Source organism: Ensifer sp. Root127 (assembly GCF_001425225.1).
Taxonomy (GTDB): Bacteria; Pseudomonadota; Alphaproteobacteria; order Rhizobiales; family Rhizobiaceae; genus Ensifer; species Ensifer canadensis.
Map to the genome: position 1 here is coordinate 689,724 of NZ_LMDX01000023.1, position 46,566 is coordinate 736,289.

40 protein-coding genes (1 of these 40 cut by a window edge) are annotated in these 46,566 nt (G+C 62.7%); 13 read left to right on the plus strand and 27 right to left on the minus strand.

Annotated features, from left to right (window positions below; genetic code table 11):
• From addA to chvI, 11 genes are all read right to left on the minus strand, one after another.
• A protein-coding gene (addA, locus tag ASD03_RS25305; protein ID WP_057217170.1) for a double-strand break repair helicase AddA crosses the window boundary here: on the minus strand, positions 1-1,238 show its beginning. 2,332 nt of this gene lie to the left of the window's left edge; only the first 1,238 of its 3,570 coding nucleotides appear in the window; the start codon lies at positions 1,236-1,238; the stop codon falls past the left edge of the window.
• Positions 1,228-4,407, minus strand: a complete 3,180-nt coding sequence (gene addB, locus ASD03_RS25310) for a double-strand break repair protein AddB (protein ID WP_025425337.1) — start codon at positions 4,405-4,407, stop codon at positions 1,228-1,230. The genes addA and addB overlap by 11 nt, the downstream gene beginning before the upstream one ends.
• 2 nt (positions 4,408-4,409) lie before the next feature.
• Positions 4,410-5,141: a nucleotidyltransferase family protein gene (locus tag ASD03_RS25315; protein WP_025425338.1), complete on the minus strand. Its 732-nt coding sequence runs from the start codon at positions 5,139-5,141 to the stop codon at positions 4,410-4,412.
• Positions 5,142-5,151: 10 nt separating this feature from the next.
• Positions 5,152-6,663: a tRNA (adenosine(37)-N6)-threonylcarbamoyltransferase complex ATPase subunit type 1 TsaE gene (tsaE, locus tag ASD03_RS25320; RefSeq protein ID WP_025425339.1), complete on the minus strand. Its 1,512-nt coding sequence runs from the start codon at positions 6,661-6,663 to the stop codon at positions 5,152-5,154.
• Positions 6,663-9,143, minus strand: a complete 2,481-nt coding sequence (locus ASD03_RS25325) for a PAS domain-containing sensor histidine kinase (protein ID WP_025425340.1) — start codon at positions 9,141-9,143, stop codon at positions 6,663-6,665. Before ASD03_RS25325 ends, tsaE begins: the two co-directional genes overlap by 1 nt.
• Before the next feature lie 306 nt (positions 9,144-9,449).
• A complete protein-coding gene (ahcY, locus tag ASD03_RS25330; protein WP_025425341.1) occupies positions 9,450-10,850 on the minus strand; it encodes an adenosylhomocysteinase in 1,401 nt (466 codons plus the stop codon).
• 168 nt (positions 10,851-11,018) lie between these two features.
• Positions 11,019-11,312: an HPr family phosphocarrier protein gene (locus ASD03_RS25335; RefSeq protein WP_025425342.1), complete on the minus strand. Its 294-nt coding sequence runs from the start codon at positions 11,310-11,312 to the stop codon at positions 11,019-11,021.
• Positions 11,309-11,710: a PTS sugar transporter subunit IIA gene (locus ASD03_RS25340; RefSeq protein ID WP_025425343.1), complete on the minus strand. Its 402-nt coding sequence runs from the start codon at positions 11,708-11,710 to the stop codon at positions 11,309-11,311. The genes ASD03_RS25335 and ASD03_RS25340 overlap by 4 nt, the downstream gene beginning before the upstream one ends.
• 156 nt (positions 11,711-11,866) lie before the next feature.
• Positions 11,867-12,289 (minus strand): serine kinase, encoded by a 423-nt coding sequence (locus tag ASD03_RS25345; protein ID WP_051509138.1) that lies wholly within the window; start codon positions 12,287-12,289, stop codon positions 11,867-11,869.
• 29 nt (positions 12,290-12,318) lie between these two features.
• Positions 12,319-14,100: a sensor histidine kinase gene (locus ASD03_RS25350; protein ID WP_025425345.1), complete on the minus strand. Its 1,782-nt coding sequence runs from the start codon at positions 14,098-14,100 to the stop codon at positions 12,319-12,321.
• A gap of 228 nt (positions 14,101-14,328) precedes the next feature.
• The gene (gene chvI, locus ASD03_RS25355; protein ID WP_025425346.1) at positions 14,329-15,057 is read right to left on the minus strand and encodes a two-component system response regulator ChvI; all 729 of its coding nucleotides are present in this window, start codon (positions 15,055-15,057) and stop codon (positions 14,329-14,331) included.
• A gap of 329 nt (positions 15,058-15,386) precedes the next feature.
• Here chvI and ASD03_RS25360 point away from each other — a divergent pair, with 329 nt between their 5' ends.
• The 5 genes from ASD03_RS25360 (at position 15,387) to ASD03_RS25380 (ending at position 19,284) form a co-directional block, all read left to right on the plus strand.
• Positions 15,387-16,997, plus strand: a complete 1,611-nt coding sequence (locus ASD03_RS25360) for a phosphoenolpyruvate carboxykinase (protein ID WP_025425347.1) — start codon at positions 15,387-15,389, stop codon at positions 16,995-16,997.
• 217 nt (positions 16,998-17,214) lie between these two features.
• On the plus strand, positions 17,215-17,649 hold the full coding sequence (gene arfB, locus ASD03_RS25365; RefSeq protein WP_025425348.1) for an alternative ribosome rescue aminoacyl-tRNA hydrolase ArfB: 435 nt from the start codon (positions 17,215-17,217) through the stop codon (positions 17,647-17,649).
• A gap of 93 nt (positions 17,650-17,742) precedes the next feature.
• Positions 17,743-18,216, plus strand: a complete 474-nt coding sequence (gene lysM, locus ASD03_RS25370) for a peptidoglycan-binding protein LysM (protein WP_025425349.1) — start codon at positions 17,743-17,745, stop codon at positions 18,214-18,216.
• Positions 18,213-18,662 carry a hypothetical protein gene (locus ASD03_RS25375; protein WP_025425350.1) on the plus strand — a complete coding sequence of 150 codons (450 nt, stop codon included), beginning with the start codon at positions 18,213-18,215 and terminating at the stop codon, positions 18,660-18,662. The genes lysM and ASD03_RS25375 overlap by 4 nt, the downstream gene beginning before the upstream one ends.
• 10 nt (positions 18,663-18,672) lie before the next feature.
• On the plus strand, positions 18,673-19,284 hold the full coding sequence (locus ASD03_RS25380) for an alpha-ketoglutarate-dependent dioxygenase AlkB (protein ID WP_025425351.1): 612 nt from the start codon (positions 18,673-18,675) through the stop codon (positions 19,282-19,284).
• Between the two features lie 99 nt (positions 19,285-19,383).
• On the opposite strand, the gene coaA is transcribed toward ASD03_RS25380, so the two are convergent.
• From coaA to hisB, 7 genes are read right to left on the minus strand one after another with little or no spacing between them, the layout of a single operon-like run.
• On the minus strand, positions 19,384-20,379 hold the full coding sequence (coaA, locus tag ASD03_RS25385; protein WP_025425352.1) for a type I pantothenate kinase: 996 nt from the start codon (positions 20,377-20,379) through the stop codon (positions 19,384-19,386).
• Positions 20,376-20,699 (minus strand): phosphoribosyl-ATP diphosphatase, encoded by a 324-nt coding sequence (locus ASD03_RS25390; protein ID WP_025425353.1) that lies wholly within the window; start codon positions 20,697-20,699, stop codon positions 20,376-20,378. Before ASD03_RS25390 ends, coaA begins: the two co-directional genes overlap by 4 nt.
• Positions 20,700-20,716: 17 nt before the next feature.
• Positions 20,717-21,493: an imidazole glycerol phosphate synthase subunit HisF gene (gene hisF, locus ASD03_RS25395; protein ID WP_025425354.1), complete on the minus strand. Its 777-nt coding sequence runs from the start codon at positions 21,491-21,493 to the stop codon at positions 20,717-20,719.
• Between the two features lie 4 nt (positions 21,494-21,497).
• Positions 21,498-22,235 carry a 1-(5-phosphoribosyl)-5-[(5-phosphoribosylamino)methylideneamino]imidazole-4-carboxamide isomerase gene (hisA, locus tag ASD03_RS25400; protein WP_025425355.1) on the minus strand — a complete coding sequence of 246 codons (738 nt, stop codon included), beginning with the start codon at positions 22,233-22,235 and terminating at the stop codon, positions 21,498-21,500.
• A 31-nt stretch (positions 22,236-22,266) separates the two neighbouring features.
• Entirely contained in the window at positions 22,267-22,917 is a 651-nt protein-coding gene (gene hisH, locus ASD03_RS25405; RefSeq protein ID WP_025425356.1) for an imidazole glycerol phosphate synthase subunit HisH, read from the minus strand.
• On the minus strand, positions 22,917-23,387 hold the full coding sequence (locus ASD03_RS25410) for a DUF2628 domain-containing protein (RefSeq protein ID WP_025425357.1): 471 nt from the start codon (positions 23,385-23,387) through the stop codon (positions 22,917-22,919). The genes hisH and ASD03_RS25410 overlap by 1 nt, the downstream gene beginning before the upstream one ends.
• Before the next feature lie 24 nt (positions 23,388-23,411).
• Positions 23,412-24,020 carry an imidazoleglycerol-phosphate dehydratase HisB gene (gene hisB / locus ASD03_RS25415; RefSeq protein ID WP_025425358.1) on the minus strand — a complete coding sequence of 203 codons (609 nt, stop codon included), beginning with the start codon at positions 24,018-24,020 and terminating at the stop codon, positions 23,412-23,414.
• Between the two features lie 223 nt (positions 24,021-24,243).
• Between hisB and hslV the strand changes: the two genes are divergently transcribed.
• The 5 genes from hslV to ASD03_RS25440 all read left to right on the plus strand — a co-directional run bounded on the left by hslV (position 24,244) and on the right by ASD03_RS25440 (position 29,244).
• Positions 24,244-24,801 carry an ATP-dependent protease subunit HslV gene (hslV, locus tag ASD03_RS25420; protein WP_025425359.1) on the plus strand — a complete coding sequence of 186 codons (558 nt, stop codon included), beginning with the start codon at positions 24,244-24,246 and terminating at the stop codon, positions 24,799-24,801.
• Complete coding sequence (locus ASD03_RS25425) at positions 24,791-25,312, plus strand: GNAT family N-acetyltransferase (RefSeq protein WP_025425360.1); 522 nt, start codon at positions 24,791-24,793, stop codon at positions 25,310-25,312. Before hslV ends, ASD03_RS25425 begins: the two co-directional genes overlap by 11 nt.
• Positions 25,309-26,613: an ATP-dependent protease ATPase subunit HslU gene (gene hslU / locus ASD03_RS25430; RefSeq protein WP_025425361.1), complete on the plus strand. Its 1,305-nt coding sequence runs from the start codon at positions 25,309-25,311 to the stop codon at positions 26,611-26,613. Before ASD03_RS25425 ends, hslU begins: the two co-directional genes overlap by 4 nt.
• 217 nt (positions 26,614-26,830) lie before the next feature.
• Entirely contained in the window at positions 26,831-27,775 is a 945-nt protein-coding gene (locus ASD03_RS25435) for a DUF1402 family protein (protein ID WP_025425362.1), read from the plus strand.
• 74 nt (positions 27,776-27,849) lie between these two features.
• A complete protein-coding gene (locus ASD03_RS25440) occupies positions 27,850-29,244 on the plus strand; it encodes a cytochrome P450 (RefSeq protein WP_025425363.1) in 1,395 nt (464 codons plus the stop codon).
• On the opposite strand, the gene ASD03_RS25445 is transcribed toward ASD03_RS25440, so the two are convergent.
• On the minus strand, positions 29,198-29,818 hold the full coding sequence (locus ASD03_RS25445; RefSeq protein WP_025425364.1) for a hypothetical protein: 621 nt from the start codon (positions 29,816-29,818) through the stop codon (positions 29,198-29,200). The genes ASD03_RS25440 and ASD03_RS25445 overlap by 47 nt on opposite strands.
• 144 nt (positions 29,819-29,962) lie before the next feature.
• On the opposite strand from ASD03_RS25445, the gene ASD03_RS25450 reads away from it, so the two are divergent.
• Together ASD03_RS25450 and ASD03_RS25455 are read left to right on the plus strand one after the other, a co-directional pair.
• On the plus strand, positions 29,963-31,966 hold the full coding sequence (locus ASD03_RS25450) for a hydantoinase/oxoprolinase family protein (protein WP_025425365.1): 2,004 nt from the start codon (positions 29,963-29,965) through the stop codon (positions 31,964-31,966).
• Positions 31,967-32,081: 115 nt separating this feature from the next.
• On the plus strand, positions 32,082-34,253 hold the full coding sequence (locus ASD03_RS25455; protein ID WP_025425366.1) for a malate synthase G: 2,172 nt from the start codon (positions 32,082-32,084) through the stop codon (positions 34,251-34,253).
• A gap of 134 nt (positions 34,254-34,387) precedes the next feature.
• Here ASD03_RS25455 and ASD03_RS38155 read toward each other — a convergent pair whose 3' ends face one another.
• Both ASD03_RS38155 and ASD03_RS25465 read right to left on the minus strand, forming a co-directional pair.
• Positions 34,388-36,325 (minus strand): methyl-accepting chemotaxis protein, encoded by a 1,938-nt coding sequence (locus ASD03_RS38155; protein ID WP_057217172.1) that lies wholly within the window; start codon positions 36,323-36,325, stop codon positions 34,388-34,390.
• A 269-nt stretch (positions 36,326-36,594) separates the two neighbouring features.
• The gene (locus ASD03_RS25465) at positions 36,595-37,284 is read right to left on the minus strand and encodes a L,D-transpeptidase (RefSeq protein WP_025425367.1); all 690 of its coding nucleotides are present in this window, start codon (positions 37,282-37,284) and stop codon (positions 36,595-36,597) included.
• 183 nt (positions 37,285-37,467) lie between these two features.
• Between ASD03_RS25465 and ASD03_RS25470 the strand changes: the two genes are divergently transcribed.
• Positions 37,468-38,007, plus strand: a complete 540-nt coding sequence (locus tag ASD03_RS25470) for an MmcB family DNA repair protein (RefSeq protein WP_025425368.1) — start codon at positions 37,468-37,470, stop codon at positions 38,005-38,007.
• On the opposite strand, the gene ASD03_RS25475 is transcribed toward ASD03_RS25470, so the two are convergent.
• The 6 genes from ASD03_RS25475 to ASD03_RS25500 all read right to left on the minus strand — a co-directional run bounded on the left by ASD03_RS25475 (position 38,008) and on the right by ASD03_RS25500 (position 46,079).
• The gene (locus tag ASD03_RS25475) at positions 38,008-38,592 is read right to left on the minus strand and encodes an ActR/PrrA/RegA family redox response regulator transcription factor (RefSeq protein ID WP_025425369.1); all 585 of its coding nucleotides are present in this window, start codon (positions 38,590-38,592) and stop codon (positions 38,008-38,010) included.
• A gap of 83 nt (positions 38,593-38,675) precedes the next feature.
• Positions 38,676-39,980, minus strand: a complete 1,305-nt coding sequence (locus ASD03_RS25480; RefSeq protein ID WP_025425370.1) for an ActS/PrrB/RegB family redox-sensitive histidine kinase — start codon at positions 39,978-39,980, stop codon at positions 38,676-38,678.
• A 40-nt stretch (positions 39,981-40,020) separates the two neighbouring features.
• Positions 40,021-42,480, minus strand: a complete 2,460-nt coding sequence (hrpB, locus tag ASD03_RS25485) for an ATP-dependent helicase HrpB (protein ID WP_057217174.1) — start codon at positions 42,478-42,480, stop codon at positions 40,021-40,023.
• Positions 42,477-43,142: an ATP-binding cassette domain-containing protein gene (locus ASD03_RS25490; RefSeq protein ID WP_025425372.1), complete on the minus strand. Its 666-nt coding sequence runs from the start codon at positions 43,140-43,142 to the stop codon at positions 42,477-42,479. The genes hrpB and ASD03_RS25490 overlap by 4 nt, the downstream gene beginning before the upstream one ends.
• Complete coding sequence (locus tag ASD03_RS25495) at positions 43,143-44,774, minus strand: ABC transporter permease (RefSeq protein WP_051509141.1); 1,632 nt, start codon at positions 44,772-44,774, stop codon at positions 43,143-43,145.
• 78 nt (positions 44,775-44,852) lie between these two features.
• Positions 44,853-46,079: an ABC transporter substrate-binding protein gene (locus ASD03_RS25500; protein ID WP_025425374.1), complete on the minus strand. Its 1,227-nt coding sequence runs from the start codon at positions 46,077-46,079 to the stop codon at positions 44,853-44,855.
• Between the last annotated feature and the right edge of the window lie 487 nt (positions 46,080-46,566).

Below are 46,566 nucleotides of genomic sequence, written 5' to 3' on the forward strand. Positions count from 1 at the left end.
ATGCCCTGGTCCAGCTTGTAGTGAACCCAGGCGCTGACGTCGCCGCGCGCAAACAGGCTTGCGGTGCGATTGATCAGGTCCTCGAAGTCGAGCTGGCTGCGGGTGCGCTTCAGCGCTTCATAGTCGTTGTTGAGCCGATCGGCGAGCGTCAGCGCCGAGAGTGTCGCCTCGTACATCTGGATGATGCTCAGCCGGTCGGCGCAGGCGATGACATGATCGCGGGCGGCTTCGACCAGCTCAATCAGATCCGGCGCGGCCTGGAGCATGGCCTTGTTTACGAAGGCCGATTCGGCGCGCGGCTTGCCGGTGCCGGTAAAGAACAGCTCCTGCAGCCCCTCGTATCGGGCCATCGGATCGACAAGCTTGGCCGTTGCGCGAAGCCCCTCGGCGAAATCGAGCACCTTGGCGCCGCCGGCGCTGGCAGCCAATCCAAGGTAGCGTTCGAGGGCCGGGCCGTTAAGGCCGGGAAGCGGCCAGACGCTTTCGAGGATGCGCTCGACGCTGTCTTCAGGTTCAAGCCTGAGTGCCGCGTGCAGTTGCACGGCGACGCCGCCATGGAGGTCAGCATGGTCGAGAAATGCCTGTATCGCCGTGCGGTTGGAGACGATCGCACCCAGCAGTTTTTCAAGCCCGGTGTCGTCGGCAAGCTCGAGCACGGTGGCAAAGGCATCGGCAAGCGGTGCATCGCTGTCAGCCGTTGTCGCGGTCAAGAGGGCGCGGCGCGCGTCTGCCAGCAGCACGGCCGCCGCCCGGTCGTCGAGAACCGAGAAATGCCCGGCAACGTTTGCCTCGAGCGGAAACTGGTGCAACAGCGCCTCGCAGAAGGCGTGGATGGTCTGGATCTTCAGGCCACCCGGCGTTTCGAGCGCGCGCGCAAACAGCCGCCGCGCCTCCTGGAGCTTCAGCCGCGAGGGCAACTCGCCCTCGATGGTTTCGATCCGCTTTTCCAGCGCCTCGTCGTCGAGCGTCACCCATTCGGCAAGGCGTTCGAACACGCGGTTCGACATTTCCGAAGCCGCCGCCTTGGTATAGGTCAGGCACAGAATGGCCGAAGGCCTGCAGCCCGCAAGCAGCAGCCGGATGACGCGCTGCGTCAGAACGTGGGTCTTGCCCGACCCGGCATTGGCTGAAACCCAGGCGGAGCGAGCGGGATCGGAGGCGAGCGACTGCCGGCGCGACGTCCAGTCGAGCCAGGCTTCGGGCGTCCTTTCGTCGGGGCCGGCGCTTTCATCCCTCATCGCTGTCATCCTCGCTGTCGGCTGTCGACCATTCCGCAACCCGGGCCAGATGGTCGTATTCACCGCCGTAGTCGCGTTCCTTCTGCACGATCAGTCGTGAGGCAAAGCCATGTCTGCCCGACATCAGGGCGGTCAGCAGCTTTCTAAGCTCAGTCAGGGCGTCGTCCGCCAGCTGATCGGCCGATTTCGTTTCCTTGGCGCGGCTGTTTTCGTTGTTGACGGTCTCGACCTTGAAGCGGGAGCCGGGCTTCAACCGGACATAGAGCAGCGATTGCGGGTGGCCGGGACCCATGCCCTTGAACGCACCGGCTTTCAGCGCTGCCGCTTCCAGCGCCAGCTGCGGATCGAGCAGCACGCGGGCTTCCTTGATCGACGGGCTGGAGCCGGTCTTGTAATCGATGATTTCCACCGTCCCGTCGGTCATCGTGTCGAGCCGGTCGGCGATCCCCGTCAGGCGAATATCCACCACCCCGATCTCCATCGATGCCGCAACTTCGGTCAACGGCTTGCGGATAAACCGCGCACGCTCCCGTTCCCAGGCGACGAACGCCTTGCCGACCGCTGCAAAGCGTGGCCGCCATATGGTGTCGATATGGGCGGGCAGCCGTTCTTCGTCGAAGGCTTCATTGAGCAGGCGGCCCATCGCCTCTTCTGCAGCCGCGGACAGGATGTCGAAGCCGCCGCGCACGAAACGATCGACGATGCGGTGATAGAGCGTGCCGCGTTCTGACGCGCCCGGATCGCGATTGAACGGGTCGAGCGGATGCAGACGCAGGATCCGGCGCGCGTAGATCGAATAGGGATCGCGGCGAAGCCGCGAGACTTCGCTGAACGAATATTTGCGTGGCTGCAGGTCGACCGGCGGCTTGGGTGCCGGGCGCTCGGCCAAGGCCTGACGCCCACCCTTGTCGAGCATCCGCGCCCACAGGAGATAGTCGCTGCCGTTCGATCGCAGGTTCTCTGCCAGCCGCTTGCCGCCCAGCGCCAGCAGCCGCTGCAGCCATCGCGATGCGACGGTCGGCGCCGATCCCTGGCGCATCGAGCGGGTGAAGATCAGCTTGCGGGTGCCGCACGCCATCTGGAAGTCGTGGGCGAGCTGGCCGATGCGGCGTTCGGGCGGCTCGAGGCCGATCCCGGTTTTCATCGTTCGGGAAAGGAAGGGATCATTGGCGGTTTGCCCCGGCCAGTTGCCTTCGTTCATGCCGCCAAGCACCACGAGATCCATGCTCTGCAGGCGCGATTCCAGCGCGCCGAAGATGAAGACGCGGGGGTGGCGCATCGAGCGCGGCTTGACCGCCTCACTGGCGGCAAGCGCCTCCATGATGTCGCACCATTGCGGTCCGTCGGCATCCATCTGGCCTTCGGTCTCGATGATGCCGCGCAGCAGCGTCGCCAAGGCTTCGCCTGCCTCGCCGGACCATAGACCGCTGAGGTCGGCGCGCTCGTCGCCGCAGACGGCCTCCAGCGCCTGGCCGGTTCGTGTCGCCCATTCGGCAAAGGTAAATATCTCGGAGAAGGGGCGGCGGCCATGGCTGCGCCGCACCAGCGCGCCGGCGAGTGGGTCCGTTGCCACCTTTACCCGCGCTGCGAGGCCCCTCGCGGCGAGAATGTCGTCCTCGGTAATGCCGATCCGCCATTCCGGGGGATGGCGGTCCGTCCTGTGATGGCCGGCTGCCTGTTCGAGCAGCGGCACCAGAAGCGAAATGTCGGCGATATCGGTGCCGCTGCGCAGCGCCAAGCGCTCCAGCACATCGGCGCTGCGGCGCATCTCCGCCTGCGGCAGGCCGAAGCGGGCTAGGGGATGCTTGAACAAAGCGACCAACGGTACCGGATCGCCGGGCCTGAGACTTGCCTCCAGCAGAAGCCGCATCAGCGTGCCGGCAGGCGTAGAGGCGAGCGGCGTGCCGGCGGAATCGTCGGCCTCGATATCGAAACGTGCCAGCTCCGCGCCGACACGGCGCGCAAGATTGCGGTCGGGGGTGATCAGGGCCGCCTGGCTGTCGTCGCTTCCCTCAAGCGCCAGCCGCAGTGCGATCGCGATCGCCGTCGCCTCCTCGCGCTCATTGGCGGTTTCGATCAGGGCGACGTCGCCAAAGGCCCGTTGCAATGTTTCGGGCTTAAGTTCGTTGCGGGTTTCAGTCCAGCCATTCGTCGCCTTGGCGGGCAAAAGCGCATGCGACAGGATTTCGCTGCGATCGATGAGCCCTGCATCGGCCTGGTCGAGGGTCGGGATATCGCGGCGTTCCACCTGCATGCGTTGCAGCAGGCGGTGAAAGCCGTATTGCGGGTGGCTGCGGCTGGCCGGATCGGATCTGCCGCCGGTGACGGTCTCGCCGACGATCATGCCCCATTCGGCGTCGGTCATCGTCTGGTCGAGCCCCGGCAGCACGATCGTGCCGTTGGACAGCTTCTGAACCGCGGCAATCAGGGCGGCCGTCGCCGGGATGGAGCCGGTCGAACCGGCAATGACGATCGGCCCTTGAAGCGCGCCCGCGGCAATGCGCTGGGTCTCGGCCTGCAGGATGGCGTTGCGATGTCGTGCCGGCGAGGATTGTTTGAGTTCTTCCAGCCGCTCCGGCCAATAGGTGCGGGCGATTTTCAGGAACTCGAGCGTCAGCTGCCACCACAGCGCATGTTCGCCGGCATCGAGACTGTCGAGCTGCTCCCAGTCGAGTTCTTCCGTCTCCATCGCATCGATGAGTTCGGCCAGATTGCGCGCCAGCCAGATGGCGTCCGCCGGGCTTGCGGGGGCGATCAGTGGGCTTTCCGCGTGAATGTCGAGCACCACCTTCGGCAGGCGGTTTCGCCAGGCAAGGATAAGCCGGCCAAGTTCGATCAGGCGGGCGGTGCCGGGAAGGGGCGGCGCCAGGTCCAAGATCGCCGGCACTTCCGCATCGAAGAAGCCGCTGTCGTCATCGGTTTCGCCGAGTGCCCGGATCGTCGGCAGGATTGCCGAACGGCCGCCGAGCAGATCGACGAATTCGGAGCGCAGCACGCGGGCGGACCGACGCGTCGGGACGAAAATCGTCACGCCGGCAAGCGGCAGCGGATCCGCGGGATCGTAGCGAAAATCCGGCGTCAGCGTCCCGTCGCAGAGTTTGCGCGCAAGTGTCTTCAGGAAGGGCAGGCCCGGCGGAATCGTAAAGACGTTGGTTCCGCGATAGGACATGCTCATCCTTCCGGCTGGTAGCGGCGGATCGCGGCTTCAGCGTCTTCGATCGCCTCTGGCGTGCCCACAGTCATCCAGTGGCCGTCGAGCACGATGCCGAACAATCGGCCTTCGGCGATCGCCCGATCGAAATAGATGTTCAGGTTGAACGCATCATCCGGCGCGTCGGCAAACAGTTTCTTGTCGAGCGCGATCGCGCCGGCATAGACCACGGGATTGTCCATGCCCTCGGCATAGCGGACCAGACGGCCGTCGGTGCCGAGCGAAAAGTCCCTCTTGCCGTTGTGCCCGGTCGTATCCTCGTCGCGCACGCAAAGCAGTGCCATGTCCATGCGCTGCGGATCGAAGAAGCCGGCGAGCCGCTCGAGATTGCTGGGCTTGCCCGCTTCCTCGCCAACCCAGAAGAGATCGGCGTTCATCACCAGAACGGGGCCATCGGCAAGCAGCTTCAGCCCCTTGACCAGGCCACCGCCCGAATTCATCAGCGCATCGCGTTCGTCGGAAATCACGATTTCGGGCGCCGGGCGCTGCGCCAGATGTGCTTCCATCTGGTCGGCGAAGTGGTGGACGTTGACGGCTGCCCTGGTGACGCCGGCGTTCACCAGCAGATCCAGAACATAGTCGATCATCGGCTTGCCGGCGATCTTCACCAGTGGCTTCGGGATGGAGTTGGTGATCGGGCGTAGACGGGTACCGAGGCCCGCCGCGAGCACCATCGCATTGCTGATCGACATTGCTTCTCTGTCAGTTCGCTGATTCGGGCACGATGATTCCCGTCTTCATACACCAGTCGCGCAAGGGTTTCAGCGCTTCGTGCATGAGAGCGACTTCGAGATAGGCGAAAGTGCGCGGCATATGCTTCATATAGCCGGGTTTGCCGTCGCGCTGCATCAGCCGCACCCAGATGCCGACGAGCTTGCAGTTGCGCTGCGCCGACATCAGATGCCAGTCGCGAAGGAACAGGGCCTCGTCGAACGAACCGGCAGCGCGGCGGTCGCCGAGATAGGCATCCATCATGCGGCTTGCCAGTGCCGGTTCGATCGTCACCCGAGCGTCCTGCACCAGTGACGCCACGTCATAGGCCGTCGGGCCAATCATCGCATCCTGGAAGTCGATCAGGCCGACACGCTGGAGACCCTCGTGCTCGGGACGCCAGATGATGTTCGGCGAGTGAAAGTCGCGCAGGAGCAGGTTCTTCTCCGACGTCGCGATGAGGTCGATGAGGTCGTCCCAGATCGCCGCGTATTCCTGCTTTTCCTGTTCCGTCGCCGGCTCGCCGCGTTTCCACGGCAGGTACCAGTCGGTGAGCAGCCGGGTCTCTATCTTCATCGCCCTCCGGTCGAAATCAGGGATATGGTGCTCTACGCCGCCGGAGAGCGCGATGTCACGCCTTGCCGGGGTGGCGTGAAGTCGGGCGAGCAAGCGCGCGCTTTCGACGTAGCGTGCCTCGATCGGCTTCCCGGCCTCGTCGAGTACTCCTTCGGAGCCGAGGTCCTCGATCAGCAGAATTCCCTGGTCGAGATCGCGTGCGTAGATCACAGGTGCTGCAAAGCCCCGTTCTCTGAGGAGCTCGTCGATGGCGACGAAGGGGATCACATCTTCGGCGATATGCGCGAGTTGCTGGTAGTACCTGCCATCCTGGAGGATCGGACCGGGCTTATGCCGCGCGGCATCCATCAGGATCCGGCTCGGAAGGCCGTCTCGGCCGTCGACCCGTTCGTATGCTCGCACCGAGGCATCGCCGCTCAGGTGACGTCGGCGCGCGTCCGCAAATCCGTTACCTGCGAGGAAATCGCGGATCGCCAGCGAGCGGGTAATGCGCTGCAGGGCATCTTCGGGGCCGGCGATGCTGGCGGTTCGTCCGGCCGCCTCATGGGTGATCTGCAGCACGATCCTGTCGGAAGGCAACGCCCCGTCGGCCCTCTCCGGCCATTCGACCAGGCAGACGCCCAGAGACAGCGCCTCGTCGAAGCCCAGCTCATCGAGTTCGCTGGCATCTGCCAGCCGATAGAGATCGAAATGCGCCACGGGAATGCGCAGGTCGTAGCTCTGCACCAGCGTAAATGTCGGGCTCGGGACTTCCAGCCCGTCGTCATCGGCGACGGCGCGCAGGAAGGCGCGTGCCAAGGTCGACTTTCCGGCCCCAAGATCACCCGAGAGAGCCAGGCAGTCGCCGACTTTCAGCGCCAGAGCCAGGTCTTCGCCAAGCTGGATCGTGGCTGCCTCGTCCTTCAGGAAGCGTTCGATCGGCTTCATTATTCCGCCGCGACGATCTTCGGGACCTCTGCCGAAGGGATACGGCAGCTGACCTCGGTGCCTTCGCCCTCACGGCTGCGGATCGACACGGTGCCGTGGTGAAGGCTGACGAAGCTCTCGACGATCGACAGGCCAAGGCCGGCGCCGCCGCGCTGACCGTGGCTTTCGAAGCGGTTGAACACCGTATCGAGCACGTCCTGGGGAATGCCCGGTCCGCTGTCCGAAACGGAAAAGACGAAGTCTCCACCGTCGCGCCGGCACGAAAGCTCGATGACACTACCGTCAGGAGCAAAGTTGGCGGCGTTGGTGAGCAGCTTGACGAAAATCTGCTTCAGCCGCTGCTGGTCGGCGACCATGCGTCCGAGGTTGTCGGGTGCCGCAACGCGCAGTGTGACGCCGCCCTCGACCAGTCGGTCAGCCATCTGATGGGCGATGTCGTCGAGGAAGTCGGTAAGATTGATTTCCGACATGTCGAGCTCGACGATGCCGGCGTCGACGGTCGCAAGATCGAGAATGTCGTTGACGATGGTCAAAAGCAGCGACGAGGACGTGGCGATGTGATCGACATATTCCGCCTGCCGATCGTTGAGGTCACCAAAGGCAGGCGTCTTCAGCAAATCGGCAAAACCGATGATGTTGGTAAGCGGCGAGCGCAGCTCGTAGGACACGTGATGAACGAAGTCGTTCTTCAGCGCATCCGCCTTGCGCAGCGCATCGTTCTTCTCGGTCAGTGCCCGTTCGACCCGCACGCTGTCGGTGATGTTGACGAAGGTCAGCATCGTCTGGGCGTTTGGCAGCGGAATGACGGCGTAGTCGAGGATCAGCCCGGTTCGAAGTTCAAGAATGCCTCGACTCGAGGGCCGTTCGTCGTCGAAACTGGTGATGATATGGGAGAACCGCTTCCAGCCGTCCGGCTGGTCGTAGGACATGAGGCAGGCCTGCTCGATCGCGCGGATATGCGTGCCTGGCTTCGCCTCGGTCTCGTTGATGCCCCAGGTCGCGCGAAAGGCCGGGTTGGAAAGCCGGATGCGGCCATCGGGACCGAACACCGCAACGCCTTCGGCCAGATGGTCGATCGTTTCGCCCTGGACCTGGACCAGCGTGTTGTAGCGGGTTTCCAGATCGACCTTCTCGGTTAGGTTCTCGAATACCCACGTGACGCCGCCTTGCGGCCGTGCCGTTGCGAATACCCGTAGCGTCTGGCCGTTCGGCAGGTGCCAGAGGTCGGATTGCGTATCGAGCGCCTGGTAGACGGAGAGCGCGTTCGCCTTCCACTGTTTCCAGTTGAGCTGTTCGGGCAGCTGTCCGCCCGAGCGCAGACGGTCGAGCACTTCGCCATTGTCCGGCTTGCGCTCGAGGAAGCCCATGTCCAGGTTCCAGAGGCGCTGGAAGGCCTGGTTGTAGAATTGCAGGCGCTGATTGCCGTCGAAGATTGCGACCGGCGTTGCGAGATGGTCAAGCGTTTCCGCGTGGCTCTTGAGCGTGCGATTGAGTTCTTCCCGCACAGCCTCGACGCCGGAGACGTCGATGGCAATGCCGGTCGTTCCGGCCGGGCTGCGTGCGTCGACGACGTCGAAGAATGTGCGGTTGCCCTTGACCACGGTCGACAGCTTGTCTCGGAATGGCGTGTCGAAGGTCGAGACGGCGCGTATTTTTTCGCGTGCCACGGTCGCCAGCAGTTCACGGCCCTCGGCGATGGCTGCAGCGACGTTGGGGGCTTCCACGGCGTCGGCATAGGCCTCGTTGACCCAGCTCAGCGCTCCATCGGTGCCGCGCTGCCAGACCGGCAGGTCGATCGCGTCGAGCAGGGTGCGGAAGGACGTCAGCGAGTTGTTGAGGCGATCGCGTTCGAGCTTCAGTTCAGCCAGTTCAGCCCGCATGTTGTTAAGCGCGATGAAGCGCACAAAAGCGCGTCCGCCGGAAACGCGGCCTTGTGCCTCCAGGACTTCGTTGCGCGTCGTTTCGAGCACCAGATCGAAGCTGCGTGCCTGCGTGCGCAAGGCGTCGATCGCCTTTTCGAGCTCGCTGGCGGAATTCGCCTTAATCCAGCGCCCAAAGGCCAGGAACTCGCGATCGTCTGCAGGCGCGCCGGTTTCTGCCGGCAACTGGCCGAGCAACTCGGCCCGCTCGGCAAGCCCATCCCAGATGACGATGCGGCGGTTCTTGTCGGCAATGAGCGCCTGGAAGCGCGAGAGGCGCTGATTGGCGTCCGAAAGGTCGGATCGCAGCTCGCGGTTTTCAGCCTCGATATTGCCGCGCTGGCGGATCAGCCAGATTGCCGAGATCATCGCCGCGGAAATGACGCCGATGAGGACGGAGAAGGTGATGACCTCCGACGAACCGAAGATATTCGCCTTCTGCGCCGAGACCTGGGCGACCGCATCGGTCGCAGCGAAAAGCGCCGTGCAAGAAATCAGGCGGCGGAGATATACCGGACCTTTGCGGCGACCGCCCGATGAGGTTTGTTGTGCTGTTGTCATGGCGCTGCCGTCCCCGTCTGCCCGAAGGGTGCTGCCGGCCCTGTAGTGCCATGCGCAGTTCCGGCGATACCCGGTTGAAGGGTTCGCGTCAGTTCTGATTGCATCCCCGGTCTGTCTCCGTCTGTTTGCCGCTTGCCGACAAGACATCCCACTCGCAATGCCCGAAGGTCCGCACCGGCATCACGAATCAATGGGTTAGAGCATACTTCGTTGACGAATCGCCGGGAAGGGAGCTGCCCAAAAAAGAGGCCGCGCTCTCTTGTCAAGAACGCGGCCACAACATGTTGTGGATTGCCCGGGTAACGATTAGTACCGGTAGTGTTCCGGCTTGAACGGACCCTGCTGGCCGACGCCGATATAGTCGGCCTGTTCGCGCGACAGCTCGGAGAGCTTCGCGCCCAGCTTGTTCAGGTGCAGGCGGGCAACCTTCTCGTCGAGCGCCTTCGGCAGAACGTAGACTTCGTTCTTGTAGTTCTCACCCTTGGTGAAAAGCTCGATCTGAGCCAGCACCTGGTTGGAGAACGAAGCGGACATCACGAAGGACGGGTGACCGGTGGCGTTGCCGAGGTTGAGCAGGCGACCTTCCGACAGAAGGATCATGCGGTTGCCCTTCGGGAACTCGATCATGTCGACCTGCGGCTTGATGTTCGTCCACTTCAGGTTACGCAGCGCGGAGACCTGAATTTCGTTGTCGAAGTGGCCGATGTTGCCGACGATCGCCATGTCCTTCATCTCGCGCATGTGGTCCATGCGGATGACGTCCTTGTTGCCGGTCGTGGTGATGAAGATGTCGGCAGACGAAACAACATCTTCGAGCTGGACGACTTCGAAACCGTCCATGGCTGCCTGCAGGGCGCAGATCGGGTCGACTTCCGTGACCTTTACGCGGGCGCCAGCGCCGCTGAGCGAAGCAGCCGAGCCCTTGCCGACGTCGCCGTAGCCGCAGACAACGGCAACCTTGCCGGCCATCATCACGTCGGTGCCGCGGCGGATGCCGTCAACCAGCGATTCCTTGCAGCCGTACTTGTTGTCGAACTTCGACTTGGTGACGGAATCGTTGACGTTGATTGCCGGGAAGGGCAGCAGGCCCTTGGCCTGGAGCTGGTACAGACGGTTGACGCCTGTCGTCGTTTCCTCGGTCACGCCCTTGATGGCGTCACGCTGCTTGGTGAACCAGCCCGGCGAAGCCTGGAGGCGCTTCTTGATCTGCGCGAACAGGATCTCTTCTTCTTCCGAACCCGGGTTGGAGAGAACGTCCTCGCCGGCTTCGGCGCGGGCGCCGAGCAGGATGTACATGGTCGCGTCGCCACCGTCGTCCAGGATCATGTTGGAGACGCCGCCGTCGGTCCACTGGAAGATCTTGTCGGTGTAGGTCCAGTATTCTTCAAGCGTTTCGCCCTTGACGGCGAAGACCGGGATGCCGCTGGCAGCAATTGCTGCGGCTGCGTGGTCCTGGGTCGAGAAGATGTTGCACGAGGCCCAACGGATGTCAGCGCCGAGAGCCGCGAGCGTCTCGATCAGCACGGCCGTCTGGATGGTCATGTGCAGCGAACCGGTGATCCGCGCGCCCTTCAGCGGCTTGGAGGCGCCGAACTCTTCGCGGCAGGCGATCAGGCCCGGCATCTCGGTTTCGGCGATCGTGATTTCCTTGCGTCCGAAATCGGCAAGACCGATGTCGGCGACGATGTAATCCTGAGTGGTGGTCATGAAATTCTCCAGGCTGATCTCTTCAAGCCGCTCTGGCCCTCTGGCCATCCGGCGGCACGACTATGCCTCCCGCGCATGTCATCGCGGTGAGAGTGCGATCGATCTATCAGGAATCCTGGGGCAGGGCAACCTCGATATAAAGAAGTCTTTATATCTTTATATTGTCGGTCACATTTCTTCGCCGAACTTGTCGCGCACAAGCGCGTCGAGCGCATTCAGCGCTTCTTCGGCCTGCGCACCGCTGGCGGTGACGCAAACGCTTGAGCCGGTGCTGGCGGCCAGCATCATCAGGCCCATGATCGAGGTGCCCCCGACGGTGCTGCCGTCCTTCGACACCGTGATTTCGGCATCGTAGGCCTCGACCGTTTGTACGAACTTCGCCGAAGCGCGGGCGTGGAGGCCGCGTTTGTTGACGATGAGGAGCTCGCGCGTCAGCAACATGTCGGTGCGATGGTCCATCATTTTCCACTCAGGACGCGGCTGGCGACGTTGATGTATTTGCGTCCCGCCTCGGAAGCCTCCAGCAGGGCCTTGTCCATGTCGCTTTCGCCACGCACGCCGGCCAGCTTGATCAGCATCGGCAGGTTGACGCCGGCGATGACTTCGACCGTGCCGCTGCGCATGACCGAGATGGCAAGATTGGAAGGCGTGCCGCCGAACATATCGGTGAGAATGATGACACCGTGGCCCTCGTCGACATTGGTCACGGCGTCGAGGATATCCTGCCGACGCTGATCCATGTCGTCCTCGGGGCCGATGCAAACGGTCTCGATAGCTTTTTGCGGACCGACAACATGCTCGAGCGCGTGCCGGAATTCCTCAGCCAGCTTGCCATGGGTGACAAGCACAAGTCCGATCATGGGTATCTTTTCTCCGACTGCACGCGCAATTCACTGATGGTCAGATATCGCAATGCAGCAATTTCGTCCACCTGTTGGGGCGGCCATCTTGGCAAGGAAAAGGCGAAGTGCAAGCCAAAAATGCCGAAAAACCAGCCCAGTTGCCTGCAACTATAGCTAAAATCCTAATTTTTCGGGTAGCAGCACACGCAGAACAGCAAGCACGTGTACGCCGTTTTCAATGGGGACGCGAACAATTGGCAGGCTGCCACCGCCGGGTAGGGGAAGTTCCTCGTTTTCCGGCGGCATGCGCGGATCGAATGGCGCGTTGACGGGCAGGATTGCCCAATCCATTACCGCTGCATGCACCGTCTCGAGCCTGGCAATGCCGGCGCCGCGGATCTCTATCAGGCCTTCGATCGACGCGGGGCAACGGGCGATTATTCGGCCCTGCTCCATTGACAGGTCGACACGATCGTCGGCGACCAGTGCCGCAAAGTGTCCCATCTGCTGTGCCGCCGAAATACAGGCGAGCGCCAGCCGCGATTTGCCGATGCCGGAAGGTCCGGTTACCAGAAAGCCGGTCGTGCCGAGAACCATTGCCGTGCCGTGAATGTTGTGCCGCGGCGTCACGCGTGCGGCTCGGCGGGCAGGGAAAGCACGAAGCGGGCGCCGACGATCCGCCGATCCGGACCCATGATGTTCTCGGCCTTCAGCGTGCCGCCGTGCGCTTCGGCAATCTGCCGGGAGATGGACAGGCCAAGACCGGAGTTCTGGCCGAAGTCTTCGCCTTCCGGCCTGTCGGTATAGAAGCGTTCGAAGATCCGGTCGATGTCTTCTGCCTGGATGCCGGGACCATTGTCCTCGATATAGACGAGGCAGCGCGACCGGGAGCGCGTCAGGCGCACGACGATGCGGCCGCCCTGTTCGGGTACGAAGGAGCGGGCGTTTTCGATCAGATTGGTGATGATCTGGCCGATGCGCAGTTCGTAGCCGTTGATGGCGAAGCGCGCCTTGGGGCTGTCCTTGCGGTCGATGACGAAATCGAGCAGCACCGGCTTCTTCTTGCTGCGGATCTGGCGCGAGATATCGACGAGGTCGCCCAGCAGTTTTTCGAGGTCGATCACCTTGGCGTCGCTACGCGCAAGCTCGGCGTCAAGACGCGAGGCGTCGGAGATATCGCTGATCAGGCGGTCGAGGCGACGAACGTCATGCTGGATGACGTCCATCAGCCGCTTCTTCGATTCGTCGGTGCGGGCGAGCGGAAGCGTTTCGACTGCGCTGCGCAGCGACGTCAGCGGATTCTTCAACTCATGGCTGACGTCGGCGGCGAAATTCTCGATCGCCGCGATTCTGTCGTAGAGTGCGGTCGTCATCTCGCGCAACGCGACGGAGAGATTGCCGATCTCGTCCTGGCGCGACGAGAAATCAGGAATTTCCTCGCGCTCCTTGGCACCGCCGCGACGCACCCGGATGGCGGCGGCCGAAAGGCGCCGCAACGGATTGGCGATCGTCGACGACAAGAGCAGCGACAGAATGACGTTGACGAGGGCGGCTACCCCGAACACGCGGATGATGGCGAGGCGTTCGGCATGCACGATCTTGTCGATATCGCCGGCCTGGGTGGACAAGAGCAGCACGCCGAGAACGGCGCGGGACCGCTGCACTGGCACGGCGACCGAGACGATGAGCTCGCCCTTTTCGGTCACGCGGCGCACCGCACCACGCACGCCGGTCAGCGCGTTCATCACTTCCGGATAGATCGATCCGTTGCCGCCCGGCGGCTCCTTGTAGAGCGGCAGGTCGCCCGACTGCAGCAGGCGGTTGATCCAGCTTCCGAACTTTTCCTCGATACCGGTGGCTTCGGGATCGACGGGCGGCAGGTCGAAGCGCAGCACCTGGCCGCCGCTATAAAGGTGGCGCGAATCGAGCAGCAGATCCGCATCGGCGTCGAACAGGCGCGCGCGGGTGCGGGTCGGCGAGATCAGCCGCCTGAGCACCGGAGCCACCCGTTCCTGGATGATGGGGAAATCGAGGTCTTCGTCGCTCGGCAGCGGCGTGATGCTCTGGCCGGCCTGCAGCTCCAGCAGTTTTTCAGGATCGATGGTGATCGAATTGGTGTCGACGGAGGCGGAAGCCGAAATGGCGCCGGCGATGATTTCGCCCTGGGTCAGCAGGCTTTCGACGCGGGCGTCGATCAGCCCTTCGCGAAACTGGTTGAGATACATGATCCCGCCGACCAGAACCACGAGCGCAACGAGATTGAAGAAGACGATCCGTCGCGTCAGGCTCGAAAAGACGGCGTTGCCGAACAGGCGGCGAATCAGCGTGAACGAATAGGCCCAGCGCCGGCCTTTCGCCGATGTCCGTCCGTCAAGTTCATCGACATCGCCTTGCAAGACTTCCACCAAGTCTTTCCGCTCCCGCAGCGGGAGTATCCCCGCCGTATCTTCTGATTGCGACCAGGCGTCACCCGGATGTCGGGTTTCGCAGATCCGCGGATGTTCTTTCTGGTCTTCGGTCTCGTGGATCCGATGCCACCGGCCAAGCCAAGAGGCGGGTCAAAGCCTGCCGCCATCGCGTCGGTTCTGAATGCTCCACAAACGACGCGATGGCAAGTGCTGAGACCCCGCGTCGCTTCAGGCCATCTCGCGGAAGCGGTAGCCGACGCCGTAAAGCGTCTCGATCATGTCGAAGTCATTGTCGACCATCTTGAACTTCTTGCGCAGCCGTTTGATGTGGCTGTCGATGGTGCGGTCGTCGACATAGACCTGCTCGTCATAGGCGGCGTCCATCAGCGCGTCGCGGCTCTTCACCACGCCCGGGCGCTGGGCGAGGGAGTGAAGAATGAGAAACTCGGTCACCGTAAGCGTGACCGGCTCGTTCTTCCAGGTGCAGGTGTGGCGCTCCTGGTCCATGGCCAGCTGCCCACGCTCGAGCGAGCGCGAGGGCGTGTCGGAAGTCTTGGGTGTTCCGGCGGTGCCGCCGGCTGCAGCCGCTTCGCGGTTGGCCGCCCGGCGCAGGATCGCCTTGACGCGCTCGACCAGCAGGCGCTGGGAGAACGGCTTGGTGATGAAATCGTCCGCACCCATCTTCAGGCCGAAGAGCTCGTCGATTTCCTCGTCCTTGGAGGTCAGGAAGATCACCGGCAAATCCGACTTCTGACGCAGGCGCCGCAACAGCTCCATGCCGTCCATGCGCGGCATCTTGATGTCGAAGATCGCAAGCTGCGGCGGTCGGGCCAACAGGCCTTCGAGCGCCGAGGCGCCGTCGGTATAGGTCTCGACCTTGTAGCCTTCAGCTTCAAGCGCGATGGATACGGACGTCAGGATATTCCGGTCATCATCGACAAGCGCGATGGTCTGCATCGTGTTCAACTCCGTCATTTGAGGCCGATCGCCGGTTTCGTCTCCGAATCTGCGGCAACCGCGAGTCACGGGTGCGTTACTTGAGTATAAAGGTGGAACAAATTGTGGCGAAGCCCAAAATGCGCTCAAGCGTACACTCCGTCGCCCAGAGGCAGATATGGCGCAGGGAACTCGGATTCAACCGATTAAAAAAACGATAATTTTCTTTAAATCGATTAATATACTGAAATCATTATTCTTTTTTTGACGTCGCCTTGTTTTTGAGCGAGCATGCAAGTATGTTCCGGCCAGATTTAACGCCAATGGCCAAACACGAAGGAAGCTTGACCATGGAGCAACTCGGCACTCGCAATGCAGCGAACGGCTTGGAAAAACTCGGCTTTACGGATCTCGATGTGGTCCGCTACAACCTCGAAGCCCCAGAGCTTTATGAAGAAGCCATTCGCCGCGGCGAGGCTCAGCTGACGGCGCACGGCGCGATCGTTGCGCGCACCGGTCAGCACACCGGCCGCTCCCCGAAGGACAAGTTCGTCGTTCGTGATGCGTCCACCGACGATCAGATCTGGTGGGACAACAACAAGCCGCTGTCGCCGGAGCATTTCGCCGTGCTGCGCCAGGATATGCTTGATCATGCCAAGGGCATGTCGCTCTATGTCCAGGATCTCGTTGGCGGCGCCGACAAGGACAATGCCCTGCCGACCCGCGTCGTCACGGAATTTGCCTGGCATTCGCTGTTCATTCGCAACCTGCTGATCCGTCCGGAGCGTGGTGCGCTGGCTTCCTTCCTGCCGAAGCTGACGATCATCGACCTGCCGAGCTTCAAGGCTGATCCCGAGCGGCACGGCTGCCGCACGGAAACGGTCATTGCCTGCGATCTGACCAACGGTCTCATTCTCATCGGCGGTACGTCCTATGCCGGCGAGATGAAGAAGTCGGTATTTACCGTTCTGAACTACCTGCTGCCGAAGAAGGGCGTCATGCCGATGCACTGCTCGGCCAATGTCGGCCCTGAAGGCGATACCGCCATCTTCTTCGGCCTGTCGGGCACCGGCAAGACCACGCTTTCGGCCGATCCGACCCGCACGCTGATCGGTGACGATGAGCATGGCTGGGGAGAGCAGGGCGTCTTCAATTTCGAAGGCGGTTGCTATGCCAAGGCCATCCGTCTCTCCGAAGCGGCCGAGCCGGAAATCTTCGCGACGACCCGCCGCTTCGGCACCGTCATGGAGAACGTCGTTCTCGACGAACGCCGGGTTCCCGATTTCGACGACGGTTCGCTGACCGAAAACACCCGCTGCGCCTATCCGCTCGATTTCATCCCGAATGCCAGCGAAACCGGTACCGCGCCGCAGCCGCGCACGATCATCATGCTGACCGCCGATGCCTTCGGCGTGATGCCGCCGATCGCCAAGCTGACGCCGGAACAGGCGATGTATCACTTCCTGTCTGGCTACACCGCCAAGGTCGCCGGCACCGAGAAGGGCGTCACCGAGCCGGAAGCAACGTTCTCGACCTGCTTCGGCGCGCCGTTCATGCCGCGTCACCCGTCGGAATACGGCAACCTGCTGAAGGATCTGATCGCCAACAACGGCGTCACCTGCTGGCTGGTCAACACCGGCTGGACCGGCGGTGCCTATGGCGCCGGCAGCCGCATGCCGATCAAGGTGACCCGCGCCCTGCTCGCGGCAGCCCTCGACGGTTCGCTGAACGCTAGCGAACTGCGCACTGACGCGAACTTCGGCTTCGCCGTGCCGGTTTCGGTACCGGGCGTCGACGACGGCATTCTTGATCCGCGCTCGACCTGGGCTGATGGTAACGCCTATGACGCTCAGGCCCGTCGCCTCGTCGATATGTTCGTCGCCAACTTCGCCAAGTTCGAAGACCATGTCGATGGCAGCGTCCGCGATGCAGCTCCCGGCACGAAGATTGCCGCCGAATAAGCATTGCTGGCTATGATTCACGTGAAACCCGGCCTCAATGGCCGGGTTTCACTTTTTGTGGTTGCTTGTTTTCAAGCGGTTCGCTCTGTGCGCTGCAGCGCACGCGTCAAATGTGACGCGCAAAGGACGCTGTAAGGCTCGAGATCTGCTGCATAATTTTCTCCGTAAATCGATTCCGGTTTTAGGAATTATGCAGTAGAAAGCGCCAGGAGCGATCATGGCCAGCGACCCTTTATACATCAACGAACAGATCGTTATCGCCGGGTGGGAACTCAGCGAGCAATTCGTGCTGGCTGGCGGGCCGGGTGGACAGAACGTCAACAAGGTGTCGACGGCCGTTCAGTTGTTCTTCAATGTCCAGGCCTCGCCCGCGCTCACCGATCGCATCAAGGCCAACACCCTGAAGCTCGCCGGTCGCCGCGCCTCGAAAGACGGCGTGTTGATGATCGAGGCCAGTCGCTTTCGCAGCCAGGAGCGCAACCGCGAGGATGCCCGTGAACGGCTGAAGGAGATGATCCTGAAGGCCGCGGAGCCGCCGCCGCCACCGCGCAGGAAGACCAAGCCGACACGCGGCTCGATCGAGCGCCGACTGAAGGAAAAAACCGGTCGCGGCGAGACCAAGAAGTTGCGCGGCCGCCCGACTGGCGAGTGACTTGCGGTTGCGGATTCTTTTCGGCTGTCCCTTGTCTTTTGTCGCCAAGCGCCCTCTCTTATCGCGCAGGAACTTTTGCAGAAGGAGAAATCCATGGGCCTTTTCAGTTTTATCAAGAACGCCGGCAAGAAGTTGGGCATTGGCGGTGACGACGATGCGCCTGATGCCGACAGCGTCCAGAAGGAACTCGCTTCGCACGATCTCGGCACCAAGGACGTCCAGGTCGAAGTCGTCAACGACAAGGTGGTGCTGAAGGGTGTCGTCAAGGATCAGACGGCGTTCGAGAAGGCGGTCGTCGCCGTCGGCAACACGCTCGGCGTGTCTTCGGTCGAAGCGTCTGAGCTGAAGGTGGCGGATGCCGGTGCAGCGCCCGCGCCCGCCAAGGCCCCCGTCTTCTATACCGTCAAGAAGGGCGACAACCTCTGGAAGATCGCCGAGGCGCAGTACGGCAAGGGCAAGGGCGCCAAGCACACGGTCATCTTCGAGGCAAACAAACCGATGCTGACCCATCCCGACAAAATTTACCCCGGTCAGGTGCTGCGCATTCCGGATCTGGATGCCGCGTGACAGCCTTGTCGATGCGTGCATTTTCGAGCGTCGTTCTGGTGGTCGCAAGTCTTGGACTTGCCTCCGCCGGCACCGCGCAATCGCTGCGTGAGCCGGCTAAGGGTAGTTCGGAGCGTGCAGCGATCCTTGATGCCTTGCGGCCTGCCGTCGAGGCGGAGATGCGCGGTTCGGTTGAATTCGTCGTCACGACGATGCGAGCGGCGCCGAACTGGGCCTTCGTCCAGGTCGAGCCGCAACGTCCGGGCGGCGGCAGCATCGATCTCGCGCAGACCGGGTTTCGCGACGAGGCCGACATGATGGATGGCTTGACGGTGTTCGCGCTCGTCAGCTTCCAGGGCGGTCGATGGAATCTGGTGGATCACGTCGTTGGTCCGACGGATGTCGCCTATGCCGGCTGGTCTGAGCGCTACGGCGTCCCGGCAAAACTGCTCGGGCTTGAGGAGTGAGGGCAACCTCATGCAGGTTCTCCCGAAAGGAATAAAACACATCCCTGGCTTTCTCGACCGGGCCCGTCAGGAGCAGATCGTTGAAGCGATCAGGGGCGTGGTGCACGAAGCGCCGCTGTTCGTGCCGGCGATGCCGAAGACCGGTAAGCCGATGTCGGTGCGCATGACCAATTGCGGCCCGCTCGGCTGGGTGACCGACCGCGAGAAGGGCTACCGTTATCAGCCGCAGCATCCGGGGACGGGCAGGCCGTGGCCGCCGATGCCGGATGTTCTCCTTGAAATCTGGAATGCGGTTTCGGCCAGCGACAAACGGCCGGAAGCATGCCTGGTGAATTTCTATTCCGACGAGGCCCGCATGGGTCTGCACCAAGACAGGGACGAGCGCGATCTGGAAACATCAGTCGTCTCGATTTCCCTTGGCGATAGCTGCCTGTTTCGGGTCGGCGGCAGAGAGCGCGGCAGCCAGACCATATCCTTCAGGCTCGAAAGCGGCGATATCGTCGTGCTCGGCGGCGAGGGGCGTCTGGCCTTCCACGGCGTCGACCGGATCTATCCGAACACATCGACGCTGCTCAAGAACGGTGGCCGACTCAATCTGACGCTGCGCCGGGTGAACCCCTAAGGCATGTCGCGTCAAAATAGAGCGGCAGCCTTCGCGTCACGCCCACATTTTCCGCGAAGCCATCGCTGCGTATTCTCGGGTCGCACGCATGTTGCACGCTCAAAGCTTGCGCAGCGCCACCTTCTCGGTGAGGTGGTTGGGGCCTTTCTGCAGGATGAGGTCGGCGCGCGGCCGCGTCGGCAGAATGTTCTGGTGCAGGTTCTTCAGGTTGATGTTGTGCCAAAGTCCTTCGGCGATCGCGCGCGCCGCATCCTCGCTGATGGTCGCATAGCGGTGGAAGTAGGATTCCGGATTCTTGAAGGCCGTTTCCCTGAGGCGCATGAAGCGGCTGACATACCAGCTGTGGATCAGGCTCTCCTCGGCGTCGATGTAGATCGAGAAGTCGAAGAAGTCCGAGACCATCGGCACGATCTTGCCGTCGGCGGGCAGGTTGCGCGATTGCAGGACGTTGATGCCTTCGAAGATCAGAATGTCGGGCCGGTCGATGACCGTGTACTGGTCCGGCAGCACGTCATAGGTCATGTGCGAATAGCTCGGTGCCTTGACATTGGGCTGGCCGGCCTTGATCGCCGAGAGGAACCGCAGCAGCGCGCCGAGGTCGTAGCTTTCCGGGAAGCCCTTGCGATCCATCATGTTTTCGCGCTGCAGGACGGCGTTCGGATAGAGGAAGCCGTCCGTCGTCACCAGATCGACCTTCGGGCTCGACGGCCAGCGCGACAGGAGCTGGGCAAGGATACGTGCGGCCGTCGACTTGCCGACGGCGACCGATCCGGCAATGCCGATGACGAAGGGCGTCTTCGTCTCGCCGGACATGCTGAGGAAGCGCTTGCGCTGCTCGAACAAAAGCTGGGACGATTCCACATGCGCGGACAGAAGCCGCGACAGCGACAGGTAAATCTGCCTGACCTCGCCGAGGTCCACCGGGTCGTTCAGCGAGCGCAGACGCTGCACTTCGTCTGCCGTCAACGTCAGGGGCGTGTCCGCGCGAAAGCGGGACCACTCTTCGGCAGAAAACAGATGATAGGGCGAATAGTCCCGGTTCTGGAGATTGTCCGGGAGATCGACCGTTTCGATGTCTTGCGCAGCTAGGGTCATGGATCCTGCCGATTAGCCTTTTCCTGCAGACCGGATTGGCTTGTCCGCCGTGCAAGTTCGTCGAGCACATCCTGCAACGGAATGTCTGCAATTTTCAATACGACCATGAGATGATAGAGCAGATCGGCGCTCTCATCGACGAGATTCTGGCGGTCGTTGCGGATCGCTGCGATCACGGTTTCGACCGCTTCCTCGCCCAGCTTCTTGGCCGCTTTCTGCTGGCCGCTTGCGACCAGTTTCGCCGTCCAGGATTCGTCCGGTGACGCTTTGGCGCGCGCGGCGACGATGGTCTCGAGGTCGGAAAGGGAGAAATCACTCATGAACGAAACCCTGAAACTCAATCGAGACGCATGGCGATGCCATGTTCGGCCATATAGCGCTTGGTTTCGCCAATGCTATAGGTGCCGAAGTGGAAGATCGAAGCGGCCAGAACCGCCGTCGCATGGCCGTCGCGGATGCCGGCAACCATATGGTCGAGCGTGCCGACGCCTCCGGACGCAATGACCGGCGCACGCACCGCATCGGCAACCGCCCGGGTGAGCGCGATATCGTAGCCGCTCTTCGTTCCGTCACGATCCATCGAGGTCAAAAGGATTTCGCCGGCACCGAGATCGACGACGCGCCGGGCAAAGTCCACCGCATCGATGCCCGTCGTCTGGCGGCCGCCATGGGTGAAGATTTCCCAGCGGTTCTCTTCGCCGTCCTTCGAGACTTTCTTGGCGTCGATCGCAACGACGATGCACTGGTTGCCGAACTTGTCGGCGGCTTCGGCGACGAACTCCGGGTTCTTCACCGCCGCCGTGTTGATCGACACCTTGTCGGCGCCTGCCAAAAGCAGCTTGCGGATATCGGCCACCTGACGCACGCCACCGCCGACGGTCAGTGGCATGAAACACTGCTCGGCCGTGCGCGCCACCACATCGAAGATGGTTTCGCGGTTGTCCGACGAGGCGGTGATGTCGAGGAAGCAGAGCTCGTCCGCTCCGGCCGCATCATAGGCGCGGGCTGCCTCCACCGGGTCGCCGGCATCGATCAGGTCGACGAAGTTGACCCCTTTGACGACCCGACCGTCCTTGACGTCGAGGCAGGGGATAACGCGGGCTTTGAGGGTCATCGGCTCATGCCTTTCTCGTGGCGCGGATCAGCGCCAGGGCTTCCTGCGGGTCGATGCGGCCATCATAGAGCGCACGGCCGGAGATCGCGCCTTCAAGTTTTGCCGCATCCGGGGCGATCATTCGCCGGATATCATCCATCGAAGCGAGACCGCCCGAAGCGATCACCGGGATCGAAACCGCATCGGCAAGCTCCAGCGTCGAAGGCCAGTTGATGCCCGTGAGAATGCCGTCGCGATCGATGTCGGTGTAGATGATCGCCGATACGCCGGCACCCTCGAATTTCTTCGCAAGCTCGATGACGCCGAGTTCCGACGCCTCGGCCCAGCCCTCGACCGCAACCTTGCCGCCCTTAGCGTCGATGCCGACGGCGACCTTGCCCGGGAATTTTCGGCAGGCTTCGATCACCAGTGCCGGGTCGCGCACCGCGACGGTGCCGAGGATGACGCGGGCAAGCCCGCGCGACAGCCAGTTGTCGATATGGTCAAGCGTACGGATGCCGCCGCCGAGTTGGACCGGGTTCTTGGTCGACTTGAGGATCGCGTCGACGGCAGCACCATTAACGGTCTCGCCGGCAAAGGCACCGTTGAGGTCGACCACATGCAACCACTCGAAACCCTGCTCCTCGAAGGCGCGCGCCTGGGCGCCCGGATCCGGGTTGTAGACCGTTGCCTGCTCCATGTCGCCGAGCTTCAGGCGCACGCATTGCCCGTCTTTCAGGTCGATAGCGGGAAAAAGGATCATGTATCTATCCGATCAGAGGTCGCCGGAGCCTTCAGGGCTTCCAACGCAGGAAATTCGAGATGAGGGCAAGGCCAAGCGCCTGGCTCTTTTCCGGATGGAACTGCGAGCCGGCCTTGTTGCCATTGGCGACGAAGGCGGTGACGGCGCCGCCGTAATCCGCCTCGGCCACAACATCGCCGGCATTTTCCGCGGCCAGATGGTAGGAGTGCACGAAATAGGCGTGCAGGCCGTCGTCGCCGGTGCGGATGCCGTCAAACAGCGGGTGCGTGCGGGCAAGCCGCAGCGTGTTCCAGCCGATCTGTGGGATTTTCAGCGACGGATCCGCCGGCCTCATTTCTACGACGTCGCCGGGGATCCAGCCGAAGCCGTGGGTCGTGGTCTTTTCCAGGCCGCGCGACGACATCAGCTGCATGCCGACGCAGATGCCGAGAAACGGGCGACCGGCCTCTTCGACGACCTCGGTCAGTGCCTGCTCCATGCCGTCGACGGCCGTAAGGCCGCGACGGCAATCGGCATAGGCGCCCACGCCCGGCAGGACGATGCGGTCGGCGGTCGCCACCCGCTCGGGCCTGTCCGTCAGGTCGATCTCTGCGTCGATGCCGGCTTCCCGCGCTGCCCGTTCGAAAGCCTTCGTTGCCGAGCGCAGATTGCCCGATCCATAGTCGATAATGGCGACGCGCATCAGCGTTCTCCGTAGGATTCAAAAAGCCCAAGACCCGGGCCGGTGTTTGCCGGCGCCTGTCTCGGCCAGTCGACAGATGGCCGCTCCGCTGCCTTTCGGTCGGCCGGGGCCACGTTTGCGAAGTAGATTTCCTCGGCGGTCTCAAGATCGCGCGCCGGCACGATCGAGCGCACCGTCCAGTTGCGGGCGATCAGGCGGCGGGCGATGAAAACAGGGCCTTCCAGCGAGACCATGAGGCCGAGCGCCAGATGCAACAGCAGCGCTGCCAGGAGGCCGCCACCGATCACCGACAGAGAGATTAACAAAATCTGCAGAACAGCAACTGCGATTCCGAAGAGCCACATGCGCTTGGCGAAAAGCCAGAGCGCCGGAAACAGAAAGGCGCCCCACGAGAAGCCGTCGGCGACGAAACGCGCTCGGTCATCGTCGGCGCGGGCGCCCGGCGGGGTCAGGATCATGTAAGAGGCCATGGTCATCAGCCAGATAATGACCGCTCAGGCAAGCGTACCCTTGGTCGAGGGAACGCGTCCGGCCTGGCGCGGGTCGATTTCGGTTGCCGTGCGAAGCACGCGGGCGACGGACTTGAAGCAGGTCTCGGCGATATGATGGTTGTTGGCGCCGTAGATATTTTGGATATGCAGCGTGATCCCGGCATTCTGGGCGAGCGCCTGGAAGAATTCGCGCACCAGTTCGGTGTCGAACGTGCCGATCTTCGGTGAGGTAAAGGCGACGTTCCAGACAAGGAACGGCCGGCCGGACACATCCACCGCCGCGCGCGTCATCGTCTCGTCCATGGCAAGGTCGAGCGAGGCGTAGCGGGTAATGCCGCGCCGGTCGCCAAGCGCCTTGGCAATGGCCTGGCCGATGGCAATGCCAGTGTCTTCGACAGTGTGGTGATCGTCGACATGGAGGTCGCCATCGGTTTTGATGTCCATGTCGATCAGCGAATGTCGGGAAAGCTGGTCCAGCATGTGGTCGAAGAAGCCGACTCCGGTCGCAATCTTCGACGTTCCGGTTCCATCGATATTGACGGATACGGACACGGCCGTTTCATTCGTCTTTCGCGAAACTTGGCCGGTGCGGCTGGACGTGGCTTCTGCCATCAGGCTCTCCTGTATGCGCTGGAGCCGCTCCTTATCAGGGGAGGCGGAAAATATCCAGAACCGCGGCTGAGATTCGAACGATTCGGGCAGGCGCCCGATTTACGGTCAACTGCGTGGCTCACCGGGATTTGCAATCGCGTAAGGCGCACTTACATAGGCTCCAAGCAACCAGGCTCGTTCGAGCCCCCAACGCCCCTGGTTCTGGGGCCGACAGGTATCTTCAATGAGTGAACACAATCCCTACGGAACGATGCATGCGACCACCATCATCACGGTGCGCAAGGACGGCAAGGTGGTGATGGCCGGCGACGGCCAGGTCAGCCTTGGCCAGACGGTGATGAAGAGCAATGCCCGCAAGGTACGGCGTCTCGCCAAGGGCGACGTTATCGCCGGCTTTGCCGGGGCGACGGCCGATGCCTTCACGCTTCTGGAGCGGCTCGAAGCCAAGCTGGAGCAATATCCCGACCAGTTGATGCGCGCGGCAGTGGAACTCGCCAAGGATTGGCGCACCAACAAGTATTTGCGCAATCTCGAAGCGATGATGCTGGTCGCCGACAAGTCGATCACGCTGGCGATTACCGGCAATGGCGACGTGCTGGAGCCGGAACATGGAACGATCGCCATCGGCTCGGGCGGCAACTATGCCTTTGCCGCGGCCCGCGCCCTGATGGACAGCGACAAGTCGGCCGAAGAAATCGCCCGCCGGGCGCTCGAGATCGCAGGCGACATCTGCGTCTATACCAACCACAATATCGTGGTGGAGACGCTGGATGGCAACTGACCAGGTTCATGTCAGCTTCGAACGGGTGGCCGATGACCACCTGCCGATGCTGCATGCCTGGTTGAGCGAGCCGCATGTGCGGCAATGGTGGGGTGATCCGGACAAGGAAGTCGTGTTGATCCGCGACGGCTGCGCCACGGGCGAAGTGGATGGCTTCATCTTCCATGTAGCCGGCGAGCCCGCCGGCTACATCCAGTCCTGGACACCGTCCGAATATGACGAAGAGCCGTGGGCGAAGGATCTGCCCGGCGATGTCCCCGGCGTCGATATCTTCATCGGCCCGCCGGAGATGACCGGAAAAGGCGTGGCGTCGCTGGCCTTGAGGGCCTTTGCGCAGACGCTTTTTGCCGCCGGCGCACCACGGATCGTGATCGACCCCGATGCGGGCAACAGAAGGGCCGTGAGGGCCTATGCGAAAGCTGGCTTCGTGCCCTTTGGCGAATGGATAGATGCGTCCGGCCGCACACTCCTGATGGAGCTGACGCGGACCGAGTTTGAGAGGAATACATGAGTACTTTTTCACCTAGGGAAATCGTGTCGGAACTCGACCGGTTCATCATCGGCCAGAACGACGCCAAGCGCGCGGTGGCGATTGCGCTGCGCAACCGCTGGCGGCGCCAGCAGCTCGGCGACGAGTTGCGTGACGAGGTCATGCCGAAGAATATTCTGATGATCGGGCCGACCGGTGTCGGCAAGACGGAAATCTCCCGCCGTCTGGCAAAGCTTGCCGGTGCACCCTTCGTCAAGGTCGAGGCGACCAAGTTCACCGAAGTCGGCTATGTCGGCCGCGATGTCGAACAGATCATCCGCGACCTCGTCGAGGTCGGCATCGGTCTCGTGCGCGAAAAGCGCCGGGCGGAGGTCAAGGCAAGGGCGCACCAGAATGCCGAGGAGCGGGTGCTTGACGCGCTGGTCGGCGCCACGGCCTCGCCGGCAACGCGCGATTCCTTCCGCAAGAAGCTGCGCGCCAACGAACTGGACGACAAGGAGATCGAGGTCGATATCGCCGAGACCGGCGCGCCGGGCGGCTTCGAAATTCCGGGCATGCCGGGCGCCAATATCGGTGTACTCAACCTGTCGGAAATGTTCGGCAAGGCGATGGGCGCACGCACCAAGAAGGTCAAGACGACGGTCAAGGCTTCCTATGAGGTGCTCGTCAACGACGAGTCCGACAAGCTGCTCGACAACGAGCAGATCCAGCGCGAGGCGATGAGGGCGGTCGAGGACGACGGCATCGTCTTCCTCGACGAGATCGACAAGATCGCATCGCGTGAAGGCGGCATGGGTGCCGGCGTATCGCGCGAAGGCGTTCAGCGCGATCTGCTGCCGCTGGTGGAAGGCACGACGGTTGCGACCAAGTATGGACCGGTAAAGACCGATCACATTCTCTTCATCGCCTCGGGCGCCTTCCATGTGTCGAAGCCTTCCGATCTTCTGCCCGAACTGCAGGGCCGCCTGCCGATCCGCGTCGAGCTGCGTGCCCTGACCAAGGAAGACTTCCGCCGCATCCTGACGGAGACCGAGGCGAGCCTCATCCGTCAGTACAAGGCTCTGCTTGAGACGGAAGAAGTGAAACTCGACTTCACCGACGATGCCATCGATGCGCTTGCCGACGTGGCAGTCCAGCTCAACTCGAGCGTCGAGAACATCGGCGCCCGCCGGCTGCAGACGGTGATGGAGCGCGTGCTGGATGAAATCTCGTTCAATGCGCCGGATAGCGCTGGCCAGGCTATCACGATCGATGCCGAATATGTGCGCAAGCACGTCGGCGATCTCGCCGCCAACACCGACCTGTCGCGTTACATCCTGTGACGCACGCGTTGCATCCTGTAACGCGGAGGTGGCGGCAATCCTTTGCCGTCAGGCAACCGTGAAGATGCAAGGCGCCTGTCTCTCGACAGGCGCCTTCATTTTTTCTAACACGGAAACCGCAATCGATCGTGGCCGGAGGCATCTTTCCGACACGATCCTGTCGTAGGAGCCGCACCGCCGGATAGGGCGTCTCCACCGTTCATAGGAAGAAGAGATCGTGCGTTTTACCGCCTGCATGCTCGCTATTGCCACGTTTTGCCTGACCGCAGGCCAGACGATGGCGGCCAATGTTGTTCCGCCGGGCAACCGGAACGTCGAACAACCCGGCATCCCGGGCGCATCCGTTCGCCGCACCAAGGCCGGCCGCACGTCCTTCGATGCCAAATTCGAGAAGGTGCGGGATCTGCTCGCCAATGACCGGCAGCTGATCAGCAAGATCAAGTCGACGTCGCGCGCCTATGGCATCGCACCGATCCACATGATCGGCGCCATCGTCGGCGAACATACCTACAATGTCGATGCCTACGATCGGCTGCAGTCCTACTACGTCAAGGCTGCAGCCTATGCCGGCAACAGCTTCCAGTTCGGCTATGACGGCGAGACGGTGGCTGAGTTCGTCGCCCGCCCGCAATTTGCCGACTGCACCGGAAAGAAGAGCTCCTATTCGCTGTGGAGCTGCCGCGAGCGGGTCTGGGACAGCGAATTCCGCGGCAAGTCCGTCGACGGCAAGTCCTTCCCGAACAACCGTTTCAGCGCCGTTTTCTTCCAGCCGTTCTTTGCCGGCCAGACCTTTGGCCTCGGGCAGATCAATCCGCTGACCGCCCTGATGCTGACCGATATCGTCTCGAAGACGTCGGGCTACGAACGGCTCGACGAGAACAACGCCGCCGGGGTCTACGAGGCGATCATGGATCCTGATGTCTCGCTCGCCTATATGGCCGCCTCGATCCGCCACTCGATCGACGTCTACAAGTCGATCGCCGGCGTCGATATTTCAGGCAATCCCGGCGTCACCGCCACGCTTTACAATGTCGGCAATCCGGACCAACGCGCAGCAGCCCTTGCCGCCAGGAACCAGGGCGGCGAGACCCAGTGGCCCGAAGAAAACTATTACGGCTGGCTGGTGAACGACAAGCTCGTGGAGCTCGAAGGCCTGTTGTGATTCATGTGAAGCACTTTCCTTGATTGCGCCGTAAAAACCTGAAATCCTGGCGCAATCGAGAAAGGCCTATCACCATGGACATGCGTCCGGAGCCCTTCGAACCACCGGCTCCCATTCCTCGGGTCGGCGTGCCGTCCTACCTGAAGATCATCAAGACTGTTCTGCGCAATCCGCTCGAACTCTGGGGCGAGCCGTCCTACACGCTGCCGTGGATCGAGACCAAGTTCATCACGCAGCGCACCCTGATCGTCAACGATCCCGGCCTCATCCGCTATATCCTCGTCGAAAACGTCAGCAACTATGAGATGTCGAAGGTTCGGCGGCTGATCCTCCGCCCGATCCTGCGTGACGGTCTTCTGACGGCCGAAGGCGAGATCTGGAAACGGTCGCGCAAGGCCATTGCGCCGGTTTTTACCCCGCGCCACGCCAAGGGATTCGCCGGGCAGATGCTGCGCCGGTCGGAAGAGTTCGTCGAACGCTACGCGCACGCGAAGGTGAAGCCGTTCACCACCAATGTCGCCAGCGACATGACCGAACTGACCTTCGATATCCTGGCGGAAACGCTGTTTTCCGGTGAGGTCGCCGTCGAAAGGGAGGGCTTCGTCCAGAGTGTCGAAGAGCTTCTGCACCGCATGGGGCGCGTCGATCCGATGGATATCCTGCTGGCGCCGGAATGGCTGCCGCGATTGACCCGCATCGGCGGCAAGAAGGTCATGAACCGGTTCCGGTCGATCGTCTCGGAAACGATGGCGATGAGGCGCCAGCGCATGGCGACGGACCCAGCAGGCACGCCCAACGATTTCCTCACATTGCTGCTGCAGACGGAGGGCGCAAACGGCCTTTCGACGCAAGAGATCGAGGACAATATCCTCACCTTCATCGGCGCCGGGCATGAGACCACTGCCCGGGCGTTGGCCTGGACGCTCTATTGCGTCGCCAACACGCCGGCTTTCCGCGAGACGATGGAGGCGGAGATCGACACCGTGCTCAAGAGCGGTGCCGAACCGGTCGAATGGCTGAACCTGATGCCGCATGTGCTGGCGGCCTTCGAGGAGGCGATGCGTCTCTACCCGCCGGCGCCGTCGATCAATCGCGCCGCCATCGAGGAGGACGAATGGACGTCACCGTCCGGCGAGCGCGTCAGGATACCCAAGGGCATCGCGGTTCTGGTGATGCCGTGGACGTTGCACCGTCACGTGCTCTACTGGGACCGGCCGCGCGCCTTCATGCCCGAGCGTTTCCTGCCGGAAAACCGCGAGAAGCTGCATCGTTTTCAGTATCTGCCTTTCGGCGCCGGACCGCGCATCTGCATCGGCGCGACCTTCGCGCTGCAGGAGGCGGTCATTGCGCTTGCCGTCCTGATGCATCGGTTCCGTTTCGACGTCACCGACGAGACCCGGCCCTGGCCGGTGCAGAGGCTGACTACTCAACCGCGGGGCGGCTTGCCGATGCGGGTTTCGGCTCGCTGAAGGTCTTGCCGGGAATAGCCGATTGCACGCCACGCACCGGCGAATCCGCCGGCATCGGCTGCGGCAACAGCTTCGATGGCTTCTTGATGGTCTTGATCGCGGCGCAGGTCGCATCCCCGACATTGTCGCAGGGCTTGTAGACGACGATCTCGCTGCCGGCACCGTCGTCCCACACCGCCTGGATCGTCAATGTCTTGGCCTCGTTTGCGGGCAGCGAGATGTAGACATACTCGGCCGTTTCGTCGGCGGGCAGGTTGAAGGGGATCTGCGGATTGCATTTTGCCAAGGGGAAGCGCTTGTCGAGAGCGTCCGAGTTGATCGAGTAGCGGATTTCCGATAGCCGGCAATGCATCGTCTGCAGCGCGGTAAAATAGATCAGCTGCCGGTCGTCGTAGTTGCGAAACTGGATCCACCCGGTCTGCTTGTTGGCGTCGAGCATCGCCTTGTAGATCGAGACGTCGGGCAGTTGCGGCTTGTATTCCTCCTCCACGGCGTCCTGCGCGCCGCCCGGCTGGGCGAAGAGCAGACCTGCCGCAAGAATGCCGGCGACTGCCGAAGCTCTGGAAAACGTCATGCCGCACCCCCGTTCGTATCGTGTCGCTCTGCTGACTGCGAATGTCCGCGACACGATGGCCTTCTCTTCCAATATGTCATATCACCGGATCGATCCCCATTGAACCCGGCGCTACCCCGGGCCGAAACACTGGACTGGCTTGAATTGACGTCCCATTTTCTTCTCGGCATCGATACCGGCGGAACCTACACCGACGCCGTTCTCTTCAGCGAAACGGCGGGTGTCGTCGCCAAGGCAAAGGCGCTGACGACCCGCCACGATCTGGCCGTCGGGATTTCCGGCGCGGTGGAATCCGTCTTGGAGAAGGCCGGCGTCCCGGCTTCCGCCATCGGCCTCGTATCCCTGTCGACCACGCTTGCGACCAACGCGCTCGTCGAGGGCCAGGGCGGCCGTGCCGGCCTGGTGATGATCGGCTTCGGGCCAGACGATCTCAAGCGTGACGGGCTGCAGGATGCGCTCGGCTCCGATCCGGTGATCTTCCTGCCGGGCGGTCACAACGTTCACGGCGGCGAGACGCCGCTCGACATGACCGCGCTCGATGAGGCCCTGCCGACCTTGGCCAATCAGGTTTCCTCCTTTGCGATCGCCGGCTATTTTGCCGTCCGCAATCCGGATCACGAGAAGCGGGTGCGCGACCGCATCCGCGAAGTCTCGCATCTGCCGGTTACCTGCAGCCATGAGCTTTCGTCCAAGCTCGGCGGCCCGCGCCGGGCGCTGACGACACTGCTGAACGCCCGGCTCGTCTCGATGATCGATCGCCTGATCGGCTCGTGCGAGGGCTTTTTGAAGTCCCGCGGCATCGATGTGCCCATGATGGTTGTGCGCGGCGATGGCGCCTTGATCTCGGCCGAGGAGGCAAGACTTCGGCCGATCGAGACGATCCTTTCCGGCCCTGCCGCCAGCCTTGTCGGTGCGCGGCACCTGACCGGCCTCGACAATGCCGTGGTCTCGGATATCGGCGGCACGACGACGGATGTCGCGGTACTTGACCGCGGTCGTCCGCGGCTCGATGGCGAAGGTGCGGTGGTCGGCGGTTTCCGCACCATGGTCGAGGCGGTGGCGATGCGCACCTATGGCCTTGGCGGCGATTCGGAGGTCCGCATCAATGATCGTGGGCTGAAGGCGAAGATCGACCTTGGGCCGAGGCGGTTGATGCCGCTCAGCCTCGCGGCGGCGCTGCATGGCGATGCGGTGCTGTCCGTTTTGGAAAAACAACTGCGGGCGCAACATGCCGGCCGCAACAACGGCCGCCTGGCTGTTCGCACCGGTCTACCCGACCATCTGGCGAGCGGTCTGCAGCCACAGGAGCAGGCGCTCTACGAGCGCATCGGCACAGTGCCGATCTCGCTTGAAAACCTGCTGACCTCGACGCCGCAGCGGGCAACGCTGGACCGGCTGGTGGCACGCGGCCTGGTGCATATCTGCGGCCTGACGCCCTCCGATGCAATGCATGTGCTCGGCAGGCAGTCGCAATGGAGCGTCGAGGCTGCCCGTCTCGGCATCGAACTGGCAGCGCGCATCCGCGACGGCTCCGGCCAGCCGATTGCTGCATCTGCCGAGGCGATGGCCGAGATGATCGTCGATCGCGTCACGCGCCAATCGTGCGAAGTCATCCTGCAGGCCTGTCTCGGCGAAGACGGGGCAGGGGCCATCGACCCGGCGGTCTCGCAGGCAGTCGATCGTGCTCTGACCCGCGCGCCTGGTATCGTGCGGTTTTCGATCGGTCTCGATCGCCCGCTCGTCGGTTTGGGGGCTTCGGCCCCGGTCTATTATCCCGCTATTGCCGACATGCTTGGCACCGAGCCATCCATCCCTGATGAGGCCGATGTCGCAAATGCCATCGGTGCGGTTGTCGGCCAGGTGCGGGCAACCGTCACCGTGTTCGTCACCACGCCGGAAGAGGGCATTTTCATCGTCAACGGAGCAGGGGTGAGCGAGCGTTTTCTCGATCAGGACCAGGCCTTTTCAGCGGCCCGCCGTCGCGCCGAGACGATGGCGCTTGAGGCGGCACGCACCAACGGTGCCGACGAGCCGGCTTCGATGCTGCGAGAAGAAATCGACGCTCCCGAGGTCGAAGGAAGCCGCAAGCTGGTCGAGGCACGTTTCATCGCGTCGGCGAGCGGCAGGCCGCGCATTGCCCATGGCTGATCTTTTCGATTTTGGAAATAATTCTTCGCATCCTTGCTGAATTGACAGGGAATGAATTGGTGAGAAACTGCCGGCCTTTCACGCGCGCGAGTGGCCTGTTTCAAGGAGTAAAAAGATGGACCGCATTGAGAAATACGGATTGAAGATCGATGCAGGTCTGCATGGCTTTCTGGTCGACGAGGCGATGCCGGGCACCGGCGTCGACGCCGAGCGGTTTTTTTCCGCGCTGTCGGAGATCGTCCATGACCTCGCGCCGAAGAATCGCGCCTTGCTTGCCAAGCGCGACGATCTGCAGGCCAGGATCGATGCCTGGTATCGCGAAAATGGCGCGCCGAGCGACCTCGAAGCCTACCAGGGCTTTCTGAAGGAGATAGGTTATCTCCTGCCTGAGGGCCCCGAGTTTTCTGTTTCGACTGATAATGTCGATCCTGAAATCGCTACGATCGCCGGTCCGCAGCTCGTCGTTCCCGTCATGAATGCACGCTATGCCCTCAACGCCGCCAACGCACGCTGGGGTTCGCTCTATGACGCCCTCTACGGCACCGATGCCATTTCCGACGAAGGCGGTGCGGAAAAGGGACGCGGCTACAATCCCAAGCGCGGCACCAAGGTCATTGCCTGGGCGCGCGACTTCCTCAATGCAAGCGCGCCGCTGGAAAGCGGCAGCTGGGCGGATGTTGCGTCGCTGAAGATTGCTTCCGGCAGCCTTTCGGTTGCGCTTGCGGGCGGAGCGAAGACGACGCTTCGCAACTCCGAGCAGTTTGCCGGCTTTGCGGGTTCGCACGAAGCGCCGTCGCAGATCGTTCTCCGGCACAACAATCTGCATGCCGTCGTCGTTCTCGATGCGACGACTCCGATCGGCAAGGATGACCCGGCTCATATTTCCGACGTCATTCTCGAATCCGCGATCACCACCATCATGGACTGCGAAGATTCGGTTGCGGCGGTCGATGCCGAAGACAAGGTCGTCGTATACCGCAACTGGCTCGGCCTGATGAAGGGCGATCTCGAGGAGGAAGTCGCCAAGGGCGGCCGCAGCTTCATGCGCCGCCTCAACGCCGATCGCGTCTACACGGCGCCAAGTGGGGGCACGCTGACCTTGCCAGGCCGCTCGTTGATGCTGGTGCGCAACGTCGGTCACCTGATGACGAATCCGGCTATCCTTGATCGCGACGGAAACGAGGTGCCGGAAGGCATCATGGACGCGATGGCAACCGCGCTGATCGCTCTGCACGATATCGGCCAGGGCGGCCGCCGCATGAACTCCCGCGACGGCTCAATGTATGTCGTCAAGCCGAAGATGCATGGGCCGGAAGAAGTCGCTTTCGCCTGCGAGATCTTCTCGCGCGTCGAGGCGGCACTCGGCATGCCCGCCAACACCATGAAGATGGGCATCATGGACGAGGAGCGCCGCACGACGGTCAATCTCAAGGAGTGCATCCGCGCCGCGCGCGAACGCGTCGTCTTCATCAACACCGGTTTCCTCGATCGCACCGGCGACGAGATCCACACTTCGATGGAAGCCGGTCCGATGATCCGCAAGGGCGACATGAAACAGGCCGCCTGGATCGGCGCTTACGAAAACTGGAACGTCGACATCGGTCTCGAATGCGGGCTTTCCGGCCATGCGCAGATCGGCAAGGGCATGTGGGCCATGCCGGACCTGATGGCGGCGATGCTGGAGCAGAAGGTCGCCCACCCGAAGGCGGGTGCCAATACCGCCTGGGTGCCGTCGCCGACGGCTGCGACCCTGCACGCTACGCATTATCACCGGGTCAATGTCGCCGACGTTCAGGCCGGCTTGAAGAGCCGGGCACGGGCCAAGCTCAGCGATATACTGTCGGTTCCGGTCGCGACCCGTCCGAACTGGACGCCAGAGGAAATCCAGCGCGAGCTCGATAACAACGCGCAGGGCATTCTCGGCTACGTCGTGCGCTGGGTCGATCAGGGCGTCGGTTGCTCCAAGGTGCCCGACATCAACAATGTCGGCCTGATGGAGGATCGTGCCACTCTGCGCATCTCGGCGCAGCACATGGCGAACTGGTTGCATCACGGCGTCGTCACCGAGGCGCAGGTGGTCGAGACGATGGAGCGCATGGCCGCCGTCGTCGACGGCCAGAACGCCGATGATGCACAGTATGCAGCGATGGCCGGCAATTTTGACGGCTCGATTGCCTTCCAGGCAGCGCTCGAGCTGGTGCTCAAGGGCCGCGAGCAGCCGAACGGTTATACCGAACCGGTCCTGCATCGCCGTCGCCGCGAGTTGAAGGCCCGGCTGGCCGCCTGATCAAGGCGGCGCCGGGCTTCATCAACGCCGGAGACTTTCCAGGAAAACTGCGAAGCGGTTTTCCGTCCGGAAACGCGAAAAACCAAAGACATAGGGCGTTTCCGTGCCTCCGTTTGGGGCGGAAACGCTGTAGATCAGAACTCGGCCCAGCCTTCGGTGGACAAGGCCGCGTTGCCCTGCACCGCATACCCAGCCGATCGTACCGCAGGCGGTCGGTTTCCGATGTTCGCGTGCTGTTGGGGCGTGACGGCGCGGGGCGGCGTCCGCCGCGCCTCTGGCTTGGCCGCGGCACGGGTTTCCCCGGAAAGTTGGAACCTTCCGATCAGGGCGCGAAGGTTCGTGCCTTCCTGGGCAAGCGTCGCCGACGCGGCATTCGCCTCCTCGACCATGGCGGCGTTGCGCTGCGTCACCTGATCCATCTGGTTGACGGCGGTATTGACCTCGGCCAGCCCTACCGACTGTTCCCGGGCCGAGGTGGCGATGGCAGCCATATGCTCGTTGATGGTGATGACGTGCGCCTCGATGGTCTTGAGCGCCTCGCCGGTGTCGCGCACCAGCCGCACCCCGCTCTCGACTTCGGAGCTGGAGCTGCGAATCAGTTCCTTGATTTCCTTGGCTGCCTTTGCCGAACGCTGCGCCAGTTCGCGCACTTCCTGCGCCACGACCGCAAATCCCTTGCCGGCGTCGCCCGCCCGCGCTGCCTCGACGCCGGCGTTCAGCGCCAAAAGGTTGGTCTGAAAGGCGATCTCATCGATCACACCGATGATGCTGGAAATCTGACTGGATGATTCTTCGATCCGCCGCATCGCCTCGACGGCATTGGCCACGACGACGGCCGACTGCGTCGCGCTGGTCTTTGCTTCGCCTGCCACGTCGCGGGCTTCCTCCGTCCGGCGCGAGGAATTGCTGACATTGGCGGTGATCTGGTCGAGGGCCGCTGCCGTTTCCTCCAGGGATGCCGCCTGTTGCTCCGTGCGTTTCGACAGGTCGTCGGCGCTCTGGCTGATTTCGCGGGTGCCCATGCCGATATTGCCGGCGCTGTCAGCGACGGCGAGCATGGCATCGTTGAGCTGCGCGGCGGCCTTGTTGAGGTCGTGACGCAACTGCTCGAACTCTGCGGAGAAGGGTTCCTCCAGCCGCACGGCGAGATCGCCGTCGGCCAGCCGCTGCAAGCCGGTCGCAAGGCCTGACGTCGCCTGGATCAATTTCTGCTGCGCGGCCTCTTCGGCCTCGTCCTGCATCCGCGTGCGTTCCGCTTCGCCATTGCGGCGGCTTTCCTCGGCCTCGGCCTGCAGACGAAGGTTGGATCGGGCCGCTTCCCGGAACGACTGGATGGCGCGGGCCATCTCGGCGATTTCGTCCTTGCCGGTCACATTCGATCCGTCGTCTTCGAGATGGCCGTCGATCAGCTTGCGCATCGTCCCGATCTGCCTGGCGAGCGGACCGATGACGCCACGTGAAACCACCAGGTAGGTTCCAGCAGCCAGCGCGAGAACGAGCAGGATGATGCCGATGCTGACAGCTCGCACCGTTTCGAATTCGCGATGCTGTTCCTGAAAGACCTTGTCCGACAAGTGCACCTGAAGGTCGGAAATTTCCGAGATGGTCTCGGTCAAGGGATCGATGGTTTCGTAAAGCGAGGTGCGAACGAAGCTGTCGAGCGCCGCAGAATCACGCTCAGACAGGATTTTCGTCAGCGTTGCGATCGAGTCCATCGCGACCACCATCTGCTGCTTGGCGTTCTCGACAAGCTTCTGCTCCTCCGGTGTCATAGAGGTCGCGACATAGGCGTCCCAATTGGCGGTTATCACCTGCCGGGCGTCGTTGACCGAGGCAAGACCGGCCTCCATCGTCTCGTTTCCGTTGCGCACCTTGTGCGCCGCATCGACGATCGAGACGGCAAAAGCGTCCGATGTTGCCTTCAGATTTTTCAAGGGAACGATACGGTCGGCATAGACCGCATCCATCGTCGCGCTGTTTTCGGCAAGCGCATGCTGGCTGTAGACGGCAATGCCGATCGCGATGAGTGACAACAGTGCAATCGCACTCAGGAGCTTGGTCTTGATCAGCATGGCGGTCCCTTGGTTAGGTATCTCTCGGCCACACTTTTTAATTAATTAGATAATCCTTACTTAATAAGGCGCTGAATTTCAGGCCTTCTTGCGCGTTTTTTGAACAAATAATCGCAACGGAACCGGAAGCCAGCCACCCTGGTTTGAAGCACCGGAAGCGGGGCAACTCTGCGTAGCGACGTCGAGGAAATATCGTCGCGGACGTTCGGCCAACAAAAAAGCCGCCGAGGAATCCGGCGGCTTTCTGATTGCATGATCCTGGTCGCGTTTTACTGCTGAACGACCACGCGTGCGTTCTTGCCCGGACGAACGCGGGAGTAGAGATCGATGATGTCCTGGTTCATCAGACGGATGCAGCCCGACGAAGCGGCCGTGCCGATCGACGACCATTCCGGCGTGCCATGCAGGCGGAACAGCGTGTCCTTGCCCTGGTCGTTGAAGAGATAGAGTGCACGAGCGCCGAGCGGGTTCTTCAGGCCCGGGCCCATGCCTGCCTCGACATACTTGGCCACTTCCGGCTTCCGTTCCGCCATTTCCTTCGGCGGGTGCCACATCGGCCATTCCTGCTTCCAGGCGATATAGGCTTCGCCTTCCCATGCAAAGCCGGCCTTGCCGACGCCGATTCCGTAGCGAACGGCCTTGCCGCCGGGCAGCACGTAGTAGAGGAACCGGTTCGGGGTGTTGACGACGATGGTGCCGGGACGCTCGCTCGTCGAATAATCGACGATCTGGCGATGGAAGCGGCCATCGACCTTGTTGATCGGAACTGCAGGGAGCGCGTAACCGTGATCCTCAACTGCGCCATAATTGCCCGAAAAGATCTGATCCGAAGCGACCTGTTCCGCAACGGGAGCAGGCTCACCGCTTGCCGTCTCGGACTTGGTCGAAGTTGTCGAGCAGCCGGCTACGGCGAGTGTCGCCGCCAGGCTGCACAGGAGGAAGGCATTGCGGAAGCGCATAGGAGTCTCTTAAAATAAGAAGCGAAGAAAAACTGGGTCGGCCCGACCATCAGTGACAACGGTTATTTTCGATTAGTTGCTGCTATGCAAGGGATTGCGTGGCAACAAGGCGGCGGGAAAGTGTAAATTCCGTGACGCTGGCTTTTTTGCAACAAAAGCGGTGGCAGACGAGAGTCTAGACGAATGACAATTCTCTCTATCCATGACGACAACCCTCTCGTGGACGGTCGACAATCGAATCGCGCGCTCATGGTGCGCCGCGGGGTTCAGCGGCTTTTCACGGAATTGCGCCACGCGGTGCTGCCGGAATTGACGCTCGCCAGCGGCCGGCGTGCCGATCTCATCTCGCTGTCGGCGAAGGGCGAAATCTGGATCGTCGAGATCAAGACGTCGATCGAGGATTTCCGCGTCGATCGCAAATGGCCTGATTATCGGCAGCACTGCGACCGGCTGTTCTTCGCCACCCATGGTGACGTCCCGCTCGATATCTTTCCGGATGATTGTGGATTGCTGCTGTCGGATGGCTACGACGGACACATCATTCGCGAGGCACCGGAACACCGGCTTGCACCGGCAACCCGCAAGTCCGTGCTGCAGCTCTTTGCCCGCACCGCCGCACAACGGCTGATGCTGGCGGAGTGGGCTGCCGAGCGCAATGGCGAACTCGGCAACTCCATTCGCGATATCGTTTCCGGCTCCCGCGACGGGTCAGCCGAGGGTTGACTACTTCGGCGCGCGTTTTGCCAGGATCCGCTGCAGCGTTCGGCGATGCATGTTGAGCCGACGCGCCGTCTCCGACACGTTGCGCTCGCACATCTCATAGACGCGCTGGATATGCTCCCACCGCACCCGGTCGGCCGACATCGGGTTTTCCGGTGGTTCGACCCGTTCGCCCTGGCGCTGCACCAGTGCTGCGAAGATGTCGTCGGCGTCGGCAGGCTTGGCGAGGTAGTCGACCGCGCCGAGCTTCACCGCATTCACGGCCGTTGCAATATTGCCGTAGCCGGTAAGCATGATCATGCGGGTGTCGTCACGGCGGCTGCGGATCGCCTCGATTACGTCGAGGCCGCTGCCGTCGCCGAGCCTCAGATCGATGACGGCGTATTTCGGCGGGTTGCCCTTCGCCTTGGCGATGCCTTCGGCAACGGACTCGGCGATATCGACGGTAAAGCCGCGCGCTTCCATGGCGCGGGCGAGGCGTCGAAGGAACGGCGCGTCATCGTCGACGAGCAGCAGCGTTCTGTCCGGTCCGATCAGTTCGGCGTCCTGGGCGTGCGTGCTGGGCGAAGCTGTCGATTTTTCGGTCATTCTCGCAATCCTTGGGCGAAAAACGGGACGTTTTCACCGAGATTATAGGTTTCCTGTCATCCCGTTCAATAAACTGCCAAACGTCATTTCGCCAGTTTCGTGTCCATCAGCGCACGCGGCCATTCGACGCTGACCTTGGCGCCGGGGCGATCGGCGCCGCCGTTCTCGAAGCGTAGGCGCGCGCCGGACCGCTCGAGCAGGGTCTTGGCAATGAACAGGCCGAGCCCCAGGCCGCCGGCGCTGTCATCCTTCTGCCTGCGCGTGACATAGGGTTCGCCGATGCGCATCAGAATATCGGGGGCAAATCCATCGCCGTCATCGGCAATCGTCACCTTGACGTGGTCGGCGGTGTGCTCGACCGTCACGGTCACCTCCTGCTTGGCATAGTCGACCGCATTTTCCAGTAGATTGCCGAGCCCGTAGAGAATGCCCGCATTGCGGTTGCCGACCGGCTCCGATGCCTTGTCACCCTTTTCGACAAGATTGATGTGAATGCCGAACTCGCGGTGCGGCGCCATCACTTCCTCGACCAGCGAGGATAGCGGCAAGAGCCGCATATGCTCTTCGCTTTCGGAGGACAGCGTCGTCAGCCGCTTGAGAATGTCGCGGCATCGCTCGCTCTGGCTGCGCAGCAGATGCACGTCCTCGCCGAAGCGTGGGTCGTCACCGAGCTCACGCTCCATTTCCTTGGCAACGACACTGATCGTGGCAAGCGGCGTGCCGAGCTCGTGGGCAGCGGCCGCCGCCAGGCCGTCGAGCTGCGAAAGGTGTTTTTCACGCTGGAGCACGAGCTCGGTCGCCGTCAACGCCTCCGACAGTTCGCTCGCTTCGAGCGAGACGCGGTAGGTATAGAACGCGGCAAAGGCCGTCATCGACACGATCGCGAACCAGATGCCGGCCGTCAGCACCCGCGGCATCAAGAGAAGCGTGCCGGGATACCAGGGCAGCGGGAACGGCGAAAAGGCAAGGACGGTCACACCGATGACCGCAAGGCCGGCAAGAACGATGCTGTGCGGCTTCGGCTGCGAGGCCGAGGAAATGATGACCGGAACGCAAAGCAGCGGCGCAAACGGATTGGCAAGCCCGCCGGTGATGAAGAGCAGGCCGGTCAGCTGCGCGAGATCGAGCCCGAGCAAGGCAAATGCGGCCGGCGGTCGCAACCGGTGCGTCGGGGGGAAGCGCAGGGTGAGGTAGGTGTTGACCAGCGCCAATGTGGCAATCAGCACCAGGCACAAGAGCAAGGGCAGCGGAAACTGCAGCCACAGCGTTGTGATGATGACGGCGATCGATTGGCCGCCGACCGCAAGCCAGCGCAGGCGAATGAGCGTCTGCAGGCGCAGGCTTCTGTTCGAAGTCGGATCATTGTGTTCCAGTGCCACTGCCGTCATGCCTGCTCTTGTTCCTATGGCCCCCGTCAAGGGTATTGCCTCATGTACCACGCGGTTTTGCCCGTGTCGTCGGCGCGGCCTCCGCCGGGTTCTCCGGCCAGGGGTGCTTGGGATAACGCCCGCGCATGTCGGCCCGGACATCCCGCCACGACCCGGCCCAGAAACCCGGCAGGTCACGCGTGGTCTGGATCGGCTGCCGGCCGGGCGAAATCAGTTCGAGCAGCAGCGGCAGCCGGCCATCGCCGATAGCAGGGTGTTTTTTGAGCCCGAAGAGTTCCTGCACCCGGATGGAGAGAAGCGGTTCGTCGCCGTCATAGTGGATCGGATGCCGTTGTCCCGTCGGCGCCTCGAAATGCGTCGGTGCCAGTTTTGCCAGCTCCCGCTGCCGGTCGTGCGGGACCAGCGACAGCAATCCTTCGGAAAGCGCGCCGGCCTTGATGTCGGCGATAGCGGTGACGCCGTGTTGAAACGGAACGAACCAGTCCTCGAGCGTCGCAAGCAGGGCTGCGTCGGAAACGTCCGGCCAGGGTTCGCCGAGCGAGCGATACAGGAAACCGATGCGATCGCGCAGTTGCATCGCCTCCTTGGAAAACGGCAGGACCGCCAGTCCAAGCTGGCGAACGCCATCGGCAAGCGCGCGTGCTGCGCTTTCGCCAGTCGGTCTTGGAAGCGGCGCCTCCTCGAAGATGATCGCACCCAGCCGGGTGACGCGGCGCGCGCGCACCTGGCGGCTCGCCCGGTCGAAGACGCTTTGCTCTTCCCGCACGATCGCTTCGGGCATATGCGCGTCGACGTCGGCGCGCGAAAGCTCGGCCGCCGCCAGCACGCGCTGGCCGCCGGCGCGGCCCGTGAGGTCGGCGATCACAAGCATGTTTGCCGCAGCGAGGCGCTCGGTCTCGGCGATCTCGGCCCCACGGCCGTTTGCCATCACGAACCGCCCACGGCCACCGCGCTGAAGCGCGATGCGGTCCGGGAAGGCGTGCATCAGCAAGGCGCCGGGCTGGACCGGTTCGCTCGACTTTCGCGCCCCTTTGAGTTCCGCCGCCATGCGGCGGGCAAGATTGCGCGAGGCTTCGGCGCGCTCGCCGCGCTCCTGGCGAAAGCGGCGCAGCCGGTCCTCCAGGTCGATGGCGTTGCCGCCAAGGCCTTGCTCCGTCAGCATGACCGCGAGCAGACAGGCCGCCTCGCCCTGGCCCTCCTCGGCCGCCGAAACCGCCATGGCCGCAAGGCGCGGCGGCAGGGCCAGATCACGGATCTTGCGTCCCCTTGGGGTCAGCGCGCCGAAACCATCGAGCGCGCCAAGCTCGCTCAGCAGCTTTCGCGCTTCCATCAGGGTCGTTTCCGGCGGTGGGTCGATGAAGGCAAGCGCTGCGGGATCGGTGACGCCCCAGTGCGCCATGTCGAGCAGCAGTCCGGAAAGATCGCTGGCCAGGATCTGCGGCGGCGTGAAGGCCGCAAGCGCTGCAGTCTGGCCGGCATGCCAGAGGCGGATGGCAATGCCCGGCTCCGTTCGCCCGGCTCGGCCGGCGCGCTGATCGGCCGACGCACGCGAGACGCGCACGGTTTCAAGCCGGGTGATGCCGGGCGACGCTTCGAAGACCGGCAGTCTCTGCAAGCCGCTGTCGATGACGATCCGCACGCCGTCGATGGTGATCGAGGTTTCGGCGATCGAGGTGGCAAGAACGATCTTGCGCGTGCCTTTCGGCGCCGGCCGGATCGCCGCATCCTGCTCCTTCTGCGTCAGGTTTCCGTAAAGCGGAACGACCGTCGTATCGGCTGTAAACCGGTCGGCAAGCCGTGCCGCCGTCCGGGTGATTTCGGCCTGTCCCGGCAGAAAGGCGAGGATCGATCCTTCTTCGCTGCGATGCGCCTCGACGATGGCGCGCACGACTGCGTCCTCGACGCTCTCGCCGCCGCGGTCCTGGTTGCGGATGTCGATGGGGAAACTACGCCCCTGGCTTTCGACGACGGTCGCGTCACCGAGCAGTTTTGAAACGCGCTCGACGTCGAGTGTTGCCGACATGACGATGATCCGGAGATCGTCGCGCAGCGCAGACTGGACGTCGAGCGCCAGTGCCAGGCCGAAATCGGCATCGAGTGAACGTTCGTGAAATTCGTCGAAGAGAACCGCGGAGACGCCCGCCAGCTCCGGATCGTCGAGGATCATGCGGGCAAAAACGCCTTCGGTCACTACTTCGATCCGGGTCTTGGCCGATATCCGGTTGTCGAGTCGCATGCGATAGCCGACGGTTTCGCCCACTTTCTCGCCGAGTAGCTCCGCCATGCGCCCGGCCGCTGCCCGGGCGGCGAGCCGCCGGGGTTCGAGCAGGACGATCTTGCCGCCGTCGAGCCACGGTTGCTCGAGCAGGAACAGCGGCACGAGCGTCGTCTTGCCGGCGCCGGGTGGCGCCGAAAGCACGACGGAGCGGGCCTTGTCGAGAGCTTCGGCGATCTCGGGCAGGACCTCGCGAACCGGCAAGGCGGGCAGGGTAAGCGTCACGATTGTCTCTCCGCTCCGATATGGATGAGCGCACCGCCGGCGGCGTCCGCGTCCGCGCGGTCATGGGTCACGAGGATTGTCGGCAGGCCTGCGGACCGCGCCTTCGCAAAGACCAGCTCGCGCGTTTGCTGGCGCAAGGCCATGTCGAGTTTGGAAAAAGGCTCGTCGAGCAGCAGCAGGCGCGGCTCGGAGAGAAGCACGCGTTGGAGCGCGACACGCGCCTTCTGCCCGCCCGAAAGCGTCTCCGGGTCGCGGTCGAAGAACCCGCCAAGCCCGCCTTCATCGAGCGCGTTTTCTGCCATCCGACGCCTGACGTCTCGGTCCTTGAACGCCTCGGGTATGGCAAAGACGATGTTGCCGCCGACCGAAAGATGCGGGAACAGCAGCGGATCCTGGAAGAGAATGCCGGTGTGGCGCTGTTGCGGCCGCAGCGCGATCAGATCGTCCTGCCCGAGCAGAACTGCACCGCTGGCGGTAAAGGCAGGGTCGAGAAATCCGCCGATATAGGCGAGCAGCGTCGACTTGCCGGAGCCCGACGGACCCATGATCGTCAGGACGTCGCCGGGCATGACCGTCGCCGAAACGGAAAGCAGCAGCCGGTCGGCCAGCCGGATCGTCACATCGGACAAAGTCAGAGGCATCGTCTTGCCTGGCGTTCGCATTCAGATCCTCATTGCCCGTCGGTGGCGGAATAGCAACTGCGGCACGAGCGATGCAATGAGAAAACCGAGAAACGGCAACAGTGCCTGAAGCAGCGCATAAACGCCGATGATGCGCCGATCTCCTCCCGACGAAAGCGCCACCGCCTCGGTGGTGATCGTCGTCACCCGTCCGGCGCCGATCAGCACGGTCGGCAGGTAGAGGCTGACGGAGACCGCAAAGCCGACGGCAAATGCCGTCAGGCAGGCGCGAAGCAGCATGGGCAGTCGAATGGTCATGAGGATCTTGAGTGGCGATTTACCCAGTCCCGATGCGACCTGTTCGTAGCGCCGGTCGAGCGCCCGCCAGGGCGGCGCTAGTGACAGAAGCACATAGGGCAGAACGAAGACCAGATGCACGGCGGCAACGGTGGCGATCGACGGCGAAAACCCCGCCATTGCTGCCAGGATCTGCAATCCAAACACGAAGGCGATCTCCGGGACCAGCAATGGCAGGAAGACGGGAAACCAGCGCTCGGCGGTGCCGTGAGCACTGCGCGATAGCAGGCCGATGGCGATCGCAAGTGCGAGGAGCGATGACAGCAGGGCGATGATGATAGTGTTGGCCAGAGGTCCGGCGAACCCTCCAAGGGCGCGTTGCCATGTTCTGAAGGTGAGGCTTGTCGGCAGACTATCAGGGAATGGCCACAGCCCTGCAATCGACCAGAGCGCCAGCAGGCCGAGCCCGGTAAAGATCAACGCCGCGGACAAGGTCGTGATCACGGCTGCGGTCCGGCGAAGAAGTCGGTCGTCACTCAGGCGTTTTCCCGAAGCGCTCAGGCGCCGGTGACAAAGACGACCGAGCCGTTCGACGCCGATCCAGACCACGATCGCGAACAGGCCGAGCGCTAGCTGCAGCACGGCGCCGGCCGAAGCGAGGAACCGGGCGCCGATGTCGTCGTCGGCCAGCCATTGGGCGATACGTACCGGCAATGTCGGCGGCAATCGGGGCCCAAGGATCATCGCGACGTCGATCACCGAGGTCGAGTAGACCAGCACCGCGAAGACAGGCAGGCGGATCTGCCGATAAAGCAGCGGCCAGAGCGCGATGATAAAGCCCGATACCCGGCCATAGCCGAGAGCTGACATCAAACGTCGCGCATTCGCCACGGGCAGCTGCGGCAGTGCCGCCAGCATTACCAGCAGCAGAAAGGGCATCTCCTTGGCAATAAGACCGGATATCATCGACAACCCGAGCGGATCGTTCGGCACGAGCCAGTCCGGCGGTCGGTCGAAGCCGGTGAGTTCGGGAGAGGCGAGCCGAATGAGAAAACCGGACGGCGCGATCAGGAAGGCGATCGCAAATGCCGATGCGGCGTGCGGAACGGCCAGCAGCGGTGAAAGCAGATGCTGGATGAAGGCGAAGGGTCGCGTTCCGGCGAAACCCGCGACAAAGGTGCAGACCACCATCAGGGTGACAAACGTGCTGATCAACCCTGCCGCCAGACTGATCAGAGCCGAGCGCAGGATATGCGGCTGGGCGACCAGCGCCTCGAAATGCCCGAGCGTGAGCTGCGTACCGCCGAGTGCGGGCAGGTAGCCGAAGGCCGGAAGCAGGGTGCCGGCGAGACCAGCCAAAACCGGCAGGCACAGCATGACCGCCACACCTGTGCCGATGCCCCGCTGCAGGGCGTCCCTCACAGGGATGTCCGTCGATGGCGCCGGCACTCGCCGTTAATTGGCGGCGCCATATCGGCGGATCCATTCGGTTTCGATCCGCGTCATCCAGTCGGGATGCGGTTCGGCAAGCGCCGGGCCGAGCTGATCGGGCGGCAATGTCGCCACCCCGAGATCGAGGGCTGCAAAGGCGGCACGGTCGGCATCCGGTAGTTTCACCATCGCCAGCACCGTCGGGTCACCCCAGTATTGGGCGTCCTGTTTGCGCAACTGCGCCTCGGGAGAGAGCAGGAAATCCGCAAGCAGCAGCGCGCCCGCACCAGCATTGGCGTTATAGGGAATGGCAACGAAATGGGTGTTGCCAAGCGTTCCGCCGGAAAAGACGAAGGAGCGGACGGTGTCCGGCAGCTCGCCATTGGCGATAGCCGCCGAAGCTTCGGCGGGATTGAAGGCGAAGATGATGTCGAGTTCCCCGTCGGCCAGCTTCTGCTTCATATCGGGGTAGTTCTGCGGATAGGCCTTTCCCTTGCGCCATAACAACGGCGTCAGCTGGTCGAGATAGGCAAAGAGCGGCGCCACATCCTGTTGAAACGTTGCCTCGTCCACGGGCTTCAGCAACTTGCTCCTGTTATCGATGAGCTCGATCAGCGCCTGCTTCAAGAACGAGGAGCCGGCGAAATCCGGCGGCTGCGGATAGGAGAAGCGTCCCGGATGGGCCTTTGCCCAGCCAAGCAGGTCTTTTGCCGATGTGGGCAGCTGCGCGGTTGGCGTGCGGGCCTTGTCATAGAAAAAGACCAGTTTGGCGCCGCCCCAAGGGCTTTCGAGCCCTTCCGTCGGTACGGTGAAGTCGGTGAGGATTGTCGGCTTCGTCTCGTGGTCGACATAGGCCCAGTTCGGAAGCCGGGTTGCCCAGCTGGGGCTGAAGAGCAGGCCCTGCCGCTTCATCGCGGCAAAGTTCTCGCCATTGATCCAGATGAGATCGACGGTGCCGGCAGCATCCTTGCCCGCCGATCTCTCCGCAAGCACGGTTGCGACCGCTTTGGCAGTGTCATCGAGTTTTACATGCACGACGTTGACGCCGTAGCGCGCCTTCATCTGTTCGCCCGCCCAGGCGATATAGGCATTGATATTGGCTGAACCGCCCCAGGCGTTGAAATAAACCGTCTCGCCCTTGGCCTCGGAAACGACCGAAGCCCAGTTGTCGATGTCGAAAGCGGCCGCCGGGCAGGCAAGGCTAAGTGTGGCGACGACCGCCGCTGCCCATCGTCTTACCCATCCGATCATGCTGCACTCCCCCGCATTCGTGTTTCGGCGCGAAGGTAAGCCAAGCGCCTGTGGCGTCAATGCGCGCCGATGGTGGCGACCGTCACGTTTCGGTGAAACGACGGCAGTCTCGATGAGCACGGTTTGCCGTGAAGATGGGCGTTTTCCGCCGGGTGGGCGGCCTTTTTGCGAAGCTCCTAAGGAGAGGTAAGCGTGAGCGACGGCGTTTCCCTGGCTCTTGGCAACGCTTTTCGACCGATTGGCGAATGATTCTGGTTCTGGTTTTGCTGGTTTGGTGGTTTCGGCTGGGCTGTTGATAACTCTCGCTTCCAATTCGTGTGTATTTTCAGAGTGTTGTTCGATCTTGTCGATTTTTTGCGATTGCCTGTTGACGTGTTCGGTGAGTGGGGTCTATAAGCCCGATCACTGAACGAGGGCGGCGGCGCTGCTGGCGACGATGTCCTTCGTTTTAAGGTTTCCTTGATTGGCGGATGCTGATTGGTCGGGA

Bases quoted from the DNA above. Each gene is read 5' to 3' on its own strand.
- hslV (WP_025425359.1), top strand. From the start codon at position 24,244: ATGAGTGAACACAATCCCTACGGAACGATGCATGCGACCACCATCATC.
- ASD03_RS25425 (WP_025425360.1), top strand. From the start codon at position 24,791: ATGGCAACTGACCAGGTTCATGTCAGCTTCGAACGGGTGGCCGATGAC.
- addB (WP_025425337.1), bottom strand. From the start codon at position 4,407: ATGTCCTATCGCGGAACCAACGTCTTTACGATTCCGCCGGGCCTGCCC.
- ASD03_RS25440 (WP_025425363.1), top strand. From the start codon at position 27,850: ATGGACATGCGTCCGGAGCCCTTCGAACCACCGGCTCCCATTCCTCGG.
- chvI (WP_025425346.1), bottom strand. From the start codon at position 15,057: ATGCAGACCATCGCGCTTGTCGATGATGACCGGAATATCCTGACGTCC.
- ahcY (WP_025425341.1), bottom strand. From the start codon at position 10,850: ATGACCACCACTCAGGATTACATCGTCGCCGACATCGGTCTTGCCGAT.
- ASD03_RS25390 (WP_025425353.1), bottom strand. From the start codon at position 20,699: ATGAGTGATTTCTCCCTTTCCGACCTCGAGACCATCGTCGCCGCGCGC.
- ASD03_RS25360 (WP_025425347.1), top strand. From the start codon at position 15,387: ATGGAGCAACTCGGCACTCGCAATGCAGCGAACGGCTTGGAAAAACTC.
- ASD03_RS25475 (WP_025425369.1), bottom strand. From the start codon at position 38,592: ATGACCGAAAAATCGACAGCTTCGCCCAGCACGCACGCCCAGGACGCC.
- ASD03_RS25445 (WP_025425364.1), bottom strand. From the start codon at position 29,818: ATGACGTTTTCCAGAGCTTCGGCAGTCGCCGGCATTCTTGCGGCAGGT.
- hisH (WP_025425356.1), bottom strand. From the start codon at position 22,917: ATGCGCGTCGCCATTATCGACTATGGATCGGGCAATCTGCGCTCGGCA.
- coaA (WP_025425352.1), bottom strand. From the start codon at position 20,379: ATGACCCTAGCTGCGCAAGACATCGAAACGGTCGATCTCCCGGACAAT.
- ASD03_RS25500 (WP_025425374.1), bottom strand. From the start codon at position 46,079: ATGATCGGATGGGTAAGACGATGGGCAGCGGCGGTCGTCGCCACACTT.
- hisB (WP_025425358.1), bottom strand. From the start codon at position 24,020: ATGGCAGAAGCCACGTCCAGCCGCACCGGCCAAGTTTCGCGAAAGACG.
- ASD03_RS25490 (WP_025425372.1), bottom strand. From the start codon at position 43,142: ATGCGAACGCCAGGCAAGACGATGCCTCTGACTTTGTCCGATGTGACG.
- lysM (WP_025425349.1), top strand. From the start codon at position 17,743: ATGGGCCTTTTCAGTTTTATCAAGAACGCCGGCAAGAAGTTGGGCATT.
- ASD03_RS25315 (WP_025425338.1), bottom strand. From the start codon at position 5,141: ATGTCGATCAGCAATGCGATGGTGCTCGCGGCGGGCCTCGGTACCCGT.
- ASD03_RS25410 (WP_025425357.1), bottom strand. From the start codon at position 23,387: ATGGCCTCTTACATGATCCTGACCCCGCCGGGCGCCCGCGCCGACGAT.
- hisA (WP_025425355.1), bottom strand. From the start codon at position 22,235: ATGATCCTTTTTCCCGCTATCGACCTGAAAGACGGGCAATGCGTGCGC.
- ASD03_RS25335 (WP_025425342.1), bottom strand. From the start codon at position 11,312: ATGATGGACCATCGCACCGACATGTTGCTGACGCGCGAGCTCCTCATC.
- ASD03_RS25345 (WP_051509138.1), bottom strand. From the start codon at position 12,289: ATGGTTCTCGGCACGACCGGCTTTCTGGTAACCGGACCTTCCGGCATC.
- hslU (WP_025425361.1), top strand. From the start codon at position 25,309: ATGAGTACTTTTTCACCTAGGGAAATCGTGTCGGAACTCGACCGGTTC.
- ASD03_RS25340 (WP_025425343.1), bottom strand. From the start codon at position 11,710: ATGATCGGACTTGTGCTTGTCACCCATGGCAAGCTGGCTGAGGAATTC.
- ASD03_RS25465 (WP_025425367.1), bottom strand. From the start codon at position 37,284: ATGCGCTTCCGCAATGCCTTCCTCCTGTGCAGCCTGGCGGCGACACTC.
- ASD03_RS25470 (WP_025425368.1), top strand. From the start codon at position 37,468: ATGACAATTCTCTCTATCCATGACGACAACCCTCTCGTGGACGGTCGA.
- ASD03_RS38155 (WP_057217172.1), bottom strand. From the start codon at position 36,325: ATGCTGATCAAGACCAAGCTCCTGAGTGCGATTGCACTGTTGTCACTC.
- ASD03_RS25325 (WP_025425340.1), bottom strand. From the start codon at position 9,143: ATGACAACAGCACAACAAACCTCATCGGGCGGTCGCCGCAAAGGTCCG.
- hisF (WP_025425354.1), bottom strand. From the start codon at position 21,493: ATGACCCTCAAAGCCCGCGTTATCCCCTGCCTCGACGTCAAGGACGGT.
- arfB (WP_025425348.1), top strand. From the start codon at position 17,215: ATGGCCAGCGACCCTTTATACATCAACGAACAGATCGTTATCGCCGGG.
- ASD03_RS25480 (WP_025425370.1), bottom strand. From the start codon at position 39,980: ATGACGGCAGTGGCACTGGAACACAATGATCCGACTTCGAACAGAAGC.
- tsaE (WP_025425339.1), bottom strand. From the start codon at position 6,663: ATGAAGCCGATCGAACGCTTCCTGAAGGACGAGGCAGCCACGATCCAG.
- ASD03_RS25495 (WP_051509141.1), bottom strand. From the start codon at position 44,774: ATGCTGTGCCTGCCGGTTTTGGCTGGTCTCGCCGGCACCCTGCTTCCG.
- ASD03_RS25380 (WP_025425351.1), top strand. From the start codon at position 18,673: ATGCAGGTTCTCCCGAAAGGAATAAAACACATCCCTGGCTTTCTCGAC.
- ASD03_RS25455 (WP_025425366.1), top strand. From the start codon at position 32,082: ATGGACCGCATTGAGAAATACGGATTGAAGATCGATGCAGGTCTGCAT.